This window comes from Rhizobium lentis (assembly GCF_014200175.1).
GTDB classification, from domain to species: Bacteria; Pseudomonadota; Alphaproteobacteria; order Rhizobiales; family Rhizobiaceae; genus Rhizobium; species Rhizobium mulingense.
Genome location: NZ_JACHBD010000008.1, coordinates 286,300 through 341,023 on the forward strand (window position 1 = coordinate 286,300; position 54,724 = coordinate 341,023).

At 62.0% G+C, this 54,724-nt stretch carries 45 protein-coding genes, 1 tRNA gene, 1 pseudogene and 1 riboswitch; of the genes and pseudogenes, 17 read left to right on the top strand and 30 right to left on the bottom strand.

Going from position 1 to position 54,724, the window contains the following annotated elements; translation table 11 throughout:
- The first annotated feature begins 19 nt into the window (after positions 1-19).
- The 4 genes from glmM (at position 20) to serA (ending at position 6,289) form a co-directional block, all read left to right on the top strand.
- A complete protein-coding gene (gene glmM / locus GGI60_RS20255) occupies positions 20-1,372 on the top strand; it encodes a phosphoglucosamine mutase (protein WP_064683357.1) in 1,353 nt (450 codons plus the stop codon).
- 1,042 nt (positions 1,373-2,414) lie between these two features.
- Entirely contained in the window at positions 2,415-3,251 is an 837-nt protein-coding gene (locus GGI60_RS20260; protein WP_183918123.1) for an outer membrane protein, read from the top strand.
- Between the two features lie 186 nt (positions 3,252-3,437).
- Positions 3,438-4,616, top strand: a complete 1,179-nt coding sequence (locus tag GGI60_RS20265; RefSeq protein WP_183918124.1) for a phosphoserine transaminase — start codon at positions 3,438-3,440, stop codon at positions 4,614-4,616.
- A 77-nt stretch (positions 4,617-4,693) separates the two neighbouring features.
- Positions 4,694-6,289: a phosphoglycerate dehydrogenase gene (gene serA / locus GGI60_RS20270; RefSeq protein WP_183918125.1), complete on the top strand. Its 1,596-nt coding sequence runs from the start codon at positions 4,694-4,696 to the stop codon at positions 6,287-6,289.
- 79 nt (positions 6,290-6,368) lie between these two features.
- Here serA and GGI60_RS20275 read toward each other — a convergent pair whose 3' ends face one another.
- Positions 6,369-6,635 carry a hypothetical protein gene (locus GGI60_RS20275; RefSeq protein WP_183918126.1) on the bottom strand — a complete coding sequence of 89 codons (267 nt, stop codon included), beginning with the start codon at positions 6,633-6,635 and terminating at the stop codon, positions 6,369-6,371.
- A gap of 501 nt (positions 6,636-7,136) precedes the next feature.
- Between GGI60_RS20275 and mnmA the strand changes: the two genes are divergently transcribed.
- Positions 7,137-8,336 (top strand): tRNA 2-thiouridine(34) synthase MnmA, encoded by a 1,200-nt coding sequence (gene mnmA, locus GGI60_RS20280; RefSeq protein WP_183918127.1) that lies wholly within the window; start codon positions 7,137-7,139, stop codon positions 8,334-8,336.
- Positions 8,337-8,471: 135 nt separating this feature from the next.
- Positions 8,472-8,548: transfer RNA gene (locus GGI60_RS20285), tRNA-Met, on the top strand.
- Positions 8,549-8,970: 422 nt separating this feature from the next.
- On the opposite strand, the gene GGI60_RS20290 is transcribed toward GGI60_RS20285, so the two are convergent.
- The gene (locus tag GGI60_RS20290) at positions 8,971-9,798 is read right to left on the bottom strand and encodes a VCBS domain-containing protein (protein ID WP_183918128.1); all 828 of its coding nucleotides are present in this window, start codon (positions 9,796-9,798) and stop codon (positions 8,971-8,973) included.
- Positions 9,799-9,829: 31 nt separating this feature from the next.
- On the opposite strand from GGI60_RS20290, the gene GGI60_RS20295 reads away from it, so the two are divergent.
- Positions 9,830-10,111, top strand: coding sequence for a hypothetical protein (locus GGI60_RS20295; RefSeq protein WP_183918130.1), 282 nt, complete (start codon positions 9,830-9,832; stop codon positions 10,109-10,111).
- Positions 10,112-10,132: 21 nt separating this feature from the next.
- On the opposite strand, the gene GGI60_RS20300 is transcribed toward GGI60_RS20295, so the two are convergent.
- The 6 genes from GGI60_RS20300 to pobA all read right to left on the bottom strand — a co-directional run bounded on the left by GGI60_RS20300 (position 10,133) and on the right by pobA (position 16,048).
- Positions 10,133-10,849 carry an ABC transporter ATP-binding protein gene (locus GGI60_RS20300; RefSeq protein WP_183918132.1) on the bottom strand — a complete coding sequence of 239 codons (717 nt, stop codon included), beginning with the start codon at positions 10,847-10,849 and terminating at the stop codon, positions 10,133-10,135.
- Positions 10,830-11,594 (bottom strand): ABC transporter ATP-binding protein, encoded by a 765-nt coding sequence (locus GGI60_RS20305; protein WP_183918135.1) that lies wholly within the window; start codon positions 11,592-11,594, stop codon positions 10,830-10,832. The genes GGI60_RS20300 and GGI60_RS20305 overlap by 20 nt, the downstream gene beginning before the upstream one ends.
- Positions 11,591-12,595, bottom strand: a complete 1,005-nt coding sequence (locus tag GGI60_RS20310) for a branched-chain amino acid ABC transporter permease (protein WP_183918137.1) — start codon at positions 12,593-12,595, stop codon at positions 11,591-11,593. Before GGI60_RS20310 ends, GGI60_RS20305 begins: the two co-directional genes overlap by 4 nt.
- 1 nt (position 12,596) lies before the next feature.
- Positions 12,597-13,460 carry a branched-chain amino acid ABC transporter permease gene (locus tag GGI60_RS20315; RefSeq protein ID WP_183918139.1) on the bottom strand — a complete coding sequence of 288 codons (864 nt, stop codon included), beginning with the start codon at positions 13,458-13,460 and terminating at the stop codon, positions 12,597-12,599.
- Positions 13,461-13,526: 66 nt separating this feature from the next.
- Entirely contained in the window at positions 13,527-14,699 is a 1,173-nt protein-coding gene (locus GGI60_RS20320) for an ABC transporter substrate-binding protein (RefSeq protein WP_183918141.1), read from the bottom strand.
- A gap of 176 nt (positions 14,700-14,875) precedes the next feature.
- Entirely contained in the window at positions 14,876-16,048 is a 1,173-nt protein-coding gene (gene pobA / locus GGI60_RS20325) for a 4-hydroxybenzoate 3-monooxygenase (RefSeq protein WP_183918144.1), read from the bottom strand.
- Positions 16,049-16,166: 118 nt separating this feature from the next.
- On the opposite strand from pobA, the gene GGI60_RS20330 reads away from it, so the two are divergent.
- A complete protein-coding gene (locus GGI60_RS20330; RefSeq protein ID WP_183918146.1) occupies positions 16,167-17,057 on the top strand; it encodes a helix-turn-helix domain-containing protein in 891 nt (296 codons plus the stop codon).
- 599 nt (positions 17,058-17,656) lie between these two features.
- On the opposite strand, the gene GGI60_RS20335 is transcribed toward GGI60_RS20330, so the two are convergent.
- From GGI60_RS20335 to GGI60_RS20350, 4 genes are all read right to left on the bottom strand, one after another.
- Positions 17,657-20,044 carry a phosphoketolase gene (locus GGI60_RS20335; RefSeq protein WP_183918148.1) on the bottom strand — a complete coding sequence of 796 codons (2,388 nt, stop codon included), beginning with the start codon at positions 20,042-20,044 and terminating at the stop codon, positions 17,657-17,659.
- A 71-nt stretch (positions 20,045-20,115) separates the two neighbouring features.
- Positions 20,116-21,294: an acetate/propionate family kinase gene (locus tag GGI60_RS20340; protein WP_183918149.1), complete on the bottom strand. Its 1,179-nt coding sequence runs from the start codon at positions 21,292-21,294 to the stop codon at positions 20,116-20,118.
- A 153-nt stretch (positions 21,295-21,447) separates the two neighbouring features.
- Positions 21,448-23,019, bottom strand: a complete 1,572-nt coding sequence (locus GGI60_RS20345) for a bifunctional diguanylate cyclase/phosphodiesterase (RefSeq protein ID WP_183918151.1) — start codon at positions 23,017-23,019, stop codon at positions 21,448-21,450.
- Positions 23,020-23,502: 483 nt separating this feature from the next.
- Positions 23,503-24,057 (bottom strand): histidine phosphatase family protein, encoded by a 555-nt coding sequence (locus GGI60_RS20350; protein WP_183918153.1) that lies wholly within the window; start codon positions 24,055-24,057, stop codon positions 23,503-23,505.
- Between the two features lie 131 nt (positions 24,058-24,188).
- Positions 24,189-24,264: riboswitch (cobalamin riboswitch) on the top strand.
- Between the two features lie 50 nt (positions 24,265-24,314).
- Here GGI60_RS20350 and GGI60_RS20355 point away from each other — a divergent pair.
- The 3 genes from GGI60_RS20355 to GGI60_RS20365 are packed head-to-tail and all read left to right on the top strand — an operon-like array spanning position 24,315 to position 25,895.
- A complete protein-coding gene (locus GGI60_RS20355; RefSeq protein WP_010060821.1) occupies positions 24,315-24,524 on the top strand; it encodes a CbtB-domain containing protein in 210 nt (69 codons plus the stop codon).
- 13 nt (positions 24,525-24,537) lie between these two features.
- Positions 24,538-25,272, top strand: coding sequence for a CbtA family protein (locus GGI60_RS20360; RefSeq protein WP_183918155.1), 735 nt, complete (start codon positions 24,538-24,540; stop codon positions 25,270-25,272).
- Positions 25,272-25,895 carry a hypothetical protein gene (locus GGI60_RS20365; RefSeq protein ID WP_409527271.1) on the top strand — a complete coding sequence of 208 codons (624 nt, stop codon included), beginning with the start codon at positions 25,272-25,274 and terminating at the stop codon, positions 25,893-25,895. The genes GGI60_RS20360 and GGI60_RS20365 overlap by 1 nt, the downstream gene beginning before the upstream one ends.
- Here GGI60_RS20365 and GGI60_RS20370 read toward each other — a convergent pair.
- Positions 25,880-26,542 (bottom strand): sulfite oxidase-like oxidoreductase, encoded by a 663-nt coding sequence (locus GGI60_RS20370; protein ID WP_183918159.1) that lies wholly within the window; start codon positions 26,540-26,542, stop codon positions 25,880-25,882. The genes GGI60_RS20365 and GGI60_RS20370 overlap by 16 nt on opposite strands.
- 111 nt (positions 26,543-26,653) lie before the next feature.
- Between GGI60_RS20370 and GGI60_RS20375 the strand changes: the two genes are divergently transcribed.
- From GGI60_RS20375 to GGI60_RS20400, 6 genes are all read left to right on the top strand, one after another.
- A complete protein-coding gene (locus GGI60_RS20375; RefSeq protein WP_312862811.1) occupies positions 26,654-28,528 on the top strand; it encodes a sensor histidine kinase in 1,875 nt (624 codons plus the stop codon).
- Entirely contained in the window at positions 28,525-29,859 is a 1,335-nt protein-coding gene (locus tag GGI60_RS20380) for a sigma-54-dependent transcriptional regulator (RefSeq protein WP_183918161.1), read from the top strand. Before GGI60_RS20375 ends, GGI60_RS20380 begins: the two co-directional genes overlap by 4 nt.
- Positions 29,860-30,065: 206 nt before the next feature.
- On the top strand, positions 30,066-31,049 hold the full coding sequence (locus GGI60_RS20385; protein WP_183918163.1) for a tripartite tricarboxylate transporter substrate-binding protein: 984 nt from the start codon (positions 30,066-30,068) through the stop codon (positions 31,047-31,049).
- Positions 31,050-31,187: 138 nt separating this feature from the next.
- Positions 31,188-31,649, top strand: a complete 462-nt coding sequence (locus GGI60_RS20390; protein ID WP_183918165.1) for a tripartite tricarboxylate transporter TctB family protein — start codon at positions 31,188-31,190, stop codon at positions 31,647-31,649.
- A 9-nt stretch (positions 31,650-31,658) separates the two neighbouring features.
- Positions 31,659-33,164, top strand: a complete 1,506-nt coding sequence (locus tag GGI60_RS20395) for a tripartite tricarboxylate transporter permease (RefSeq protein ID WP_183918167.1) — start codon at positions 31,659-31,661, stop codon at positions 33,162-33,164.
- 91 nt (positions 33,165-33,255) lie between these two features.
- Entirely contained in the window at positions 33,256-34,425 is a 1,170-nt protein-coding gene (locus GGI60_RS20400; RefSeq protein WP_183918169.1) for a M20 aminoacylase family protein, read from the top strand.
- Positions 34,426-34,568: 143 nt separating this feature from the next.
- Here GGI60_RS20400 and GGI60_RS20405 read toward each other — a convergent pair whose 3' ends face one another.
- The 17 genes and pseudogenes from GGI60_RS20405 to GGI60_RS20485 form a co-directional block, all read right to left on the bottom strand.
- Positions 34,569-36,371, bottom strand: a complete 1,803-nt coding sequence (locus tag GGI60_RS20405; protein ID WP_183918171.1) for an adenine deaminase — start codon at positions 36,369-36,371, stop codon at positions 34,569-34,571.
- Positions 36,368-37,288, bottom strand: a complete 921-nt coding sequence (locus GGI60_RS20410; protein WP_183918174.1) for a nucleoside hydrolase — start codon at positions 37,286-37,288, stop codon at positions 36,368-36,370. Before GGI60_RS20410 ends, GGI60_RS20405 begins: the two co-directional genes overlap by 4 nt.
- Positions 37,289-37,292: 4 nt before the next feature.
- Positions 37,293-38,318, bottom strand: a complete 1,026-nt coding sequence (locus GGI60_RS20415; protein WP_183918176.1) for an ABC transporter ATP-binding protein — start codon at positions 38,316-38,318, stop codon at positions 37,293-37,295.
- The gene (locus GGI60_RS20420; RefSeq protein WP_183918178.1) at positions 38,311-39,090 is read right to left on the bottom strand and encodes an ABC transporter permease; all 780 of its coding nucleotides are present in this window, start codon (positions 39,088-39,090) and stop codon (positions 38,311-38,313) included. The genes GGI60_RS20415 and GGI60_RS20420 overlap by 8 nt, the downstream gene beginning before the upstream one ends.
- Positions 39,087-39,914, bottom strand: a complete 828-nt coding sequence (locus GGI60_RS20425; protein ID WP_183918180.1) for an ABC transporter permease — start codon at positions 39,912-39,914, stop codon at positions 39,087-39,089. Before GGI60_RS20425 ends, GGI60_RS20420 begins: the two co-directional genes overlap by 4 nt.
- Positions 39,915-39,984: 70 nt before the next feature.
- Positions 39,985-41,007 carry an ABC transporter substrate-binding protein gene (locus tag GGI60_RS20430; protein ID WP_183918182.1) on the bottom strand — a complete coding sequence of 341 codons (1,023 nt, stop codon included), beginning with the start codon at positions 41,005-41,007 and terminating at the stop codon, positions 39,985-39,987.
- Between the two features lies 1 nt (position 41,008).
- A pseudogene (locus GGI60_RS20435) lies at positions 41,009-42,053 on the bottom strand (LacI family DNA-binding transcriptional regulator).
- Positions 42,054-42,217: 164 nt separating this feature from the next.
- The gene (locus tag GGI60_RS20440) at positions 42,218-43,654 is read right to left on the bottom strand and encodes an efflux transporter outer membrane subunit (RefSeq protein ID WP_183918186.1); all 1,437 of its coding nucleotides are present in this window, start codon (positions 43,652-43,654) and stop codon (positions 42,218-42,220) included.
- Between the two features lie 151 nt (positions 43,655-43,805).
- A complete protein-coding gene (locus tag GGI60_RS20445) occupies positions 43,806-46,916 on the bottom strand; it encodes an efflux RND transporter permease subunit (RefSeq protein WP_183918188.1) in 3,111 nt (1,036 codons plus the stop codon).
- 49 nt (positions 46,917-46,965) lie between these two features.
- Complete coding sequence (locus GGI60_RS20450; RefSeq protein WP_183918190.1) at positions 46,966-48,177, bottom strand: efflux RND transporter periplasmic adaptor subunit; 1,212 nt, start codon at positions 48,175-48,177, stop codon at positions 46,966-46,968.
- 158 nt (positions 48,178-48,335) lie between these two features.
- The gene (locus GGI60_RS20455; RefSeq protein WP_183918192.1) at positions 48,336-48,938 is read right to left on the bottom strand and encodes a TetR family transcriptional regulator; all 603 of its coding nucleotides are present in this window, start codon (positions 48,936-48,938) and stop codon (positions 48,336-48,338) included.
- A gap of 111 nt (positions 48,939-49,049) precedes the next feature.
- Complete coding sequence (locus GGI60_RS20460) at positions 49,050-49,994, bottom strand: phosphoribosylaminoimidazolesuccinocarboxamide synthase (RefSeq protein WP_183918235.1); 945 nt, start codon at positions 49,992-49,994, stop codon at positions 49,050-49,052.
- 86 nt (positions 49,995-50,080) lie between these two features.
- Positions 50,081-51,823, bottom strand: coding sequence for an SLC13 family permease (locus GGI60_RS20465; protein ID WP_183918194.1), 1,743 nt, complete (start codon positions 51,821-51,823; stop codon positions 50,081-50,083).
- A gap of 146 nt (positions 51,824-51,969) precedes the next feature.
- Positions 51,970-52,659 carry a phosphoribosyltransferase gene (locus GGI60_RS20470; RefSeq protein WP_183918237.1) on the bottom strand — a complete coding sequence of 230 codons (690 nt, stop codon included), beginning with the start codon at positions 52,657-52,659 and terminating at the stop codon, positions 51,970-51,972.
- Between the two features lie 14 nt (positions 52,660-52,673).
- Positions 52,674-53,474 carry a pseudouridine synthase gene (locus tag GGI60_RS20475; RefSeq protein WP_183918196.1) on the bottom strand — a complete coding sequence of 267 codons (801 nt, stop codon included), beginning with the start codon at positions 53,472-53,474 and terminating at the stop codon, positions 52,674-52,676.
- Positions 53,475-53,625: 151 nt separating this feature from the next.
- Positions 53,626-53,832, bottom strand: coding sequence for a hypothetical protein (locus GGI60_RS20480; protein ID WP_009987986.1), 207 nt, complete (start codon positions 53,830-53,832; stop codon positions 53,626-53,628).
- Between the two features lie 142 nt (positions 53,833-53,974).
- A complete protein-coding gene (locus GGI60_RS20485) occupies positions 53,975-54,313 on the bottom strand; it encodes a hypothetical protein (protein ID WP_097583847.1) in 339 nt (112 codons plus the stop codon).
- Positions 54,314-54,724 lie beyond the last annotated feature (411 nt).

Consider the following 54,724-nt stretch of genomic DNA (forward strand, 5'->3'; position numbering starts at 1 on the left):
GGAAAGTGCAGGAGTGTAGATGAAAAGACGCTATTTCGGGACCGACGGCATTCGCGGCCAATCCAATGTCTTCCCGATGACACCGGATCTCGCCATGCGGGTCGGCATCGCCGCCGGCACGATCTTCCGTCGCGGCAATCATCGCCATCGCGTCGTCATCGGCAAGGATACGCGCCTTTCCGGCTATATGCTCGAAAACGCCATGGTCGCGGGTTTCACCGCCGCCGGCCTCGACGCCTTCATTCTCGGCCCGATCCCGACGCCTGCGGTCGCCATGCTGACCCGTTCGCTGCGCTGCGATATCGGCGTGATGATATCGGCTTCGCACAATCCCTACGAGGACAACGGCATCAAGCTGTTCGGCCCCGATGGCTATAAGCTGTCCGACGACATCGAGGCCGAGATCGAGGATTTGCTCGAAAAGGACCTAAGCACGCAGCTCGCCAAGTCCGATGACATCGGCCGCGCCAAGCGCGTCGACGGCGTGCATGACCGTTATATCGAACACGCCAAACGCACCCTGCCGCGCGACGTGACCCTCCAGGGCCTGCGGATCGCGATCGACTGCGCCAACGGCGCTGCCTATAAGGTGGCGCCTGCCGTGCTCTGGGAGCTCGGCGCCGACGTCGTCACCATCGGCAACGAGCCGAACGGCACCAATATCAATCTCAATTGCGGCTCCACCAGTCCGGTCGCGCTGCAGAAGAAGGTCGACGAGGTGCGTGCCGATATCGGCATCGCGCTCGATGGCGATGCAGACCGCGTCATCATCATCGATGAGAATGGTTCGATCGTCGACGGCGATCAGCTGATGGCCGTCATTGCCGAGAGCTGGGCCGAGAGCCAGCAGCTGCGTGGTAATGGCATCGTCGCCACTGTCATGTCCAACCTCGGCCTCGAGCGCTTTCTTGACGAGCGCGGCATGGCGCTCGCCCGCACGAAGGTCGGCGACCGTTATGTCGTCGAGCATATGCGCCAGCACAATTACAATGTCGGCGGTGAGCAGTCGGGCCATATCGTGTTGTCGGATTACGGCACGACGGGCGACGGCCTGGTTGCCGCGCTTCAAATCCTTGCCGCCGTCAAACGCACCGGCAGGACCGTCAGCGAGGTCTGCCGCCGCTTCGAGCCGGTGCCGCAGCTCTTGCGCAATGTCCGCATCAGCGGGGGCAAGCCGCTGGAGGATATCCAGGTGCAGAAGGCGATCGCCGATGCCGAAGCCGAGCTTGCGAAGACGGGACGGCTTGTCATCCGCCCCTCCGGCACCGAGCCGCTGATCCGCGTCATGGCTGAGGGCGACGATCGCGCCCAGATCGAGCGCATCGTCAACGAGTTGATCGGCACCATTTCAAACGTCCGTACCGCTGCCTGATTTTCTGAGGGCAGATCGGGCTCGGCGACATGGTTGGGCGTTTGCACCGATGCTCAGAGAGTGAGCGAGGCCCTCCCTCCGCCCTCATCCTGAGGTGCCCCGAAGGGGCCTCAAAAGACGAGGTCGGCCACCGGGCGCTATCCAACAATTCGGCGGGCTGTAAGTGCTCAGCCACCCGCCCCGTCCTTTCGAGGCTCCTGCTGGGCACCTCAGGATGAGGGCTAATCGGTGTGCCGTGTGGCTGAAGGATAGACCGGCGTGCTTTGCTCGTGAAGATTCGTTCGACACTACGCTCTACGGCAGAAAATCTAGCGCAAGTATCAGCCCATCCAACCCGACCGAGTCAGTTTATGCGGGGAATGGCATTGTCTGATTTTCGCTAGCGGATGACCTCCCTACACCCGCGTCTACGGTGTGAGTGGCTCCTTCGGCCCACCCTCACCACCGTCATGCTCGGCCTTGAGCCGAGCATCCACGCCGCATCCATCGGCAGCAGTGTCATGGATCCCAGGCTCAAGGCCTGGGATGACGGAGAGCGTGGTTGGCGTTTTCGTCAAACTCGTTGTCAGCGTACAGAGGGATACCACAACGGGTGGTTCATCACGCCGGCACCTACTACACGCTCCATCATCCTGTGCTCGTCACAGGAGTCGAGCCACGGCGTGTCGCTGCCGGGAATGACTCCTATACGATTAAGGGAGTTTCCCGCGCCCAAGGACTTGGGCGCATTGGATTGCTGTGACGAGCAGAGGAATGAGGCTGGGGTGAGCGTCCTAGCCGGATGATATTGCATGCCGCGTCACAGCTGGACGAGGATATGGGAAGAGCTAGCACGCAAAGCAGCCCAAACGCCTCGTCACGTCCATAACTTCGAAGGGCTTTACCGCGACAATCGAAGTTTCCTCTACATGAAGCTTCAAGATCTACAGTAAATAATCGTGGTTAAGCAGCTTTTAAGGTTTCCGGTTCATTATCCATACGAAGCGTATCAGATTGGCGGCGACTTGAGCCTGCCGATGTAACGGATTTTGGAGTGGGATCCATGAAAAGAAGCTTGTCCGGCATCTTCGCGGCATTGTTGATCGCGACAAATGCCTATTCCGCGGACTTCGCTCCGGCCGAGCCCATCCCGGAGCAGCCGCCCGAGGTGACGGTCAGTGAAGCGACGGGCTGGTACCTGCGCGGCGATGTCGGTTATGCCTTTACCGATCTGCGCGGTGCCCGTTATTTCCAGGGCAGCAATGCTACCGAAGTCGATTTCGACGACGCTGACCTCGACGACGCATGGACGATCGGCGGCGGTGTCGGTTACCAGATCAACAGCTACCTGCGCACCGATCTGACCTTCGATTATCTCACCCAGGCCGACTTCCGCGGCTCGACGGTCGGTCAGTGCGGCTTCCCGCTGGTGGATTGCACTTCGCGCGACCGCTCGTCGCTGACGGCCTATACGCTGCTCGCCAACGCCTATGTCGATCTCGGCACCTACGGCTACGTCACGCCTTATGTCGGCGCCGGTATCGGCGGCTCCTACGTCAAGTGGAAAAACCTGCGCAACGTCGCCTGCGCCGATGACGGCAGCTTCTGCGATGACGAGGTCACCCATGGCGGCAAGGGCAACTGGCGCTTTACTTACGCCCTCATGGCCGGCGCTTCGGTCGACGTTACCTGCAACATCAAGGCCGATGTCGGCTACCGCTACCTGCATATCGACGGCGGCAACATGTTCGGCTATGCCGAAAACGGCGGCCCGGGCCGCGACAAGGGTCTGAGCGTCCACGAAGCCCGCGTCGGCGCCCGCTATCTCTTTGGTGGATGCGCCCAGGCGAGCTACGAACCGCCGCCGGAAATCCCGCTGCAGCAGCCGGTCTACAAGTAAATTCAATCCGCTTGCATCAAAAAGCCGCCCCCGGTGGGGCGGCTTTTTTATTTCCGCCACTCCGCCTGCGTCAAAATATCTACCGGTTGCGACACTTCGATCTTGACTATGACGCCGCCGATCCATACACACGGCGGCGGGACACCCTTCCCCAACGAAGGGCTTTCTATCTGAGAGGATAGCATCATGGCGAAGACCGCAAAGCCGGACATCCGTCCGCATAATACCCATTTTTCTTCTGGCCCCTGCTCGAAGCGCCCCGGTTGGTCGCTCGAAGCCCTTTCCGACGCGGCCCTCGGCCGTTCGCACCGCGCGAAGGTCGGCAAGGCCAAGCTCAAGCAGGCCATCGACCTTACCCGTGAAATTCTCGAAGTGCCGGCGGATTACCGCATCGGCATCGTTCCGGCCTCCGACACCGGCGCCGTCGAAATGGCGCTCTGGTCGCTGCTCGGCGAACGCGGCGTCGACATGCTCGCCTGGGAAAGCTTCGGCGCCGGCTGGGTCACCGATGTCGTCAAGCAGCTGAAGCTCAAGGATGTGCGCAGGCTCGAAGCCGGTTACGGCGAGCTTCCCGATCTCTCGGCTGTCGATTTCGACCGTGACGTCGTCTTCACCTGGAACGGCACCACATCAGGTGTGCGCGTGCCGAACGGCGATTTCATCCCCGCCGACCGCAAGGGCCTGACGATCTGTGACGCCACTTCGGCCGCTTTCGCCCAGGAACTCGATTTCGCCAAGCTCGATGTCGTCACCTTCTCCTGGCAGAAGGTTCTGGGCGGCGAGGGCGCGCACGGCGTCATCATCCTTTCGCCGCGCGCCGTCGAGCGCCTCACCACCTACACGCCGGCCTGGCCGCTGCCGAAGATCTTCCGCATGACCTCGGGCGGCAAGCTGACGGAAGGCATCTTCCAGGGCGAGACGATCAATACGCCGTCGATGCTCTGCGTCGAGGACTATATCGATGCGCTGCTCTGGGCCAAAGAGCTCGGCGGTCTCAAGGCGCTGATCGCGCGCGCCGATGCCAATGCCAAGGTCATCCACGATTTCGTCGCGGCGAACGACTGGATCGCCAATCTCGCCGTCAAGGCGGAAACGGCCTCCAACACCTCCGTCTGCCTGAAGATCGTCGACAAGGACATCGCGGCGCTCGACGACGATGGACAGGCGAATTTCGCCAAGGGTCTGGTCGGCCTGCTGGAAAAGGAAGGTGTCGCCTATGACATCGGCCATTACCGCGACGCGCCGTCGGGTCTGCGCATCTGGGCCGGTGCCACGATCGAGGCATCCGACATGCAGAAGCTGATGCCCTGGCTTTCCTGGGCCTTCGAAACGCAGAAGGCACAGCTCTCCCAGGCTGCCGCCTGACGTGACAGCATCCGGCTCCGCCACAGGGCGGAGCCCTTGATTTCATCCATCGCTGAACATTTTTGAAGGAGTCCCTCATGGCACCTCGCGTTCTCGTATCCGACGAATTGTCGGAAACCGCCGTCCAGATCTTCCGCGACCGCGGCGTCGAAGTCGATTTCGAACCGCAGCTCGGCAAGGACAAGGACCGTCTGCTCGAAGTCATCGGCAAATATGATGGCCTCGCCATCCGTTCCGCCACCAAGGTGACTGAAAAGATCATCGAAGGGGCGAAGAACCTCAAGGTCGTCGGCCGCGCCGGCATCGGCGTCGACAATGTCGATATTCCGGCGGCCTCGCGCCGCGGCATCATCGTCATGAACACGCCCTTCGGCAATTCGATCACGACGGCCGAACACGCGATTGCGCTGATGTTCGCCGTCGCTCGCCAGCTTCCGGCAGCCGATACCTCGACGCAGGCCGGCAAATGGGAGAAGTCGAAATTCATGGGTGTCGAGATCACCGGCAAGACGCTCGGCGTCATCGGTGCCGGCAATATCGGCTCGATCGTCTGCGCCCGTGCCATCGGCCTCAAGATGCATGTCGTCGCCTACGACCCGTTCCTGTCCAAGGAGCGCGCCGAGGAGATGGGCGTCACCAAGGTCGAGCTGGACGAGCTTTTCGCCCGCGCCGATTTCATCACGCTGCACGTGCCGATGACCGACAGGACGCGCGGCATCCTCAACAAGGAAGCGCTGGCGAAGACGAAGCCCGGCGTGCGCATCATCAATTGCGCCCGCGGCGGCCTGGTCGATGAAGCGGCTCTCGCCGAAGCCATCAAGTCCGGCCATGTCGCGGGTGCCGCCTTCGACGTGTTCGAGGTCGAACCCGCCAAGGAAAGCCCGCTCTTCGGCCTGCCGAATGTCGTCTGCACGCCGCATCTCGGCGCTTCGACGACCGAGGCGCAGGAAAACGTCGCTCTGCAGGTGGCCGAACAGATGTCGGACTATCTCGTCAAGGGTGCGGTCTCCAACGCCATCAACATGCCGTCGATCACCGCGGAAGAAGCGCCGATCCTCAAGCCTTTCATCCGACTTGCCGACGTTCTCGGCGCCTTCGTCGGCCAGGTCACCGAGGAGCCGATCAAGGAAATCGAGATCCTTTATGACGGCGTCACTGCCAACATGAACACGCGGGCGCTGACGAGCGCGGTGCTCGCCGGTCTCATCCGCCCGCAGGTCGCCGACGTCAACATGGTTTCGGCGCCGATCATGATCAAGGAAAAGGGGATCGTGCTTTCCGAGGTCAAGCGCGACAAGACGGGCGTCTTCGACGGCTATATCAAGCTGACGGTGACGACCGAGAGCATGACGCGTTCGATCGCCGGCACGGTGTTTTCGGACGGCAAGCCGCGCTTTATCCAGATCAAGGGCATCAATCTTGATGCCGATGTCGGCTCGCACATGATCTACATCACCAATACCGACGTCCCTGGTATGATCGGCTTCATCGGCACGACGCTCGGTGCTGCCGGCGTCAACATCGCCAACTTCCAGCTCGGCCGCGACAAGCAGGGCGGCGACGCCATCGCGCTGCTCTATGTCGACGGCGAGGTGGAGGACGGCGTCCTCGAACGGCTGACGGCGCACCAGGCAATCCGCCAGGCAAAGCTGCTGACATTCAACATAGAGTGAGTTTCCTTCCTCACAAGGAAACAGGAGAACCCGGCGCCGGAAATGGCGCCGAGTTTTCTGCGTCAGCAATGGGTATATTTCAGTGAGGCAAGCACTTGCGGCGAACGATCTTGCCGAAACGGGCTCTATCGTCCTCAGCCTTGGTGCGATGAAGGAAGGCGCGCCTGCTGCCGTCGAGACCCTGGAAGAATTCGTCCCAGGAAATCTCCTCCTGGGTATCCGAGGAAAAATCGACGCGAACGGTTTCGCTGTCGCTCGCGTCCTTGATGCGTGCGGGATGGCCGCCTCGCTCTTCGATCCAGTGTCTGATCCTATTGTAATCCGCCGTCGTGCCGAACCTGGCCATGAAACCCTCCGCAGCATTCGATTGCGACATTGATCACCGGCAACGCATGATCGAAAGAATAGTTCCATAGGGCGATAATTATCTGCTCGACGATTTGCGGTTGAGCCAGCTGGTGCTCAAGCATTCGTTATTTTGAGAACGGCGGCCGGAGCGGCATAATTGGCATTGGCTGGAAGGAGGATGCATATGAAACCCTATTCATTCTCGATAATAGGACTGGCGCTCATGACCGCCGTGATCGCCAATCCAGGCATCGCATTCGCCTGCAACAAGCTGATCGGCACCTGAGCCGCACCCCCGCTTTCAAGGCGCGGCTTCGGCCGCGCCTTCCTTTCTCACTGGCGAAACCGATCGGCCTCCCGAACGCCGCCCCTTGCGTCCCGATACAATCCTTTCTATATCGATCGCTGATCGAAAGGCGGCCGATCCCGCCTGATACAGCAATCCGCCGCAATTGCAGCGCAAGGGCGGATGATGAGCGCGCAGAATTTGGCACTACCGTTGAACACACTGGATTTTGACAAGAAGCCGGAAGAGACCCGCGTCGTCGTCGCCATGTCGGGCGGCGTCGATTCCTCCGTCGTAGCCGGCCTTCTCAAACAGCAGGGTTACGACGTGCTCGGCATTACGCTGCAGCTTTACGATCATGGCGCCGCCGTTCATCGCGCCGGGTCGTGCTGCGCCGGCCAGGATATCGACGATGCCCGCCGCGTCTGCGAGACGCTCGGCATTCCGCATTACGTGCTCGATTACGAAAAGCGCTTTCGCGAGACGGTGATCAATCCCTTCGCCGAAAGCTATGTGGCCGGCGAAACGCCGATCCCTTGCGTTTCCTGCAACCAGACCGTCAAGTTCGCCGATCTTCTGGCGACCGCCAAGGAGCTCGGCGCCGATGCGCTGGCGACCGGCCACTATATCCGTTCGCGGCCGAACCCTTCGCCCGAACATCCCCGCCGCCGTGCGCTGTTCCGTCCGGCCGACGCCGACCGCGACCAGAGCTATTTCCTGTTCGCCACGACGCAGGAGCAGATCGATTATCTGCGCTTTCCGCTCGGCGGCCTGCCGAAGGCCGAGACCCGCCGGCTGGCCGAAGAGATGGGCCTCGTCGTCGCGAAGAAGGCCGACAGCCAGGACATCTGCTTCGTGCCGCAGGGCAAATATTCCGACATCATCACCAAGCTGAAGCCGAATGCGGCGCTTGCCGGCGAGATCGTCCATCTCGACGGCCGCGTATTGGGAAGCCATGAAGGCATCCTGCATTTCACCATCGGCCAGCGCCGAGGCATCGGCATCGCCACCGGCGAACCGCTCTATGTCGTCTATCTCGACGCTCGGTCGCGCCGCGTCATCGTCGGCCCGAAGGAGGCGCTGGAAACCCACCGCGTCTATCTGCGCGACGTCAACTGGCTCGGCGACGAGACGCTTGCGGAAGCAGCGTCCGGCGAAGGCTTTGGCTGTTACGCCAAGGTCCGCTCGACCAGGGCGCCGGCGCCGGCCGTGCTGCATGTCGATTCCACCGGCACCTATGTCGATCTGACGGTCGGCGAGGCCGGCATTGCTCCCGGCCAGGCCTGCGCGCTCTATTCCGCACCCGGCGACGACGCCCGCGTCTTCGGCGGCGGCTTCATCGAGCGCTCCGAGCGCGAACCCTCGGCCGAGGCTTCGCTCAAGGCGCTGCTCGCCAGCCCCGTCGCCGCCTGAAACCGATGGAGAGGGCGGGCGGCCAAGCCCAGCGTTTTTCTCTATCATGCGCTTGACACAAAGCCGAAGCGCACCTTATAAGCCGCTCATCCCACGAGCCCGCAGCGCTTCGCGAGCAGGTATCGTTTGACCAGTGGCGGAGTAGCTCAGTAGGTCAGAGCAGAGGAATCATAATCCTTGTGTCGGGGGTTCAAATCCCTCCTCCGCTACCATCTCTTCATTGCAGAATTTGCGATTCTGGCGGCTCGATTCTGAGCCGGTTCCGACGGCCGCGGTAGCGCGTCCCTCCGCCAAAAGGCGTGGCGACATGACAAAATAACCTCGGATTTCGCTGACGCCGGGGCCAGCACTATCTGTAGAGCATAAAATGCAATATGGGCATTTTCATCGCCCAAAGATGGGATGCAGCAGCGATAATGATCGCCCATAAGGCCAGCGAGAACATGACCGCGGCTAACCTAATTCCCATTGACTGCATCAGTTCCTCCATCCCGGCATAATCGTCCCTCCTCGGACGATCTATTGCTAGCAGGGCGCAGGTCGATCAGCTATCGCAAGAAATCGCTAGTGGATCGCCGCTGCAGCGCGGGCTCGGAAAGAGGCAATGTTTGGCGCGGCGCCCTTTTCCTCTCTCTCAAACGACAAAGTGGAAGTTGTCGTATTGCGCGCCATAATAATCGGGGCCGCTCGTTTCGGTAATGACGGGCTCGGTGTCGAGCACGAGATAGTCGATCTGGCCATAGGCGCTGAGATCAATCACTTGCGGGTCATGAATGCTGTCGGCGGTCACGTTGACCGTAACCAAGAACACAGCATCGCCGTTCAGCCTACCTTCGATCGTGAGAACGTTGTCATAGTCAGATGTGCCATTTGCCACGCTGAATTGCTCGATCTGGAAGGTGCCGCCGTCGGCGGCCTGGATGGGTGTCCAGAAGACGCCGCCTGACAGATAATGGTTGCCGTCGGCTTCCTTTTGTATCACTGCATCGTCACCATCGTGCCAAGCACCCCAATCGAAGCCCTTGTAGCCTGTGGGGAAATCATATTTGCCGACATCCTCGAAATTCACGAAGATGTCGCCACGCTCCGGCAGATCGACAGTGATATTGAGCAAGCCGAAGTCAGTGGCGCCTTTGCCGTCCGAGATCTTGAAATTGAACTGGTCGAGGAGTTGATCTCCAGGGCCGAGCGCTAATACCACCGGATTGGAGTGATCGAGTTCATAGGTATAGTAGCCGTCGGAATAGATGATCAACGTGCCGTATTTTCCCTCGATCGTCGTCGTCGTGGCCGGTCCGTCCGGAGTGGCCGGTTGCGGAATTCGCTGCCCGTTGACGAAGTTGAGACGCAGAAGATCTCCGTCGGCATCCCTGGAACCGTCCAGGATGTTGCCGTCAACCGACTTGTCGATGTCGAAAATGGGCTGGTATACGTCCGCTGCGACCGGCTTGTGGTTTGCCATTTCTACCTCCCGTCTGAAGTTCTGTTTAAGCATGCAACCCTATCGGGTGCTTGGCAACGAGATTTTGACGAGCGTCAGATCAATTCAGCCTGCCAAATCCGACAGGCGCAATTTGTCTGCAGCTCAAGAGCCAGTAAAGGAACTGACGCCGGCGTCTATTCCCTTGGAAATGAAGATTTATGCGCTGTCTTACGCTAATGCCGCTTTGGGGGAATGCGGTATCTTCTGCCTGTCCAAGCTTTCGCTCAATTTCGGCCAGCAGAAATATTTCAGGCAGCGTAATAATGCCAGACTCATGATGACGTCATCATGACGATAACCGGCGTTGATTGCTTCAATGCAGGCCGCCCACTCCGAGCAAGCTTTCGACGGCTTCGTGGTCCTTGGATAGGTCTGTCGGCGTTCCCGCCCAGGCCAGCCGCCCTCGTTCGAGAATGACGACCTGATCGGCGAAATCGAGCGCGCTCTGGATCCGCTGCTCGACAAGAAGGATGGTCATGTCGCCTGACTTGGCGAGTCCGGCGAAGGCTGCCATCAGTTCCTCGCAGATAACGGGGGCGAGACCCTCGAGCGGTTCGTCGAGCAGCAGCACCGACGGGCGGCCGAGAATGGTGCGGGCCGTCGAAAGCATCTGCTGTTCGCCGCCGGAGAGTTGGTTGCCGAGGTTGCGGCGGCGCTCCTTCAGGCGCGGGAACAGCGCATAGGCTTCCTCCAGCGCCGTCTTCGGCCGCGCCTTCAAGCCGACGAAAAGGTTCTCTTCGACGGTCAGCGTCGGGAAGACGCAACGTGTCTGCGGCACATAACCGAGACCCTTGTGCGCGCGTGTTGCGCTTGGTGCTGTTGTGACGTCCGCATCGCCAAGGGTGATGCGGCCCTCGTAGCGTCTGGTCTGGCCGGCGAGCGTTGCCAGCAGCGTCGTCTTGCCCATGCCGTTGCGGCCGAGCACGGCAAGCTTTGCGCCTGCCGGCACTGCGAAGGAAATGCCTTCCAACACCCCCGTCGGCCCGTATCCGGCCGACAGATTTTCGACTTCAAGCGACAGGGCTGGCATTGGCATAACTCCCGAGATAGGCCTCGCGCACACGCGCATCCCTAGTGACATCTTCAGGCTGGCCGTCAAAGATGATCGCGCCGGCGGCCAGCACGATGACACGTTTGGCAAAACGAAAAACAAGATCCATGTCGTGTTCGATCATCAGCACGGCGAGATCGGCGGGCAGATCAGCCAGCGCTTGCTCGATGCGGCCGGTATCGCTTTGCGGGACGCCGGCGGCCGGTTCGTCGAGCAGCAGCACCTTCGGTTTCAGCGCCAGCGCGACGGCAAGTTCGAGAAGCCGCTGCTGTCCATAGGCAATCTCGCTGACCTTGCGATGCATCAGCGGCGTCAGTCCGAGCTTTCCCAGGAGGTCGTCGATCTCGGCCATGACATCGGGCATCGAGAGGAAATTTCCGAACATGTTCCAGGTCTTTCCGTCCCGCTGCAGGACAGCGAGCCCGACATGTTCGGCGGGCGTCATGTCCTGGAAAAGCCGCGTCACCTGAAAGGAGCGGACGAGGCCGCGTTTGACCCTGCCGATCGCATTGACTGCCGTCACCGTTTCGCCGCCAAGGCGGACCTCGCCGGAATCGGGGGGGAGATTGCCGGTGACGAGGTTGACGAAGGTGGTCTTGCCGGCGCCGTTCGGGCCGATCAGCGCGACGCGGTCGCCGGGCGCCATCGCCAGCGAAACGTCATTGGTGACGGCAAGGCCACCGAAGGCTTTCCGGAGATTGGCGACTTCAAAGACATGGCTCATGAGCGCTGCTCCCTGCGGCGGTCAATGAAATTTGCGGCCGTTCCGTAAAGCCCTTTCGGCGCGAAGAGCACGACGGCGATCAAGAGCGCACCGACCATGGTCAGCCAGTGGAAGGGATTGGCGGCCGAGACATAGTCCTCGAAGAGCATGAAGATGATCGTGCCGGAGAGCGCGCCAAAAAGAGAGCCGGTGCCGCCGAGCACAAGCATGACGAGCGCCTCGGCCGACTGGGTGAAGGACAGGCTGTCCAGGCCGACGACCTGCGTCGAGATCGCGTTCAAGGCGCCGCCGACCCCGGCAACCGCGCCCGAGATGGCGTACATCCTGATGAGTGCGCCCTTCGGCGAACCACCCATGGCGCGGATACGCAACGGGTCCTGCTTGATGGCGCGGCAGAGCATGCCGAAGGGTGAACGCACCAGCAATCTCAGCAGCACGAAGACAACAAGCAGCAGCGTCATTCCGAAAAAGAAGGCGGTGCGGCCATAAAGATCGAATTCAAAAAAGCCGAGGACCGGGTCGGGCGCGATGCCGGAAAGTCCATCACTGCCTCCTGTCCATGAGGAGGCCTTGTTGGCGAATTCGTGGAAGAGGTGGATGAGGGCAATCGACAGCACGAGTTGCGGCAGGCCGTGCGCGCGCAGAATGATCTCGCCGCTGAGCAGCCCGGCAGCTACGCCGCCGGCAATGCCGGCAAGCAGCATCAGCAGCGGATCATTGATGCCGTAATGCGCCGACAGGACGCCGGCGGCATAGGCGCCGGAGCCGAACAGGGCTGCATGGCCGAGCGTTGCAACGCCGCAATAACCGGTCACGAGATCGAGCGATAGCACGAGCAGCGCGATGGTGATCATCCGCGTCAGAAGCGCGAGATTATCGGGGAAGGCGAAATAGCCGATGGCGGCAACGGCGATGATCACGATGATGCCGGCGAGATCGCGGCTGACATAACCGCGCCGATGCTGGAGACGTCCGTTTTCGTTGTTCAACACAAGCGCCATCTCACTTCGCCCTCCCGGCAAGGCCGCGCGGGAAGACGCAGATGATCGCGATCACGGCAAGATAGAAGAAGAATTCCCCGAACTCCGGCATCAGATAGCGGCCCGTTGTATCGATCGCGCCGAGCAGCAGGCAGGCGATCAGCGCGCCGGGAATGGAGCCGGCGCCGCCGACGGAGACGACGACCAGGAAGGTCACCATGTAGCGCAGCGCATAATAGGGCTCGACCGGCAAGAGTTCGGCGCCGACCACGCCGCCCAAGGCGGCAAGCCCGACGGCGATGGCAAAGCTCACCGCATAGATGATCTCGGTGCGCACGCCGAGTGCCGCCGCCATCGCCGCATCGTCCACCGAGGCGCGCAGCTTGACGCCGAAGTTCGTCCTTTCGATTGCGAACCAGAGCGCCAGCGCCACGGCGAGGCCGCAGAGGATGGCGAAAAGCCGGTGAACGGGAATGGTGCGAAATCCGAGATCGGCCGAACCCTGCAGCGCTGCGGCAAGCGGTATGGTCTTCAGCGTTGGTCCCATCAGGTAATTGGACATGCCGATGATGCAGAAGGTGATGCCGATCGTCATCAGCACCTGGGTCAGTTCCGGCGCGCCGTAGATCCGACGATAGAGGAAGCGCTCGAGAGGGATTGCAATGATGATCGTGGCGACCACGGCAGCAATGATTGCCATGGCATAACCGAGGCCGAGGTCACGCGCGGCATAGGAGGCGATGTAGCCCCCGATCATGGCGAAGGCGCCGTGCGCGAGGTTGACGACGCGCATCAGCCCCATGGTGACGGAAAGGCCGATCGATATCACGAAGAGCACCATGCCATAGGCCAGCGCGTCGACGGCTATGCTGAAGACTGTTTGCATGGAACTACCTACTTGAATGCGACGGGCCTGGGATTCCAGGTTCGCCGCATGTTCTGACGCCCGATGTTACTTGGCCGCTGCCAGGCCCGGATCGCCCTGCTTCTCGAAGGTCTGGACCTCCTTGTTGATGTAGGTCCCGTCGTCGGCCTTGGCGACTTCGCGCAGATAGATGTTCTGCGTGATGTGGCGGCTTTCCGGATCGATCGAAACCGGGCCGCGCGGGCTCACCCAGGCAAGGCCCTTTACCGCATCGACAGCCTTCTCGGCATCCTGCTTGCCGCCCGTCGCCTCGATCATTTTGTAGATGACATACATGCCGTCATAGGCGCTGACTGCGGGGAAGGAGAGTTCGGCCTTGTTGCCGATCGCCTTGGTGGCCGCCTCGACGAAAGCCTTGTTCTCGGGAGAATCGTGCGACACGGCATAGTGGAAGGTCGTCTGAATGCCGAGCGCGGCGTCACCCAGCGCCGGCAGGTCGGATTCCTGCGTCAGGTCGCCCGGTGCGAAGAACTTGATGCCGGCGGCCTTCAGACCGTTTTCGTTGTAAGCCTTGACGAAGCCGAGGGTCGTCGGTCCCGACGGCAGGAAGGCGAAGACGCCCTCAGCGCCGGAGTCCTTGATGCGCTGCATGATCGGGCTGAAATCGTTGGTCGCAAGCGGCATGCGGATCGCCTCGACCACCTGGCCGCCGGCCTTTTCGAAGCCGGTCTTGAAGGCATTCTCGGCGTCGATGCCGGGGCCGTAATCGCTGACGACAGAGATCACCTTCTTGACGCCGGCGTCGAAGGCGACTTTTGCGATCGGAGTCGAGGTCTGCCAGGTCGTGAACGAGGTGCGCACAACAAGCGGGCTCTTGGTGACGATCGCCGAGGTCGCGGCGTTCATAACGACCATCGGCACGTTGCCCTGCTTCAGGATCGGCGTCACCGCCATGGCGTCGGGGGTGAAATAGAAGCCGGCGAGATACTGGACTTTTTCCTTGACGATCAGTTCCTGCGCCAGCGCCTTGGATTGGGCCGGGTCGGCCTGCGGCACGTCGCGGTAGACGATCTCGACCGTGTCGCTGCCGACCTTGCTGCCGTTGACAGCCATATAAGCGTCGATACCGGCCTTGAAGTTCTTGCCCTGGAGCGCGAAGGGACCGGAGAACGGCCCGATGACGCCGACCTTGATGGTGTCGGCATAGGCGCTGGTGCCCATAACAATTGCCGCAGCGGCGGCCAGAAACAGCTTCCTCATTCTTCTCTCTCCCTTTTCGGCGTACTCCAGCGCCGTATTGAATTTCAGGTTAGCTTGTCATGCGAAATGGTGATGTAAAATGAAATAAAACCCCAAATACATGATCTGCTGGTTATGGTTCTGCGTCTCGAACACCCGGTTCGCTGCGAGTGCGCGCAACCTTCATCCGCAATCCTTCAGAACGGCAACCCCACATAATTTTCGGCAAGGACCGTCGAGGCGGCGCGGGAATGCGTGAGATAGTCGAGCTCGGCCTCCTGAATCCTCTGATCGAAATCACCGGTATCGGGGAAACGATGCATCATCGTCGTCATCCACCAGGAAAACCGCACTGCCTTCCACACACGGGCAAGTGCAACCTGCGAATAGTCGTCGATGCCATGATCCGAGCCTTCGCGGTAATGCATGAGCAGCCCGGAGAATAGATAGTGGACGTCGCTGGCTGCAAGGTTCAGCCCCTTGGCGCCGGTCGGCGGCACGATATGGGCGGCGTCGCCGACAAGGAAAAGCCGGCCGAAACGCATCGGCTCGGCGACAAAGGAGCGTAAAGGCGCGATCGATTTCTCGAAGGACGGCGCAGTTTTCAGCGCCTCGGCGTGATGTGCCGGCAGACGCCGTCTCAGCTCGTCCCAGAAGCGCTCATCGCTCCAGTCCTCGACCTTCTCGTCGAGCGGGCATTGGATATAGTAGCGGCTGCGCGTGGCCGAGCGCATCGAGCAGAGCGCGAAACCCCTCGGGTGGTTGGCGTAGATCAGTTCATGGCTGACGGGCGCCACGTCGGCAAGCAGGCCCAGCCAGCCGAAAGGATAGACCTTTTCGAAACTCCGGGTCGCCCCTTCGGGGACGGCCTTGCGGCTTGCTCCGTGAAAACCGTCGCAGCCGGCGATGAAATCGCAATCGATGCGCCTGGCAGCGCCGTCTTTCATATAGGTAACGAAAGGAGAGCGGCCGTCGAAATCATGCGGTGCGACATCGGCGGCATTGTAGATCGACAGGGCGCCGCTTGCTTCGCGCTGCTCCATCAGGTCGCGCGTCACCTCGGTCTGCCCGTAGACGGTGACGCGCCGGCCGCCGGTCAGTTCATGCAGGTCGATGCGATGGTCGCGTCCGTCGAAGGCGAGCGAGAAGCCGTCATGCGGCAGGCCTTCGGCATGTAGCCTCGCTCCAGCCTTGGCTTCATCCAGCAGCCCGACGGTGCCTTCCTCGAGAACGCCGGCTCGGACCCGGCCGAGGATGTAATCCTTGTTCACGCGGTCGAGGACGACATTGTCGATGCCGGCTTCGGTCAGAAGCTGGCCGAGCAGCAAGCCGGATGGTCCCGAACCGATGATGGCGACCTGGGTTCGCAAATGCTTCCTCCCCGACATTTTTCCGTCTTGTCAGATTCTGCCGCGCCGGCCGGATCGCCACAATGGACATTCCAGCCTAAAAATTGCACTAATCGAACATTGGCGCGGGAGGGAGCCGATGAGCAGACAGATACCAACCTACGAGCTCTACGGCGAAAACATCGGGCGATCGCCGGAATTCTGGTTGCATTGCGAAACAATTCGCTCGCGCAGCAGCCTGCATCAATGGGAAATTCGTCTTCACCGTCACGAGAGCTTCTTTCAGATATTGTACATCGAAGCCGGTTCGGGCGATGCGATCTTCGGCGAGAAGAGCCATGCCATCCGGCCGCCGGCGGTCATTACGGTTCCGCCCGGGCTCCATCACGGCTTTCGTTTTTCACGCGATATCGACGGTCTCGTCATTACCATATTGCGGTCTCATCTCAGCCACCCGCCCGGCGAGCGGAGCCATCACGGCGAATGGCTGGCGACGCCGCATCTGACGCCGCTCGATCCCGATCATGCCGAGGCTGCCCATGTGATGCAGACGCTGCGGCGGCTGGGCGACGAATTCGAAAACCGCCGCAGTGGCCGCAACGAGGTCTTGGCAGCCTACGTCGCCCTGGCGCTGCGGCTGACGGCGCGGATTTCCCATGAGGGGAGTACGCGGGAGCTTTCGTCAAACGAAAACGAGCGACGGATGGAGATGCTGGGCGAGCTCATTCAGCAACATTTCCGATCCCACAAGCCCGCATCCTTCTATGCCAGGGAACTCGGGCTTTCGCCGACGCATCTCACCCGGATCGTCCGGTCGATGACCGGCAGCACGCCGCACGAACTGATCGCCGGCCAGCTTGTCGAGGAGGCGAAGCGCCAGCTGGTTTTTACGCTCGGCAGCGTTCAGGAGATCGGCTTTCGGCTCGGCTTCACCGATCCCGCCTATTTCTCGCGCTTCTTCCTCAAATATACGGGAGAAACACCGCGGGTCTGGCGCATGAAGGAGAAGATTCGGCTCGATGGTGCGTAGCGGTGGCGATTGTCAACAGTCACTCGCCAATAACTCCCTATGCGGTCTCTATCGCATCAATTGCTCGCTTTTCTCCAGGATTCCTTAACCGGGCATGCTTCTAAACATCATCTGATCTATGCATTGGCCATTCTCGGTTTTCTTAAAACTCACTTCGAGGAACATCGACGTCTGTATAAAAAACACAGAAGATGTCGCGATATCAATTCTATCTGCCTTACCCATTGTGGCTTCGTTGCAGTTGATCATTTTGTTGACGGCAACGAACATTTTGTCATTTCCTCGTATCTTTTTGAAGTTGCGATAATGTCCTGTTATGTAAATATTGTATAATTCCGAGTTTGTATAAAAATGAACGTTTTTCCAAATGTAAATAATTTCCAGAACCAGCAGCAATGCCGCTATTATATCTAAAACCTTTAAGTTTCTTATAGAAAAAAACATTGTATCTCGAGCGTCGTATTCAATTTCTGCTTATTTTCTCTACGTGCATTGCCCATAGTTTCTTCGCCGAGACTGAGCTTGCCCGACGCTGCTAAAATAATCAATCCAGCCAAAGCGCAATTGGCCCTTCCGGCGAATTGTGCCTGCTCTTCGGCTCACGGCGCCGGCCACACCCATCCACTCACCTCCGGCATGTCCTCGCCATGTTCCCTGACATAGTCGTGATGCGCGGCAAGCTTGCCGCGGAGGGCGGCGAGGGTTTCACCTGCCTTTTCCTTCAGGCCCGGGACGCGCTCGATGGCTTCGATGGCGAGATGGAAGCGGTCGAGCTGGTTGAGGACGGTCATGTCGAAGGGGGTGGTCGTCGTTCCCTCCTCGATGAAGCCGCGGACATGGATGTTTTCGTGGTTGGTGCGCTTATAGGTCAGGCGGTGGATGAGATAGGGGTAGCCGTGATAGGCGAAGATGACAGGCTTGTCCGAGGTGAAGATCGCGTCGAAGGCTTCGTCGGAAAGGCCGTGCGGATGCTGGTCGCTGGATTGCAGCGCCAGCAGGTCGACGACGTTGACGGTGCGGATTTTCAGCTCCGGAATAGCCTTGCGTAAGAGATCGACGGCGGCGAGCGTCTCCATGGTCGGCACGTCGCCGGCGCAGGCCATGACGAGATCGGGCGAGATCGCGTCCTCCTCGTTGCTCGCCCAGTGCCAGATGCCGATGCCGGCTTCGCAATGTTTTATCGCTTCGTCCATCGACAGCCATTGCGGCTCCGGCTGCTTGCCGGCGACGATGACGTTGACGCGGTCGTAGGTGCGTAGGCAATGATCGCCGACCCAGAGCAGGGTATTGGCATCCGGCGGCAGGTAGATGCGGACGATATCGGCCTTCTTGTTGGCGACGAGATCGACGAAGCCGGGGTCCTGATGGCTGAAGCCGTTATGGTCCTGGCGCCAGACATGCGAGGTCAGCAGATAGTTCAGCGAGGAAATCGGCTTTCGCCATTCGAGCTCGCGCGTCACCTTCAGCCATTTCGCATGCTGGTTGAACATGGAATCGATGATGTGGATGAAGGCCTCGTAGCAGGAAAAGAGGCCGTGCCGGCCGGTCAGCAGGTAGCCTTCCAGCCAGCCCTGGCAGAGATGTTCGGAGAGCACCTCCATGACGCGCCCGTCGCGGGAGAGATTGATATCGTAGGGTTCGATATCTTCCATCCAGACGCGGTCGGTGACGTCGAAGACGCTGCCGAGGCGGTTCGATTCCGTCTCGTCGGGGCCGAAGATGCGGAAGTTCGCCCCCTCCGCATTGAGCTTCATCGTGTCGCGCAGGTAATGGCCGAGGATCTGCGTCGACTGCGCCATGACGCTGCCGCGCCTGCCGGTGTCGACCGCATAGTCCCTGATATCGGGAACGACCAATTCCGTGCGCAGCAAGCCGCCATTGGCATGCGGATTGGCGCCCATACGGCGCTTGCCGAGAGGGGCAAGGGCGCGCAGCTCAGGCTTTAATCGGCCGTCGGAACCGAAGAGATCTTCCGGATTGTAGCTGCGCATCCAGTCCTCGAGGATCTTGCGGTGGCCATCGTCCCCGCGGCAGTTGGAAACCGGCACTTGATGGGCGCGCCAGAAGCCTTCCACCTTCTTGCCGTCCACCTCCTTCGGGCCCGTCCAGCCCTTGGGGCTGCGCAGTACGATCATCGGCCAGCGCGGGCAGCCGTCCGCAGCCTCGCCGTTGAGGGCCTGCCTCTGGATTTCGCCGATGCGGTCAAAGATCCGGTCAAGGGTCGCGGCCATCTGCCGATGCATGTCTTGCGGCTCATGGCCCTCGACGAAGAAGGGTTCGTAGCCGTAGCCCTCGAAGAGGCGCCGGAGGTTGTCGTCACCGGTGCGAGCGAGAATGGTCGGGTTGGCGATCTTGTAGCCGTTCAAATGCAGGATCGGCAGAACCGCGCCGTCGCGGGCGGGATTGAGGAACTTGTTGGAATGCCAGCTGGCGGCCAGCGGTCCGGTTTCGGCCTCGCCGTCGCCGACGACGCAGGTGACGATCAGGTCGGGATTGTCGAAGGCCGCGCCATAGGCATGGACGAGGGCATAGCCAAGCTCGCCGCCCTCGTGGATCGATCCGGGCGTTTCCGGCGCCGCGTGGCTTGGGATGCCGCCGGGGAAGGAGAATTGCCGGAAGAGCTTGCGCATGCCTTCGGCATCCTCGGAAATATCGGGATAGATTTCGCTGTAGCTGCCTTCGAGATAGGTGTTGGCGACCATGCCCGGGCCGCCGTGGCCGGGGCCGCACATATAGACGACATCGAGATCGCGGGCGCGGATGAGGCGGTTCAGATGCGCATAAATGAAGTTGAGGCCCGGTGTCGTGCCCCAGTGGCCGAGCAGGCGGGGCTTGATGTGCTCTGACTTCAGCGGCTCGCGCAGCAGCGGATTGGCAAGCAGGTAGATCTGACCGACCGAGAGATAGTTGGCCGCCCGCCAGTAGCGGTCGATCAGGGTGAGTTCAGCATCGGTCAGGGCGGCGGCGGTCGAGACATGCTTTTCCATGGGCTTCTCCCGTTCGAAAACGCGTTCAACGTCAGTTCTAGCCGTTAGCGCCAGCGCGCCGTTGATCTGGATCAGCGGGCGCGAAGAACGGACAGCGCCTCGTCGGCGATCACCTGTTCTTCGTCCGTGGCAACGACATGGGCGGCGATACGGCTTTCCCCGGTGCTGATCGTGAAACTGTCGGCGGCGTTGGCCTTTTCATCAATCGAAAGGCCGAGCCAGGACAGGCGTTTCGCCACGCCGACGCGGATTTCCGGCTGATGCTCGCCTATGCCGGCGGTGAAGACGACGGCATCGAGGCCGCGGAGGGTTACCGCCATGCGGCCGATCTCGCCGGCAATGCGCAGTGTGAAAAGGTCGATCGCCTGGCGCGCTTCCGGGCGGCCGTCCGTCAACAGATCGCGCGTATCGGCGCTGATACCGGAAACACCGAGCAGGCCTGAGCGGTGATAGAGCAGATCCTCGATCTCACCCAGGGATCGTTTTCTCTCTCCTGCCAGGTGCAGGATCACGCCGGGATCGAGGCAGCCCGGGCGTGTCGCCATCGGGATGCCGTCGAGGGTCGAAAAGCCCATGCTGCAATCGCGGCTGATGCCGTCTTCCATCGCACAGAGGCTGGCGCCGCTGCCGAGATGGGCGACCACAACCTTTGCCGCATGCGGCGCTTTGCGAGCGAGTTCACTGGCGATGAACTTATAAGAAAGCCCGTGGAAGCCGTAACGCTTGATGCCCTCGTCATGCAGGGAACGGGGTATGGCGAGGCGGCGAACGAGATCGTCCTGCGTGGCATGGAAGGCCGTGTCGAAGGAGGCTGTCTGGACAAGATGCGGCTTCAGGTGACGGAGCGCGCGGATGAAGCGCAGCGCTTGCGGTTGGTGCAGAGGCGCGAGCGGGATCAGCGCTTCGATCCCATCGGTGGCGGCGTCATCGAGCGCGACGGCGCTCGTGAAGCGCTCGCCGCCATGGACGACGCGGTGGCCGACAGCGACTGCGGCAGCCATGTCGAAATGATCGGCGAGAAGCGCGAAGGTCTCGTCGATAACGCCGTGCAGATCGTCCGTCACCTCCGCCCTCAGCGGCATGTGGAATGTCTGAGATTCCCTGGTCAGTCCAAGCGAGAGCGGCTCGGCGCGGAGGTCGATGACGCCCTTTCCGAGGTGTCGTGCCTCGGCGCTATCGATCGAGAAGACGCCGACCTTCACAGTCGATGAGCCGGCGTTGAAGGTCAGGAGGAGGTCGGTGGATGACATGTCTTCAGAGACTCCGCACAGTCGTCACGATGACCGAACTTAGCGCCGAAACTCCCGCTGGAAAGGCATGGCAGCCCGTGCGCAACATGCTGACGGTTCGTGGCGGCCGGCACGACGCCAAGCTTGGGGCAGTTTTGTTGAATTACGCTAGGGTCAGGCCGTCGACGCCAGATTGGCGTTGCGATCGCGGATGAAGATGCTTGCCTCGGCGGCGGACATCGCCTTGCCGAAAAGATAGCCCTGGCCTATGTCGCAGCCGAGCTGCAGCAGGAAGGCGAGCTGGCCATGCTCCTCGACGCCTTCCGCAGTCGTCTTGATATTGAGGCTTCTGCCGAGGCCAAGCATGGCGCGGACGATCTTTTCCTGGCGCTCGTCGTCGCGATAGGTGGCGATGAAGCTTTTGTCGATCTTGATCTTGTCGAAGCGATAGCGGGCGAGCTGGGCGAGGCTGGAATAGCCTGTGCCGAAATCATCGAGAGCGATCTGGATGCCGGCAGCATGCAGTTCTTCGAGAATGACGGCGGCGATAGCGGGATCCTGAATCAGCGCGTTCTCGGTGATCTCGACTTCCAGGCGTTGCGGCGGCAGCCGGGTTGCCGACAGCACCTTGAGGATGCGGGATGTCAAGAGCTTGTCTTCCATCTGCACCGGCGAGACGTTGAAGGACAACATGACATGCGCCGGCCAGGTGAGCGCGTCGCTGCAGGCCTGGGCGAGGAGATCCTCGAACAAGGCGGTGATCATGCCGGTTTCCTCGGCAATTTCGATAAAGACCGGCGGCGGAATGCGGATGCCATCCTCGCCCGTCCAGCGCGCGAGCGCTTCGAAACCGCAGAGCTGGCCGGTCTTCAGGTCGATCAGCGGCTGATAGAAGGGCTTGATGTCCTTATTGGCGATTGCGGCGCGCAGCCTGGTTTCCAAAGCGGCGCGCTCGGTTACCTTGTCCTGCATCGAGGTTTCGAAGACGAGAAAATGGTTGGGGCCACGTGATTTGGCCTCGTACATGGCGAGGTCGGCACGATGGGCGGCATCTTCCAGCGGTTCGGCTCCCTCAGCCCAGCGATCGTAGCCGACGCTGGCGCCGACTTCGACGGCAAAGCCATCGATATGGATCGGCCGGGTCACGGCCTGGATCAGCAGCTTGGCGAAACGCTCCTCGCGCTCAGCCGTCAGGGCAAAGGCGACGATGATGAATTCGTCACCGCCAAAGCGGTAGACGCAATCGGCATTGCCGAGCGCGCAGATGCGCCTGGCGATTTCGATCAGCAACACGTCACCGCCCTTGTGGCCGACGAGATCGTTGACTTTCTTGAAGCCGTCGAGATCGACAGAGAAGATGGTGACGTTGTCGTCCCATTTCTCGATTTCGGCTTCGGCGTCCTTGATCGGCCGAGCGAGAGCCCTGCGCTCGAAGGCGTAGCGGTTCGGCAGCTTGGTCAGTTGATCATGAGTTGCCGTCCAATCGGCCTTCACCTGAGCGGCGACGCGCAATTCCATTTCCTTGCGCAGATCGGCAATGCGCAGCACCGAATAGATGAAGCTCATAGCGCCGGCGATGCCGAGCCCTAGAACGAGCTTGTCGGCACCGTATGCGCCGAAATCGGTCATGAATGAAGCGAGGCTGTCGTCGAACCGGAGCAGCGTACCGAGGAGCCAGAGGGTTATCCCCAAACCGACGATCGACATGCATTGCCTTCCGGCTCTGCTCTGGAAAAACACCGGCATTATGCCTTCTCCATCTCCACCCGCGTCGAGATATCACAAAAGTCTGAAATGTTCGTTGAAACCAGAAGGCGAACTATCAGAGGGGGAAGTGCGCGGATGCGCCGTCAGGAGCCTGGATGACGCTTGCGATGTAACCGGGATTGTCATCGCGGCTGTTTCACAGATTTCGACCAGAAGGAGAATAATGCTGCAGGTGGTTGGCGCTGCAAAGATCAGGAAGACAAACGAAGGCGAGCGTGCTGTCGCATGCTCGCCCTTTCTCGTGCTTCAGGCGGTGACGATCAGCAGCGGAACGCTGACGATGAGACCGGCCAGAACCGTGAACGTGGCGACGCGCATGAAACGCAGGCGCCGCGTGCGTTCTCCACTCCAATCATATGTCATTCGTCCATCTCCTTGGGACAAGGAAGTAGTCCCCGCAAAACCGGGTTCAACAGGGATGACGCAATTTGCTTGTGTAAGGCTGGATAGAATGAGGAATCTCTAATGCTGGAAGCGCAGAGACCAGCGACTGCCGTTGCTGGTCATGCGAAGGATGGCGAGCGGCTCGACGTCGTTCAACCAGAAAGAGGAGGGCGGCGCCTGAAGCACATGCGCGACCGCCGCCCGGATGACAGCCGCATGGCTGACGGCGATGACGTGACCGCCGAGGGCCGATTGGGTGTCCATCCAGCCGGCGACGCGCTTTCGCAGATCAACAAGGCTCTCGCCGCCGTGCGGTGCTGCCGCCGGCTCGGTCATCCAGGCCATGAGGCTTTCCGGTTCTTCCGCCTCGACCGCCGCGATCGGCCTGCCGGCCCAGCGGCCGTGGTCGCAATCACGAAGCGCCGGATCCGCCAGGGCTTCGAGGCGTAGCGCCTCGGCGGTCTGGCGGGCGCGCAAGGCGGGGCTCGTGACGATACGATCCGCGCGGGGCAGGGCGGCGATCTTGCCGGCTTCCTCTTCCGCTTTGCCCTCAAGCGGTTCGTCGAGCGGGAAAAGGGCCTTGCGGCTCGCCGCCGTCGCACCGTTGCAGATCCAGGTGAGGCGCGTATTCACGATCGTTCTGACCTTTCGACACGACTGCAGCGCCGCGCGTCTGTTCCGGCGCCAAAGGACGCTTTGCCAGCTTGCGAAGTTTCGTTGACAGTCTCTTCAGCGTGCAGCTATAACCGGGCTGTTGCGGGTTTGGAAGCCGGTGGGAATCCGGCGCGGTCGCGCCACTGTGACCAGCGTGTCGAAAGCTCTTCGCGCTGGAAGTCAGACCCTGCCGCACAAGCACTCTTTCGACTGAACGCGTCATTCCGGAGGAATACATGTCTGACACCACTTTCACGCCCGTCGCGGCACCGGCGCCGATCCCCGTCGGCGAAATTCTTCCCTGGGCGATCTTCGGCGGCCTGCTGATGCTCATCGCCATCTACTTCGTCGGCACCGAGGAGGGCGCGATGGCGCTGTTCAACGGCATGTATGTGCATGAATTCGTGCATGACGGCCGTCATCTCCTCGGCTTTCCCTGCCACTAAGGGAGTTCCCGACATGGTTGGAAATCTTTTGCTTCGCGGCATGTTCGCGGGCGTGATTGCTGGCATTCTCGTTTTCGCTTTCGCCCATATCTTCGGCGAACCGCTGGTCGATGCGGCGATCGCTTTCGAAGAGGCCAGCGCGCAGGCGGCCGGGCAAGCGACCGAACCTGAAGTCGTCAGCCGCGCCACGCAGGCCGGTCTCGGCCTCTTCACCGGCGTTATGGCCTACAGCGTTGCCGTCGGCGGGCTTTTTGCCCTCGCTTTTGCTCTCGTGCATGGCCGCTTCAGCGCTCATTCGGCGCGTGGCACCTCGGCCGTCATCGCCATTGCCGCCTTCGTGGCCATCGTTCTCGTCCCCGGCATCAAATATCCGGCCAACCCGCCGGCGGTCGGCAATCCCGACACGATCGGCGTCAGGACCGAGCTGTTCTTCCTGATGATCGTAGTTTCGGTTGGGGCGCTGATTGCCGCCGTGGCGCTGTCGCGCCGCCTCTCCGAGCGTTTCGGGCTTTGGAACGGCGCGATCGTCGCCGCTCTCGCCTATCTCGTGTTTATCGGCGTCGTGCTTTATCTGCTGCCGCCGATCAACGAAGTGCCTGAGAATTTCTCGGCGATGGTGCTCTGGCGGTTCCGCACGACCTCGCTCGGCATGCACGCGATTCTCTGGGCAACGCTCGGCCTTGCCTTCGGAGCGCTGGCGGAAAGACGGCTTGCCCTCAAGGGCGGGCTGCGGCCCGCCTTCCGGTGATCCGGCCCATCGGCAGGCTTGCGGCTCTGGCTCTGATCGCAAGCCTGTTCCCATTGCTTGCGGGAAACACGTCCGCCCATGAGCGCCGCGCCGGCGGCAGCCATACCGGCCTCGAGATCCCGGCCATTTCCCACGGCGAGATGGCGGTCATTGCCGATTACCGCGGCGAGATTATCGCGCTGGCGTCGCGGGCGGTCGATACCAACGAACCGTTCCGCCGCGTCCTGAACTACGCCGAGATCCAGTATTCCTATTGCGTCTGGGGCCGAATGCCGGGCAGCGTGACGGACGAGGAAAGCCCTTTCAACGAATGCGCTCATGCCTATCTCGCGGCGACGAAAGCCGTACTGATGGCGATGCGGGAGATGCCGCGGGAGGCGACTGCGGCGGGCGAAATCATCTCAGCCATCGACATCGACATGGCGCGGCGCGGGCTTGCGCTCATCACCTGCCAGTTTAGCGGCGAGGCTTTCAACACCGCCCAGGTCGTCAAGCCAAATTGGAGCAGGGTGCCGCTTCATCCTGCCAGCATGGCATCTTTGACGGGATTGGCTGCCCTGTTTGGTCTTGCCGGCCTTGTGTTGAGAGGCGTCTTGCGGCCGAAGGCTCAGTCGTCGGAATAGCGCTGTTCGCGCCACGGATCGCCATACATGTGGTAACCGTTCTTTTCCCAGAAACCGGCCTCGTCGGCGGGCATCAGCTCGATCCGGCGCAGCCATTTGGCGCTTTTCCAGAAATAGAGATGCGGCACGACGAGGCGCATCGGGCCGCCGTGATCGGGCGTCAGCGGCAGGCCCTCCCATGATGTCGCCAGGATCGCGTCCTCGGCGGCGAAATCGGCAAGCGGCAGGTTGGTGGTGTACCCGTCATAACTCGTCAGCAGGACGTAGGCCGCATCCGGCTTCGGCATGGCGAGATCGAGCAGATCCCGCGTCGAAACGCCCTTCCAGTTGTTGTCATAACGCGACCAGGTGGTGACGCAGTGGATATCACTGATCCTGGTGCTCTGCTCGATCGCCTGGAAGGCGGCCCAGTCGAGGGTGAGCGGCGTTTCGACCAGGCCGCGGACATCGAGCCGCCAGCTGTCGGTGGAGATGACGGGCTGCTGGCCGAGGTCGAGCACCGGCCAATTTTTGACGAGGTGCTGGCCGGGCGGCAGGCGCTCGGCTTCCGGACGGCTGACGCGACCGGTCAGGAATTTGCCCTCCGCCGCCCAGCGGCGCTTGGAACTGGTCAGTTTGCTGTCGGCGGGCGTCTGGTCGTCGCTCATGAGTGGGTCTCCTTGCGTTGCCGCAATAGGGCATCCGGCCGACGGGGTGTCAAGTTTCGGCAGACCCTTGGAAATCCCCGTCCGTATCATTAGACTTGGAGCCCGTCGGGCGTGCCTTGCTGGGGAGTGGAGGCAGAAAGGGAGGAGCCGGATCTGTCTTCGAGATATCGTGCGATAGCGGCGCTTTTGGTGGTGCCGATCGTCATTTTCGCCTTCTTCAACTATGGAAGCGCGATTGCGACTCGCGCCTATATGGAAGAGGCCTCGGCGCAGGCGGGAACGGCACTGCGTCTCGCGGTTTCGGCGCTCAGCGGTCATCTCAACCGCTACGAGGCGCTGCCGGCGCTGATTGCCGATCATGACGACATCAAGGAACTGGTCAGCGCGCCTGACGACATGGCGCTGCGTGATGCTGCCAACCTCTACCTCAAAGAGATCAACGGGCTTTTGAAATCCTCCGACATCTACGTGGTGAAGCCGGACGGGGAGACGATCGCCGCCAGTAATTATGATGGACCCGGAAGCTTCGTCGGGCAGAATTTCAACTACCGGCCCTATTTCCAGGAGGCGATCGAAGGCCGGCTAGCGCGATTTTATGCGCTCGGCACCACCTCGCTGAAACGCGGCTATTATTTCTCGGCGCCGATCAGGGTCGAGGCGGACATCCGTGGCGTCATCGTCTTCAAGGTCGATATCGACATGATCGAATCCTCCTGGAGCGGCGGGGAGTACAAGATTTTCGTCTCCGATCCGGAGGGTATCATCTTCATGTCGGGCAGCCCGGAATGGCTTTACGGGGCGATCCTGCCGCTGACGGCCGACCGCATCGCCCGCACGGAAGCCTCGCGGCGTTATGCCAATGCCAGGCTGACGGCGCTGCCGGTGACGCGTCACCGCTTCGAACAGCACGAGCTGGTGACGCTGGCAAGCGACCGGGGTGCGAGCGAATATCTGGTGCTGTCGCATTACATGCCGGCCGAGGACTGGACGGTGAACGTGCTGATGGAAACGAGCTCCATCCGGGCTCAGGCGCGCACCGCACTGGCCGCCGTCTTCCTCATCCTCTGCATCGCCGCGCTTGCTGTCGCCGTGCTTCGCCAGCGGCGGGCGCGGCTTGCGGAGCGCATGCAGATGCAGGCCGAGGCGCGCGGCGAGCTGGAGCGGCGGGTAGAGGAGCGCACCGCTGATCTTGCCCGCGTCAACAGCCGCATCGAGGAGGAGATCTCGGAGCGGCGGCTGACCGAACAGCAGCTACGTCAGACCCAGGCCGATTTGATCCAGGCCGGCAAGCTTGCCGGGCTCGGACAAATGTCGGCGGCTCTTTCGCATGAGTTCAATCAGCCGCTGGCCGCCGCCAAGACCTATACGGACAGCGCCACGGTGCTGATCGACCGCGGGCGAATGGAGGAGGCGCGCGACAATATAAGGCGCATCGGCGGGCTGATCGACCGGATGGCCTCGATCAGCCGGCACCTGCGCAACTTCGCCCGCAAGCCGAACGAGAAGCTCGGGCCGGTCCCTCTCGACGAAGCGATGCGTGATACGCTGGAAATCGTCGCATGGCGGCTGAAAGCGGCGGACACCGAGCTTCGGCTCGATCTCGGGACAAGGGCGCCGGTCGTGCGCGCCGGTTCGGTGCGTCTACAGCAGGTGCTGGTGAATGTGATCTCCAATGCCGCCGACGCGGTGGAAGGACTGGATGACAGGCGCATCGAGGTTTCGGCTTTCGAGAAGGCCGGCAAGGTGGTGCTGACGGTGCGCGACCATGGGCCGGGTGTGCCGGCGGCGATCGCCGAGCGCATCTTCGATCCGTTCTTCACGACGAAGGGCGTCGGCAAGGGGCTCGGGCTGGGACTTTCGATCTCCTACAACATCGTCAAGGATTTCGGCGGCAGCCTGGCCGCCGCCAATCATCCCGAAGGGGGCGCGGTGTTCCGCATCGAGCTGCAGTCGGCGGCAGGGCTGATGCCGGAGGCGGCGGAATGAACGAAGCGAAGATTCTGCTGGTTGACGACGAGGAGGAGCTGCGCCGCTCGACGGCGCAGGCGCTGGAGCTCTCCGGCTTCAGCGTCGAGACCTTTTCGAATGGCGATCATGTGCTCGAGCTGATCGGCTACAGCTTTCCCGGCGTCGTCGTCAGCGATATCCGCATGCCCGGTATCGATGGCATGACGCTGATGCAGAAGATCCGCGAGGTCGATCCGGAGGTGCCGGTCATTCTCGTCACCGGCCATGGCGATGTGCAGCTCGCTGTGAAGGCGATGCGGGAGGGCGCCTATGATTTCATCGAGAAGCCGTTCACGGCGGAGATGCTTGCCGGCGTCATTCGCCGGGCGATGGAGCGGCGCGGCCTCGTGCTCGAAAACCGGCTGCTGAAGGCGGTCGCCGGCAAACGCGACGATATCGAGGCGCGGCTGCCGGGACGCACGCAGGCGATGGTGGACCTGCGCTATCGCATCCGTGCGATCGGGGCGAGCGATGCCGATACGCTTATTGTCGGCGAGACCGGCGCCGGCAAGGAAGTGGTGGCCCGCGCGCTTCACGACATCAGCGCCCGGGCAAGCCGGCCGTTCATTGCGATCAATTGCGCCGCGCTGCCGGCAAACCTGATCGAGAGCGAGCTTTTCGGCCATGAGCCCGGCGCCTTTCCGGGAGCGGTCAGGCCGCGTTACGGAAAGTTCGAACACGGGCGCGGCGGCACCATCCTTCTCGACGAGATCGGCTCCATGCCCTTCGATCTGCAGGCGAAGTTCCTGCGGGTGCTGCAGGAGCGGGTGATCTCCAGGCTCGGATCGAACGAGGTCGTGCCGCTCGACGTCCGCTTCATCGCGACAAGCAAGGTCAATCTTGAGGCGGAGGTGGCAGCTGGCCGTTTCCGCGCCGATCTGCTCTACCGGCTGAACGTCGCAACGCTGCACGTGCCGTCGCTGTCGCAGCGGCGGGCGGACGTTCCGCTGCTTTTCCTGCAGCTGGTGCGGGAGGCGGCCGCCCGCTACGGCCGCGACGAGCTCACCGTGCCGCCGGAGGTGATCTCCGACATCGCCCAGCGCGACTGGCCCGGCAATGTCCGCGAATTGAGGAACGCCGCCGACCGTCTGGTGCTCGGCCTTGACAACGGCGGGCGGCAGGCCGAGGAGGCGACTGGCCTTGCAGAACGCGTCGCCGAATTCGAACGGGGCGTCATCGCCAGCGCACTGGTCGCGCATGGCGGAAGCCTCCGGCCGGTCTATGAATCGCTCGGCATTTCCCGCAAGACGCTCTACGAAAAGATGCAGAAATACGGCCTCGACAAGCGGATGCTGTTTACTGACGGCTGATCCTGCCAGCATGGCGATGGGTGGATTTCCACCCATCGCAATAGCCGTTTGTTTCCGAATCGACCCATGCTGCACCGCACTGTCTGAGAATCATCTTGTCGAGGCGGTGGCGGTGATTGCGGCTCGATTTTTCCGGGCGGCAAATAGGACATCGTCGGCGCGGAGGATATGCCGGCGGCTTTGCTTGTTTCATCAGGGAGGAAACGATGAAAATCCTGAAGGCCATGCTCGGCCTGACCGCGGCTGCCGCGGTCTCTCTTCTCGCCGGCGCCGCTTCGGCGCAGACCTATCCCGAGCGCACCATTACCATGGTCGTCCCCTTCGCGGCCGGTGGCCCGACCGATACCGTCGCACGCCTCGTCGCCGAATCCATGTCCAAGGATCTCGGTCAGCAGATCGTCGTGGAGAACGTCGGCGGCGCCGGCGGCACGCTCGGCGCGGGCCGGGTGGCGAACGCCGATCCCGATGGATACACCATCCTCCTGCACCATATCGGCATGGCTACCAGCGCCACGCTCTATCGCAAGCTCGCTTATGACACGCTCGGCGCCTTCGACTATGTCGGCCTTGTGACCGAGGTGCCGATGACGATCGTCGCACGCAAGGACTTCGAGCCGACGGATCTCAAGGGCCTGATCGACTATGTCAAGGCCAACAAGGACAAGGTGACGGTCGCCAATGCCGGCATCGGCGCCGCTTCGCATCTCTGCGGCATGATGTTCATGAGCGCCATCCAGACCCAGCTTACGACCGTTCCCTACAAGGGTACGGGTCCTGCCATGACCGACCTTCTCGGCGGCCAGGTCGATATCATGTGCGACCAGACGACCAACACGACGAAGCAGATTCAAGGCGGCACGATCAAGGCTTATGCGGTAACCTCGCCCAAGCGCCTCGACGTCATGAAGGACATTCCGACGGCTGTCGAAGCCGGCCTGCCGGGTTTCGAAGTCGGTATCTGGCACGGTATCTACACGCCGAAAGGTACGCCCGCCGCGATCAACGAACGGCTGTCGAAGTCGCTGCAGGTGGCGCTGAAGGATCCCAATGTCGGCGCCCGCTTCGCCGAACTGGGCACGGCACCGTCCTCCGACGCCGATGCGACGCCGGCCGCGCTGAAGGCCAAGCTCGAAAGCGAGATCGCCCGCTGGAAGCCGGTGATCGAGGCTGCCGGGGAATATGCTGACTAGTGAGGGGTGCCAGGAATAACCCCTCACACTAACCCTCTCCCTGTCCACGGGGAGAGGGGACTGCATGCTCAATGGCAGCGGCCGAGCCGGCAGGCGGATGAGGCGTCACGTGAACCATCTCCAACTCCAGGAGACACCATGAAATCCATCAGTTTTGATACCACCAATGCGATCTGCGGCGCGCTTTTCATCGGCACCGGCGCCTTCTTCGCCTTCCAGTCGATCTCGCTCGACCTCGGCACGGCATTACGCATGGGACCGGGTTATTTTCCGCTGGTGCTTGCCTGCGTGCTCGTGCTTCTCGGCGCGATCATCTTCATTCAGGCCCTGCGTGTCGAGGGCGAGCCGGTCGATGTCTTCGCCTGGCGCGGCATGCTCTTCATTCTGCCGGCGCCGGTCTTTTTCGGGTTGACGGTGCGCGGGCTCGGATTTGCGCCGGCGCTGTTCTTCACCGCCTTCATCGCCTGCTTTGCGTCGCGCAAAATGAATGTTGTGTTTGCAATCATCCTATCGCTGCTGCTGACGATCTTTTCGGTTGCCGTCTTCAGCTATGGGCTCGGGCTGCCGTTCGAGCGCTTCGGCCCCTGGGTCCGGTTCTAGGAGGCGACGGTGGATCTTTTCAGCAATCTCGCTCTCGGCTTCGCCACCGCGGCAACTCTCGACAATCTTCTCTTCTGCCTGATCGGCGTGCTGCTCGGCACGCTGATCGGCGTGCTTCCCGGCATCGGCGCCACGGCGACGATCGCCATGCTTCTGCCAATCACATTCCAGCTCGAGCCGGTCTCCTCGCTCATCATGCTCGCCGGCATCTATTACGGCGCGCAATATGGCGGCTCGACGACGGCGATCCTCATCAATATGCCGGGCGAATCCTCTTCCGCCGTTACCGCAATCGATGGCTACCAGATGGCGCGCAAGGGCAGGGCGGGGGCGGCACTGGCGATCGCCGCGCTCGGGTCGTTCTTCGCCGGCACGGTCTCGACCTTTCTCGTTGCGATCTTCGCCCCGCCGCTGACCGACATCGCGCTGCAATTCGGCTCTGCCGAGTATTTCTCGTTGATGATCGTCGGTCTTGTCTCTTCGATCGCGCTTGCGCACGGCTCGGTCGTCAAGGCCTTGGCGATGGTGGCGCTGGGTCTGCTGCTCGGCCTCGTCGGCACCGATATCTACACCGGCACGCCGCGCTTCACGCTCGGCATCCGCGAATATGCCGACGGGCTGAACTTCGTGGCGCTCGCGGTCGGCGTCTTCGGCGTGGCGGAGATCCTGCGCAACCTCGAAGGCGAGTCGACACGCACGGTGCTGATGGCCAAGGTTTCGGGTCTCTTGCCCTCACGCCAGGAATTCAAGGAGATGATTGCGCCGGTCATTCGCAGCACGGCGATCGGCTCGGCGCTCGGCATCCTGCCGGGCGGCGGGGCGATCCTTGCCTCCTTCGCCTCCTATACGGTGGAAAAACGCCTCTCGAAGACGCCGCAGGATTTCGGCAAGGGCGCGGTCGCCGGCGTGGCGGGTCCGGAATCGGCCAACAACGCGGGGGCGCAGACTTCGTTCATTCCGCTGCTGACCCTCGGCATTCCGGCCAATCCCGTCATGGCGCTGATGATCGGCGCGATGATCATTCAGGGCATCGTGCCGGGACCGAATGTCGCCACCGAACAGCCGGCGCTGTTCTGGGGCATCATCGCCTCGATGTGGATCGGCAATCTGATGCTCGTGATCCTGAACCTGCCTCTGATCGGGCTCTGGGTGAAGCTTCTGACCGTGCCCTATTACGTGCTCTTCCCGATCATCATGGCCTTCTGCTCGATCGGGGTCTACAGCGTCAACGCCAATGTCTACGACCTCTATGCCGTCGCCTTCTTCGGCTTCATCGGCTACGTGCTGGCAAAACTTCGCTGCGAACCGGCACCGCTCCTGCTCGGTTTTGTGCTCGGGCCTCTTCTGGAAGAGAACCTCAGACGCGCCATGATCCTGTCGCGCGGCGATCCGACCACCTTCGTCACTCGGCCGATCAGCGCCACGCTTCTGGCGATCGCGGTCGCCGTTCTGATCGTCGTCTTCCTGCCGAGCGTCAAGAAGAAGCGCGAGGAGGTGTTCGTCGAGGAAGCCTGAGGGGTTGAACTTGCGATCCGTTTGATAAACAAGAAATGATCTGACGCGGGCGCCGGCTGGGCGCCCGTTCGCTCGACAGGATATCCAGGCCATGAGCATCCCCGCCCGGATCAAGGACGATCTGCCGTTCCTCACTGCCCTGCGACGTGACCTGCATGCCCATCCCGAGCTCGGCTTCGAGGAGGAGCGCACCGCCGGCATCGTCGCGAGGCTGCTGGAGGAAGCGGGTATTGCCGTGCATCGCGGCCTTGGCGGCACCGGCGTGGTCGGCACGCTGCAGGTCGGCAACGGCACCCGCCGCATCGGGCTCAGGGCTGACATGGATGCGCTCGCCATGCCCGAGGCGGCGGAGCGGCCTTATAAGTCGACGGTGCCTGGCAGGATGCATGCCTGCGGTCATGACGGCCATACGGCGATGCTTTTCGGCGCCGCACGGCATCTTGCGGCGACGCGGAGTTTTTCCGGCACGGTGCATTTCATCTTCCAGCCGGCCGAAGAGGGGCGCGGCGGCCCCAAGCGCATGGTGGACGAAGGGCTCTTTAGGCTTTTCCCTTGCGACGCCGTTTATGGACTGCACAATATGCCTGGACTAGCGGTCGATGAGATCGCGGTGGTCGAGGGGCCGCAGCTTGCCTCTTCCGACAGCTGGCGCGTCACCTTTCGCGGCATCGGCACGCACGGCGCCAAGCCGCATCTCGGCCGTGATCCGATCACGGCGGCCGGCACCTTCCTGTCATCACTGCAGACGATCGTCGGGCGCGTGGTCGATCCGCTGCAGCCGGCCGTCGTCAGCGCCTGCTTCCTGCAGGCGGGTGACCCCAAGGCGCTAAACGTCATTCCCGACGTGGTCGAGATCGGCGGCACGGCACGCGCCTATTCGCCCGAGGTGCGCGGTCAGCTCGAGGCCGAAGTCGGCCGGTTGGCCAGCGGAACTGCTGCGATGTATGGCATTTCAGCCGACTACCGTTTCGAGCGGCGCATTCCGCCGGTGATCAATGACCGGGATGCGACTACGCGGGCGCTTGCTGCTGCCGGGATGGTCTTTGGTGAAAAAGTGCGAACAAGCTTTCCGCCGTCGACGGCGGGCGACGACTTTGCCTTCTTTGCGCAGAACGCGCCGGGCTGTTATGCCTGGCTCGGCAACGGGCCGGCGGTGGACGGGGCGCTGCATCACAACACGGCTTATGATTTCAATGATGAGGCGCTTGGCTATGGCGCGGCTTATTGGGTGGCGTTGGTGGAGCGGGAGTTGAGGGGTTAGCTGGCGTTTGCGGCCCCTCATCCACCTGCCGGCACCTTCTCCCCGAGGGGAGAAGAGACATGCCGCGGCGTCTCGATTCCTCTTCTCCCCTCGGGGAGAAGGTGCCCGTAGGGCGGATGAGGGGGCGCCTAGCACGAATCTCGCTATTTCACCAAGTCCTGCAAAATCTCCAGCACCGGGCTTTCCATCACTCTCCCCGTCACGACATCGGCAATCCCCTGATCGGTCTGGTGCGGACCGGCATTGCAGGCCAGCGTTGCGCCGAAACAGGCCTTGAAGACGCGGTAGGGCGGTTTCCAGTCGACGATCTTGTCCATGGCCTTGCGGATGCCGGCGAAGGCCGAAGCGGTGTCCTTCAGCGAGGCGCCGGTCACCAGGCCGGAGAGCGGCAGCGGAAGGATCGCTTCGATCTTACCGTCCCTGGCGACCGCCATGCCGCCGCCGGCTGATATGACGGCGTTGGCGGCGAGCGCCATATCGCGGGCATTGCCGCCGAAGACGGTGAGGTTGTGGCTGTCATGCGAGACGGTGGTGCAGAAGGCGCCGCGCCATTCGCCCCAGCCGGTGAGGAAGCCGATGCGCGGGACGCCGTCGGCCTTGCCGTGGCGGTGGGCGACGGCGATCATGGCGCTGCCGGCCGGCGGCACGACGAAGCCGTCCCGGACCTCCGTTTCGGCCTCCCCCCATTGGGTGAAGCGCGGGCGGTCGATGGTGGCGACGCGGACGCGCGCGCCTTCGGATGGAATGAGGAAGTCATTTTCGACGAGTGGCGGGAGCTTCAGCGAATTTTCAAGCGGTGCCGTATCAAGCCGCTGGACGGCCGCCTCCATGCTGCCGTTGCGGGCGACGATGCGGCCGCCTGAGATGACCAGCCGCGCCCGGAATTCCGTGAGATCGTCGAAAAGCACGAGATCGGCGCGACGGCCGGCGGCGACAAGACCGAGGTCGGAGCGCTTCAGCCGCTGTGCCGCATTGAAGGTTGCGGCGCGGATCGCCCATTCCGGCTGCATGCCGTAGCGCACCAGCCGGCGGGCGACGTCGTCGAGGCCGCCGCTTTCGTAAAGTTCATCGGGAAAAACGTCGTCGGTGCAGAGCGTGACGGTGGGCGGCAGGTGGCCGAGACCGTTCAGCACCTCGACGAATTCTTGCAGCAGATGGTCGTGCGAGCCGCGCAGTTCGATCGTCAGACCGGCGGCAAGCTTGGCGGCGACATCGGCACCGGAGGTGAGTTCGTGGTCGGAGGTGACGCCAGCCGCCATGAAGGCGTTGAGATCGGCGCCCTCGAGACCGCGGGCATGGCCGCAGACGAGCTTGCCGGAGGCAAGGCCGGCATTGACGATGGCGCTCATACGGGGATCGCCGTCGATGACGCCGCGCATGTTCATGACTTCGGCAACGCCGCCGACGGCGGAAGAGCGCAGCATCTCGGCGATGACAGCGGCATCGAAATCGGCGCCGGCAATTTCCAGGCCGGGTGCCGACGGCACGCAGGAGGGGGCAAGCAGGATCATACGCAGCGGCAGCGCGCGTGCGGCCTCGATCGCCCAGCGCACACCGTCGAGGCCATGGACGTTACCGAATTCATGCGGATCCCAGACGACCGTGGTGACGCCGCGCGGCAGCACGGCGCTCGCATATGCGGCGGGAGTGACCATCGAACTTTCGACATGCATGTGCGTGTCAATCAGGCCCGGCGTCACGATGCTGTCTGTCGCATCGACAATCTCGAGGGCATCTGTGCGGCTTGCCGGGGCATGGACGCTGGCGATCAGCGCGCCGACGAGGCCGATATCGGCCTTCCGGATCAGGCCGGTCACCGCATCGAGCAGCCGGCCGCCGGTTATCAGCACGTCGAAGGGGGCATCGCCGCGCGCAGCCGCAACGGTGCGGGCGCGCAAAGCGGGATCGTTGAGATCGGCCGGTTCCTGGCGAGGGGTGGCGTTCATTTGCGGGCCTCGTTGACCAGGGCGGCGAGAATGATGGCGCGCGCCCTATCGGCATCGATGTCGGCGGCGAATTGGGCGTTGAAGGCCGCATGCGTGGCACGAGTCTCGACGACGGTGCGGCCACGGGTGAGGGCGCCCTGAAGTTCGACGTCGATGCGCGCGGGGCGGAAGGTGACGATGTCAGGGGCGATGAAGGCGACGGCGGCGGATGGATCGTAGATCGCCATTCCAGGGCGGCCGCGGCTGGTGCCGATGCCGATATAACCGGAAAACATATCGGCGATCAGTTCGGCATTGGCGCCGCCGGCATGGCGCACCGGCTCGGCATCCTCCGGCCTTGCCAATACCTTGCGGCAGAGGTCGAGATCGACCATGCGCAGCGGCAGGCCATGGGCAATGACGATCGCAAGCGCCTCGGGATCGGCAAGCGCGTTGAATTCGGCAGATGCCGTGTGATTACCTGATGTGACGCCGCCGCCCATCCAGACGAGGTCGTCGATGCGGGTGGCGAGATCGGGGCGGGCGAGCGCCACGGCAGCGATATTGGTGAGCGGCCCGAGCGCCAGGATGCGGTGCCGGCCCTGGCCTTCCAGCCAGCGGCAAAGTGCTGCGAAGACATCGCTTTCGGCAAGAGTAGGCGCCTCCGGCAGGCCTTTGCCTGATGTCGGGATGCCGGTTTTTCCGAGAATCGCCTGCGCGGTTTCGAGCTTGCCGAGAACCGGCATGGCGCGGCCGGTATGAATGGGGAACGTCCAGCCGAAGGCACTGGCGGCGCCGGCTGCATTCATTATGACTTGCGGCAGCGGCGTATTGCCGAAGACCAGCGAGACGCCGTCGATCTCATATTCCGACTGCCCCACCACCAAAATCGCGGCGATGTCGTCGAAGCCCATGTCCGTGTCGATCCAGACGCCCATGATTTCACCCGAACCGTTTGAGGTTGGCCGCGCCGGCGACCGGCAGGTCGAAGGCGAGTGCACTGCCGATGTCGTGCGGCGGCAGGCCCGCATCGATTTCGGCCTTGATGGGCCCGAGCGGCGTATCGAGGAGGTATTCACGGGTGTTGCCGGCGAAAGACGTGCCGCGCACGGTGCCGTGAAATTGACCGGAGCCGAGGATCACCGCGCGCGGACGCCAGGCCAGGCCCGCCGCGGAATCCGGCGCCGCGCCGGAAAGTGCGACCGGGCCGTTCGGCGTCGTAAGCTTTCCGTCCTTCAGCGCGAAGACATTTTCAAAGCCGACGAAATCGGCGACGAAGGCGGAGGCCGGGTTGTTGTAGATCTCCTCCGGCGTGCCGATCTGCTCGATGCCGCCGTTCAGCATGACGACGATGCGGTCGGCGAGCGCCAGGGCCTCCACTTGGTCGTGGGTGACGAAAATCATCGTGACGCCGGTCTCCTTCTGCACGCGCTGCAATTCGGCGCGCATCTCCAGGCGCAGCCGGGCATCGAGATTGGAGAGCGGCTCGTCGAGCAGCAGGACTTTCGGCTCCATGACCATCGAGCGGGCGAGTGCCACGCGCTGCTGCTGACCGCCGGACAGTTCGGCGGGCTTGCGGCCGGCGAAGGCGGTCAGACCCACGGATTTCAGGCCGGCGCCGACGCGGGCTTCAAGATCGGCGCCCGAAATGCTCTTGAGCCGCAGGCCGAAAGCGACGTTCTCATAAACGGTTAGATGCGGAAAGAGCGCGTAGGATTGGAAGACGAGGCCGACGGCGCGCTTGTTGGCGGAGACGCGGGTGATATCCGCGCCGTCGAGACCGATGCGGCCGGAAGCCGGCGTCAGCAGGCCGGCAATGGCGCGCATCGTCGTCGTCTTGCCACAGCCGGAGGGGCCAAGGAGCGCGACCAGTTCGCCCTTGCCAATCCCGAGATCGAGATCCTTCACCGCAACCGTATCGCCGTAGGCGAGGGTCAGCTTGGCGAGTTTGAGATAGGCATCAGACATAACGCGAAAATCCCAAGAAGCGTTCGGCGAGGAAGACGATGCCGATCGAGAGGAAGGCGAGAAGGGCGGAGAGTGCCGCGATGGACGGGTCGTAAGTGGTTTCCATGTAACCCAGCATGTCGATCGGCAGTGTGCGCACACCGGGGCCGGAGAGGAAGAGCGAGACCGGCACCTGATTGAAGCTGGTGACGAAGCCGAGGATGAAGGCGGCCAGAATGCCGCCGCGGATATTCGGCATCACCACGCGGAAGAAGGCGCCGAGCCTGGACGAACCGAGCAGGACAGCCGCTTCCTCGATATCCGAACGCAGATTGTCGAGGCTCGCGGAGACAACGCGCACGGCGTAGGGAAGCACGAGGGCCGCGTGGGCGAAGAAGAGGGCGAGTGTGATGTTGAAGCCAAAGGGCACGACAAGATAACGCAGCAATGCCAGGCCGACGATAATGCCGGGAACGATGATCGGCAGCGAAACGACCGTGCGGACGGTCTCGGCCCCAGGCAGCCGGTAACGCGACAGGGCGTAGGCGGCGGGGATGCCGAGGACGAGGGCTGCGAGCGTTCCGAAGACGGCGAGGAACATCGACATGGCGAAGCTGTCGCGGAAGCTTTCAACGGTGAAGACCTTCGTCACCCAGCGCAGCGACAGGCCCTGCGGCGGGAAGGCCAGCGTATCGCCTGCCGAGAGCGAGGCGGCAATGATGATCAGGAACGGGCCGATCAGGAAGACCAGCAACAGGAAGAGCACGATGGGCGAAAACAGGCGGAGGGTCATCGGCGGTTCCTCGCCGTCGCGAGGCGTTTGAGCAGGATATTGGCGGCAAAGCTCATGACGATCAGGATGAAGGCGATGACACTTGCCGAGACGAAATCATTTGCAACGGAAACCTGCTGGTACATCAGGGTTTCGAGCATCAGCACCTTGGAACCGCCAAGCACGGCGGGGGTGATATAGGCGGTCAATGATCCGGTGAAGACAAGTGTGCCGCCGATGACGAGCCCTTCGCGGGTCAGCGGCAGAACGACCTTCCAGAAGACCTGGAACCAGTTGGCGCCAAGCACACGCGCGGCGGGGATCGCATCCCTCGGCATGTTTTCGAGGGCGCTGATCAGCGACAGGATCATCAGCGGCAGGAAGAGCTGCAGCAGACCGATGAAGACGGCTGTTTCGGTGAACAGCAGGCGCAGCGGTTCGGCACTGAAACCCAGGCCTGTGATCGCCTGGTTGACGATGCCGGTGCGGCCGAGAATGACGATCCAGGCATAGGTGCGCGCCACCGGCGAGATCATCAGCGGCAGGGTGACGAGGCCGATCATCCGCCCTTTGCCCTTCGCCGGCAGGTTGACGATGGCGAAGGCTGCGGCATAACCGATGACGGCCGAGGCGGCGGTGACTTCGAGGCCGAGCCGGAAGGAGCGCAGGAAAACGGTGCGGTTCAGCGTCCCGGAAAAGAAATCGGTATAGGCCGACAGCGTCCAGCCGCCACCGGCGCGGAAGCCCTCCGACAGCAGGATTGCGACGGGCAGCAGAAAGACCAGTGTTGCAAAGACGGCTGCCGGCAGGGCAAGCGCCAGGGCTTCTGCGCGGTTCTGGAACATAAGGCGCCTTTCGATCGATGGGATCGCGGTTCCGGCAGGGGGCGCCGGGACCTGTCTTCACTCGGGGAGCTTACTGGCCGACCTTTTCGTTCCAGCTCTTCAGCCAGCCGGCGCGGTTGTCGAGGGCGATGGCGGACGGAATGAGCTTGAGGCTCTTGGCGGTTTGTTCGCCATAGGTGAGATTGTTGGCCGCCGCTTCGGAAAGCTTGACCTCGCTGTTTGCGGGGCTGTCGATCAGCTTCTCGGCGAGTTTGGTCTGGGTTTCGGTCGAGAGCCAGAAATCCATGAACTGCAGGGCGAGATCCTGGTTCTTCGAACCCTTGGTCAGCACTAGCACGTTCATGCCGCCGGTCTGACCCTCTTTCGGGGTTGCCCAAGCAACGGGTACATCGAGCTTGGTGAACCCAGCCCAGGAGAAGCGGCCGATGGGAGCCGCCCATATTTCCTCCTGCTGCATCAACTGCACGAGCTGGGAGGATTTTTCGTAGAAGGTGACAATGTCGTCCTTCTTCTCGCCCAGTGCCTCGATCGGCCCCTTCAGATCCGGCGTGTCCTTGCCGAGCGCCAGGCCCAGCATATAGAGTGCCGGCGGGCCCTGATTGGTGGTGACATTGGGGAAGGCGACATGGCCGACATATTCCGGCTTCAGGAGATCGGCCCAGGAGTCGATCTTCATCTTGTCGGAGCGGTAGGCGATCGAGGTGGCGTAGAAGGTATAGCCGACACTCATGCCGTCGCCGTTCGGGTCCTTGGCGATGTCGTACAGCTTGGCGAAATTGGAGAGTTTTGCAGTATCGACCTTGTCGATCAGGCCAGCGCGCGCGGCGGCCAGCGCATCGGCCATCGAAACGGCGGCGAGATCGACGACGGGACTGGCTTTGTTGGCTTCCATTTTGGCCAGGCGCTCGACGCTGTTGCCGGTCTCGACCACCAGCTTGCAGCCGCATTGGGCTTCGAAGGGGTCGTAGACCAGCGCCTTGAAATCGTCCTGGGCGAAGGCATAGACGGAAATGGTCAGCGTCCGTTCGGCGGCAGCCGCACTCAACGGCGATAGCGCCGCAAGCGCCACCGAAGCAATGAGAGCTTCTTTCATCTTACATGTTCTCCATCTCTGAGGTTTTTAATGCCAGGTTCACAAGGCCCGGATGATTGGCGGACGATCAATTGCATGGCGACACGTTCGATCTCCGCGGTGACGAGCATGCCCTCCCGGGCGCTGCTTTTGCCTATCGTATCCGCCAGGGCTGACACGGCAATCCCGGCAATCCGGTCCATGTCCATCCTGACCGTCGTCAGGGACGGCGTGACAACGGGCGACCAGATAAGGTCGTCGAAGCCGGTGACGCTGACATCGGCGGGAACGTTGATGCCGGCCTGTTGCAGTTCCGTCAGCGCGCGCAGCGCCTGCAGATCGGAGAGGGCCGCGAAAGCGGTGAAACCCTGCTTCACCCTTTCGGCGAGGCCGAGCGGACAGCCGCTGCCGCCATCCCGCTCCAGCTCGTCGATCCACAGGGTTTCAGCCTGCATAGCCGGGCGCAGACCGGCGCGGATGCCGCCGGCGCGGTCGTTCTGAACGCTGGATTCCCGGTTGTTGCCGATGATGAGGATGCGCTGGTGGCCGAGACCGGCGAGATGGACGGCGATTTCACGCCCGCCCTGCCAATGATCGGCGGAAACCGTGTTGCCCGGTGTCGAAGGCGTGTCGATGACGGCGACCGGACAGGCGACAGACGAAATGCGGGTGGCGCGGCGGGGGATGACGACCATGCCATCGACGCCGCGTTCGACCAGGCGGTTGATCGCCTCGACCTGGGTGGCGGCATCGCCGCGGGAATCCGCGATCAGCACGCCATAACCCGCGGCGGAGGCAGCGAATTCGATCGCCTGCGCGATCTTCGGGAACAGAGGATTGGCGATATCGGGCAGCACAAGGCCAATAACACCGCTGCGGCCTGTCCGGAGCGCGCGGCCGGCCTGGCTCGGGACATAACCGAGCTCGGCGGCATGCTCGCGAATTCTTTCGACCAACTGGCCGGAGACCCGGCCTTTGCCGGAAAGCGCATTGGAGACCGTGGCAATGGAGACGCCGAGCGAGGTCGCTATCCTGCTGAGGTTCGGTCCCGGGCGCGATGAAGTCATGAATCAGGCTGCCTGATTAATCGTTTAATCAGTCCTATATCAGCCGCCGCTGCTTGTCGAATCCAAATTCCTTTGTTGAGCAATTATCCAATGCAGAGCCGGCATGCAAAAAGCCCCGCGAGACGATCGCGGGGCTTCGTATTTCCAGAAAGGCGGCGAGCCGATCAGCTCTTGGCCTTTGCCGGCTCAGGCTTCACCGACACGGTGGTCCTGCCGCCGGGCGCGTAGCCGCCACCGACTGCGATGTTCAGCGAGACGTAGTCCTTGGCCATTTGCTGGACTGCCTGGGCAAGGCTTGCCTGGGCGAGCGAAACCTGGCGCTGCGCGTCGAGAACGTCGAGCAGCGAGGAGGCGCCGTCCTTATAGGATGCTGTGGAAAGTTCGAGCGTTTCCTGCGTCGTCTTTACCTGGGCCTGAAGGGCAGAGACCGTGCGGGCATCGCGCCGGACGGCGGCGAGCGCGTTCTCGACCTGCTCGACGGCGGTCAGCACCGTCGACTTCCAGTTGAGGTAAGCGGTCGCGGCTTCAGACTGTGCCGACTTGACGTTGGCGCGCAGGCGGCCACCATCGAGGATCGGCAGGTTCAGCGTCGGGCCGAAGGACCAAGGCGTCAGGGCGCCATGGACACCTCTTTGGTTGATATAGGAGGGCGAGATCGAGCCGCTGAGCGAGATGCTCGGATAAAGCTGCGCCTCGGCAACGCCGATATTGGCTGTTGCGGCGGCGAGGTCACGCTCCGCGACGCGAATGTCGGGACGGTTGCGGATCAGGTCTGCCGGGATGCCGGAGTTGATGCCGCCGCGGAAGACCGGTTGCCCACCGCCCCTCAGCAGTTCGTTGACAAGAGCCGAGGCCGGCAGGCCGAGCAGCGTGGCGATGTGATGGGCCGATACACGGATATTGGTTTCGAGGCCGGGAATTTCGGCGAGCGTAGACTGTACCAGACCTTCGGCCTGAACGACGTCGAGTCGCGAGGCGGCGCCGGCTTCAAGCTGGAATTTGGTCAGTTCATAGGTTTCCTGACGAGACTTCAGGTTGGCCTTTGAAAGCGCCAGGCGCTGCTGATAAAAACGAACATCGATGTAGCTCGAGACGAGATCCTGCACGAGGGTCAGCTTGGCGACATCGGCGGATGCGTAGGCCGAATCGAGCGAAGCGACCGCGCTCTCGGTGCTGCGCTTATAGAGGCCGAAGAGATCGAGCAGCCAGCTCAGCTGAACATCACCGGCACTGGTGTTGCGCGTGTCGAACTGCGTGCGCAGTTCGCCCTTCTGGCCGCTGATCGTGTGCGAGGCGCCGACGTTGAGGTTCGGCAGGCCGCCTGCGCCGGCGATGGTAACGTTGGCGGACGCCGCATTGATGCGCTCGATCGCCTGCTGGACGGTCAGGTTCTGCTCGAGGCCGGCCTGGACATAGGCGTTCAGCTTGGGGTCCTTGAAAGCGGTCCACCAGGCTGCGGTGGCAACATCGCCGACACTCTTCGTTCCGCCTTCTCCGAATTTGGCGGGCAACGGCATTTCAGGAGGAGCATGATCCGGGCCCACGACGCAGCCCGACAGTAATAATAACAATGCCGGTGTGGCAAAACGAAGAGATACCATTCATTTCTTCCTGTACTCGAGCAAGTCAATTCTTGTCCGAAGCTTCATGCTTCACTATCGGCGCGCCGCGCCTTGTCCCACTTGAAAACACACACCGAAGCAGTCGGGCGCAATGTAGCAATCGGAACAGCATTATCACAGTGCATTTATATCACACAGCTGCCGCATTTTTGCCGCGTGTGGCAAAGATGCGTCGGATGACGACGAAAAAGGACGGCACGAAGAAAATTCCGAGGATCGTCGCCGCCAGCATGCCGCCGAGGACGCCGATGCCGATGGCATTCTGAGCCGCCGAACCCGCGCCTGTGGCGATCGCCAGCGGCACGACACCGAGAATGAAGGCGAGCGAGGTCATGATGATCGGCCGCAGGCGCAATCTCGCTGCTTCCAACGTCGCCTCGTAGAGGCCCATACCACTCTCCATCCGATCCTTGGCGAATTCGACGATCAGAATCGCATTCTTCGCCGCAAGCCCGATCGTGGTGAGCAAGCCGACCTTGAAATAGACGTCGTTCGCCTGGCCAAAAAGCGTTGCCGCTGTCAGCGCGCCGAGAATGCCGACGGGCACGGCCATGATCACAGAGAAGGGAATCGACCAGCTTTCGTAAAGCGCTGCCAGGCAGAGGAAGACGACGAGAACGGAAATCGCATAGAGCATCGGCGCTTGCGAGCCGGAAAGGCGCTCCTGATAGGAGATGCCCTGCCAGGCGACGGTGTAGCCGCCGCCGAGCTGTTCGGTCAGCGCCTCCATTTCGTTCATCGCATCGCCGGAGGACACTCCGGGAGCCGAGGCGCCATCGAGGGGGATGGCGCTGACGGCGTTGAAACGGGCAAGAGAAGGTGCGCCCTTCACCCATTCGGTTTTAGTAAAGGCGGAGAAGGGTACCATTTCGCCTGAATTGTTGCGGGCATACCAGTGATTGAGGTCGTCCGGCTGCATGCGGAAGGGCGAATCGCCCTGAACATAGACCGGTTTGATCTCGCCGTTTAGCGTGAAGTCGTTGACGTCGCGGCCGGTGAAGATGATCGACAGCATCGAATTGACCGAGGCGATGTCGACGCCCATGGCGCCGATCTTTTCCTGATCGAGTACGATGCGCATTTGCGGCTCGACCTCCTTGTTGCTGCTGCGCAGCGCCACGACCTTGCCTGACGAGTTGCCCATCTGAATCAGCCGTTTGGAGGCCGCTGTCAGAGCGTCATTGCCGTGGCCGCCGGTATCGACGAGATACATGGAAAAGCCGCTCGACACGCCGAGACCCTGGATAGCCGGCGGCAGAAGCGCGAAGACCTGCGCCTCGCGCATTGCAAAGAAGCTGCGCAAGGCCCGGCTGACGACCGATTGGGCGCTCAGATTGGGATCGGTGCGCTGCGAGAAATCCTTGAGCTTGGTGAAGACGATGGCGCTGTTCTGTCCGGAGCCGCTGAAGCCGAAGCCCAGGGCGCCGAAGACGGACTCGACGGCATCCTTCTCGTTTTCGCGATAGTAGTTTTCGACCTTCTCGACGACCGCCTGGGTCTGCTGCGTGGTCGAGCCCGGCGGCGTGGTGACGATGGTCAGCAGCACGCCCTGGTCTTCCTGCGGCAGGAAGGAGCTCGGCAGGCGGGTGAAGAGATAGGCGCAGCCGGCGCCGATGATAAGGAAGACCAGCATGACGCGGATCGGCCGCTTCAGGAGGTAGCCGATGGTCCTGACATAACGCTTGGTCGAGCGGGTGAAATTGCGGTTGAACCAGTCGCCGACGCGGTGCTTCCTGTGCTCGCTGACCGGCTTCAGCATCGTGGCGCAGAGCGCCGGCGTCAGCACGATGGCGACGAGCGCCGAGAGCAGCATGGCCGAGACGATGGTGATCGAAAACTGGCGATAGATGATGCCCGTCGAGCCGCCGAAGAAGGCCATCGGAATGAAGACGGCGGTCAGCACGAGCGCGATGCCGACGATGGCGCCGGTGATCTCGCCCATCGATTTTTCCGTCGCCTCGAGCGGCGAAAGCTTCTCTTCGGACATGATGCGCTCGACGTTTTCGACGACGACGATCGCGTCGTCGACGAGAAGGCCGATCGCCAGAACCATGGCGAACATCGTCAGCGTATTGATGGAATAACCGGTCGCCGCCAGCACTGCGAAAGTGCCGAGCAGCACCACGGGAACGGCAATCGTCGGGATCAGCGTCGCGCGCAGATTCTGCAGGAAGACGAGCAGCACCACGAAGACGAGGACGATCGCCTCGATCAGCGTATGCACGACCTTTTCGATCGACAGTTCCACGAAGGGCGTCGTGTCGTAGGGGTAGGTGATCTTCACACCTTCCGGCAGGGTGCGACCGATGACATCGAGGGCGGAGCGTACCCGGGCGGCGGTATCGATGGCGTTGGCGCCGATCGCGAGATTGACTGCAAAACCGCTCGACGGCAGGCCATTGTAGCGCGAACTGCCGCCGTAGCTTTCCTGACCGATCTCGATGCGTGAGACGTCGCTCAGGCGCACTGTCGCGCCGTCCTTTTCGACCTTCAGAATGATGTGTTCGAAATCGGCGACGGTGGTCAGCTGGCTTTGCGCGGTGATGGTGACGTTGAGCTGCTGGCCGGGGATCGTCGGCTGGGCGCCGAGCGAGCCGACCGAGACTTGGGTGTTCTGCGCCTGGATCGCCGCTGTGACGTCGCTCGGCGTCAGCTGATATTTCAACAGCTTGAAGGGATCAAGCCAGACGCGCATGGCGTACCCCGAACCGAAGACGTTGATGCTGCCGACGCCTTCCAGGCGCTGGATCTGATCCTCGATGGAGGTCGACATGATATTGCCGAGATCGACCGAATTGCGCTTGCCGTCGGTCGAAACGAGTGAGCCGACGAGAAGGATGCTCGAGGTCGAGCGCGTCACGCTGATGCCGGCATCGATGACATCACCGGGAAGCTGCGATTGAACGAGCTGCAGCTTGTTCTGCACCTGTACCTGGGCGATGTCGGGATCGATGCTGGTTCCGAAGGTGAGCTGGACGTTGGCCGAGCCGGTCGACGAGGTCGAGGTCATGTAGGTGAGGTCGTCCAGGCCGGTCATGCCGTCCTCGATGATCGTCGTCACAGACTTCTCTACGGTCTCGGCGCTGGCGCCACGATAGGTGGCGTTGATGCGGACCGTCGTCGGCGCGATGTCGGGATATTGCGAAATCGACAGGGTGAAGATCGCCAGCAGACCGGCGAGCATGATGGTGATCGCAATAACCCAGGCGAAAATCGGACGTCGGATGAAAAACTTGGCCATCGGGTTGTTCCTGTGCGGCTGAGACGGTGACGATGCGGACCCGGAGCGATTACTTCGCTGCGGGCTTCTCAGCGTCACCGGCCGCGGGCTGCTCGGCAGGCACGACCACACCGTTGTCATTGATCTTCATCGGAACCGGCTTCACCGGCATGCCTGCCGTCACCGACTGCAGGCCGGTGACGATCAGCTGATCGCCGTCCTTGATGCCTTCGGTCACCAGCCAGGAATTGTTGGACGGCGAGCTGTTCTCGAAGGCTCGGGTTTCGACCTTGCCGTCGGCGGAAACGAATTGCGCCGTCAGCCGGCCATTGGCGTCACGGCTTGTCGCCAGCTGCGGCAGCGCATAACCGGCCTCGGCTCCGAGCTCGACGGTTGCGCGGACATACATGCCGGGCAGGACGACACGATCGGGATTGGGGAAGAGCACGCGGATGATGAAAGTGCCGGTCGTCTCGCTGACGACCTGCTTCGACATGTCGAGCTTGCCCTGCTGGTTATATTCCTTGCCGTTTTCGAGAATCAGATGGAAGGCGACGTTCTCCGCGCCCTTGATATCGCCCGCTGCCATGGCATCGCGCAGCCTTAAGAGGTTGGTGCTCGATTCCGTCAGCGAGATATAGATCGGGTCGAGCTGGCGGATCGTCGTCAGCGCCGTCGTCTGGTTGGCCGAGACGACGTTGCCGACATTGTAGGCGGTCTGGTCGATGATGCCGTCGAAGGGCGCGACGATCTTGGTGTGATCGAGATCGATCTGCGCGGCGGAAAGGGCTGCCTTTGCCGACTCGACTTCGGCCTTCGCCTGAAGAAGCGTCGTCCTGGCTGTCTCGTATTCGATCTGCGTGGCGCCGCTGCCGACGAGGCGCTCGTAGCGTTCGAGATTGCTTTCAGCGCTCGGCACGCTCGCCTCGGCCTTGGCGATCGCCGCCTTGGCCTGCTCGACGGCGGCGATATAGGGCGCATCCTCGATCTGATAGAGAAGGTCGCCCTTCTTGATCTCGCCGCCTTCCCTGAAGGCGATCTCGCGGATAATGCCGCTCACCTGCGGCCGGATATCGGCCGTCTGGAAGGCTTCGGCGCGGCCGGGAAGGATCGTGGTAACAGGAAAACTTGCCTTCTTCAGCGCGACCACGCCGACCGGCGCTGCCTGCTGCGCCGCGCCTGCGCCGGCATTGCCGGCAGGCTTGCCGGCGTTGTCGCTGCAGGCGCCAAGCAAGGCGCCGGCCACCAGGGCCGAGGAGATAAGCAGGGCACGCCGTATCATTTTGAATTTCCTCATGCGGTGGCTATTGCCTTCGATCCATGCGCTCAGCCGAGCCAGCTCAGGCTTATATAGGCGACCAGGATCGCTCTGGCTTCAGGTGCCATTATCCCCGAGTCTAAGAAAAGCTTTACGAAGTGACGTAAGTCAGCAATCGTCACTTAGCAAGCGCTATTTTGCAGTGCGGCATCGACGAAGCTGACGATTTCCCCCGCACGCTGCACCAGTGCCTCCTTGTCGTCGCGGACGATGAGCACGGGATGCAGCACGCAGGCCAGCATATCGGCGACAACATGCGCCGCCCGTTCGGGATCGCCGCAATGGTAACGGCCTTCTGCAACACCTTTGCGGATGATCTCGCCGAGATTTGCCTCGATGCGGGCGCGATAGCGAATGCCGGCTTCGAGTTTGGCCTCGATAGTCGAAAGCACCATTTCAAAGATGTAGGGGCTTTTCTGTATATCCTGCAGATGGCCATCCAGCAGGCGCAGGACGAAGCGGTGGAGTTGCTCTTTCGCGGGCATATCCTGGTCGAGGGGAGCGAAGCGCTCGGCAGCATTGTCGAGATGTCGTCCGGCAATGGCATCCACCAGCGCGACCTTGGAGTGAAAATGCTTGAAGACGTTGGCGGGCGACATGTTGAGCGCGCCGGCGATATCGGCGATCGACACCGCGACGTAGCCGCGCTCGCGAAACAACATCTCCGCCATGCAGAGAATGTCCTGTCGCGTTTCCTCGGCCTTGCGTCTCGGCCTCCTCGCCATCTGCCCCCCGCCGCCGGGCCGTGCCCGGGTTCCTTTTTGCTGATGCTAGCGCGATTGCGCGAAAGCTGCCAAGCCGATGCTCGGCCGGGCGGCTTCGTGTGCCGTCTTTTTTCAAGGGAAATAGCGGGAGAGGTTGTTTCGGACACGGGCAAACGGCGTCTCGCCGCTCTCGTCGGGAACAAAGCGTTCGCCGGTGATCGACTCGTAGGCCTTGATGTAGACGGCCGAGGTCTGCTCGATCAGCTCGACAGGAATTTCCGGGATTTCGTCCTTATAGGGATCGCAACGTTCCGCCACCCAGGCGCGGACGAAATCCTTGTCGAAACTTTCCGGCCGTTTTCCGGCCGCGAAGCTCGCCGGATAGCTTTCGGCGAGCCAGTAACGGCTGCTGTCAGGTGTGTGGATCTCATCGGCGAGGATGATGTTGCCGTCGCCGTCGGTGCCGAATTCGTATTTGGTATCGACGAGGATCAGGCCGCGTTCGGCGGCCATGGCCTGGCCGCGGGCAAAGAGTGCAAGCGCATATCCGGAGAGCGTCTCCCACTGCTCCTTGGTCAGAAGACCGCGGTCGACGATTTCGGCAGGCGTCAGCGGCTCGTCATGACCGCCGTCGAATTCCTTGCTGGTGGGGGTGATGACGGGTTCGGGCAGAATCTGGTTATCGCGCATGCCGTCCGGCAGGCGCATCCCGTACATTTCCCGCTCACCCTTCTTGTAGAGCGTCAGGATCGAGGTGCCGGTGGTGCCGGCAAGGTATCCGCGCACGACGATCTCGACCGGCAGGATGTCGAGCCGCTTGCCGATGACGACATTCGGATCGGGATAGTCGATGACGTGGTTCGGGCAGATGTCCTTCGTCGCTTCGAACCAATAACGCGCGGTCTCAGTCAGCACCTGGCCCTTATAGGGGATGCAGGTGAGGATTCGATCGAAAGCGCTCAGCCGGTCGGTGCTGATGATGATGCGGCGTCCGTCCGGTAGATCGTAATTCTCGCGCACCTTGCCGCGATAATAATTCGGCAATTCCGGGAAATGGGCTTCGGAGAGGATTCGCACGGCGCTCGACTGTCCTTGTGTTGGGGTGAAGGCTTCCTGCTCTAGTTTCATCGCGGGGGAAGTCAAGTCAGGCACCAAGTATCGCATTACAGCCAGAACAGAGCCAGGAGAAACAGAGCCAAGCCGTAACTTACGACGGCGAGCGGCCAGCCGGCGCGCAAGAAGTCGCTGAAGCTGTAGCCGCCGATGCCCATCGCCAATGTGTTGTTGTGGTGGCCGAAGGGGGTCAGGAAATCGAGCGACGCGCCGACGGCGACTGCAATTAGATAGGCGTCGGGCGCATGTCGCCCGGTCTTTGCAAATTCGAGCGCCATCGGCGTCAGCACGATTGCGACCGTTGCATTGTTGACGAAGGGTGTCAGCACCATGGCCAGGAAGAGGGTGAGGGCGATACCGGAGAGCGGCTGGCTGATCGGCACGACGAGGCTCAGCCAGCCGGCGATCGCTTCGGCTGTCCCGGTACTTGCCACCGCCTGGCCGATCGGGATCATCGCCGCGAGCATGATGATGATCGGCCAGTTGATGTCGGCCATCGCCTGGCGGATGTTGAGATGGTTGAGCAGGGCGAGGATGAGCACGACGCCGGCAAAAGCGACCTCGGGATGCAAGCCGGCCGCCGACGCGGCGACGCCGCAGGCAAACAGCGCGAAGGGCCGCCAGGAATGGAGGGGCGGTTCGGCTGAAGCCGTCGGAGCGAGCAGCAGGCACTCGCTTTCCTCCAACGCTTCGGCAATGGCCGTGCGCGGCCCTTCCAGCGTCAAAATATCGCCGATCGACAGCTGCAGGTCGAGGAAGCGGCCTTCGATGCGCGGGGTACGCATGGAAAGAGCAGTGACTGCGATGCCGCGATGGTGAAAGACTTCGAGCGAGCGGACGCGCGAACCGACCAGTGTGCTTTCCGGCATGACGACGGCTTCGACGCTGGCAAAATCAGGCGAGAGACCATGCAGATGGGCGTCGGCGATCAGCGCTTGCGTGGCGGCGAGTTCGACGAAGACCGCATCGGCGCCTTCGGCAAGCAGCACGTCACCGGCTTCGATAACCGACTGGTCGAGCGGACCGAAAACGAAATTGTTGCCCCGGATCAGCGCGTGCGGTTTGATGCCGAAGCGGGCACGACACTCGGAAAGCCGTACGTGGACCAGCGGCGAGACGTCCGGGACGCGACGCTCGACGACGATTCGGCGTGTGCCGTGGGAGATCGATGCCCGCGCTTCGTCAGGTTCGGGAAACAGGCGCCGGATACGAAAGGCCATAAGCAGAATGCCGGCGGTTGCGACCGGTAGGCCGACATAGGCGAAATCGAAGAAATGAAAGCCTGCTCCCGTTGTCCGGGCGAGCGCGTTGCTGACGAGCAGATTGGCCGGCGTCCCGATCAGCGAGACCAGGCCGCCGAGCAGGGCGGCAAAAGAGACGGGCATGACGAGTTGACGGCGAGGGATCGACAGCGCCGTGCCGAGCCGTAGCGCCACCGGTAAGGTAATCGCAAAGGCGCCGATATTGTTCATGAATATGGAGATAAAGCCGGCAAGCGACGAAGCGCCGGATATGACCTTGAAGTGTGACGGTCTTGCGGCCGTGAAACGCGCAGCGAGATTGTCGAAGAGCTTGGCGCGCGACAGCACCTGAACGATCAGCAGGATTTCGATGACGGTAATGACGACGGGACTGGCGAAGCCTGTAAAGATCTGGTCGGCGGGATAAAGCCCGAGTGCATAGCCGGCAAGCAGGCCAGCGACCGCGACGACTTCAATGCCGATGCGCTCGAACGAGAAGAGAACAAGCATTGCCAGCAGAAGGATCAGCAGGGATGCTTGTTCGAACGACATGGGCGGATCCGGTATTTCGTCAACGAATATATATCGCTATTCCGGACCGCTGCACGCTTCCGGATGACATGCGTCGGGCGGACTGTAATCGTTCCGCATCCGCTGTACAGAGGCGCCGACCGGCAAAGATCGAACAATCCTCACTTCTACGGTCGTGCGGGTGCCTGCCACCGGCCGCCGTCGTTGCGCTTCAGAATCGGAGTTGCGAAAACGCCGACGATGCGCGTGATCCATTGCGGCCCGGCGGCAGCGAGGCTTTCGCGCCAGCGCTCGGATTGCAGCATGGCCGCACCGATGACGACGGGTTCGATGCCGCAGGCCGTCAGCAGATTAAGACCCGAGACGATCGATGCGCCGCTGGAAATGACGTCATCGATCAGGCCAACGCGCCGTCCGCTCAGCAGCGGCAGCATGCGCGGATCGATATAAAGACGCTTTTCCTGTGTCGGCGTCGTGATCGAGGATAGGGCAACGGAGAGTTCGTCGCGGTACCAGAATTTACGCGAGGTGCCGAGCGGGACGTAGCGGGCGTGGCCGAGCTTCTGCGCGACGGCCGCGGCAAGCGTCAGGCCGAGCGTCGGCAGGCCGGCGACGACATCGATGCGCATGGGCCGGATCTTTTCGGCGAGATCTTCGGCCAACGCATCAAGCACGGCGAAGCTTGCCTGGTTGACGATCAGCGAGGCGAGGGCATGTTCGCCATCAGCCAGCACACGGATCGGCAGGCAAAGCTGGCGTCCATCTTCCAGTGCGGCGATGTAAAAGGAGGTGAACTCTCGATCGTCGGGAAAGGTGCCGGGCGGATGGATTACCTGCCAGAAGTCGTGCGGCGCCATCTCCGTCATATCCGTCAACGTCTTGCCCTCTCCATGCCGGTGCTCCGGCGCAGCGCCTGCAATTCCCCCTCGGTCAGCGCGCGCACGGCACCTTTCGGCAGTTCGCCGAGTTCGAGCCCTCCGATTGCGACCCGCACGAGGCGCAGACATTCGGCCCCGAGCGCCTCCAGCATCCGGCGGATCTGGCGGTTGCGGCCTTCATCCAGCTCGACCTCGATCCATGAGTTCCTGTCACCCTGGCGAAGGCGTCGCGTTGCAGTCGCCGTCAGCACCTCGCCATCGTGGCGGATGCCCGACGTCATTGCGGCGATTTCCTCGTCGTCCAAAAGCCGGCCGATCTGGACATGATAGGTCTTGGTCACATGGGTGAACGGATCGAGCAGGATCTGGGCGAATTCCGTGTCGTTGGTGAAAAGCAGCAGGCCTTCGCTCGCCTTGTCGAGCCGGCCGACCGGAGAGAGGTGCGGGATGTCGAAATCTCTCAGGCAATCATAGACCGTCGGCCTGCCTTCGGGATCGTGGCGGGTGGTGACGAGCCCGCGCGGCTTGTTGAGCATCAGATAGATTTTTGCCTCGGCGGCGATGGGGAGGCCGTCGACGCTGATCCTGGCCGTCGCAAGATCGACCCATGCAGCGGCATCGCTAATTGTGCGGCCGTCGACGGCGACGCGACTTTCGGCAATCAGCCGTTCGGCTTGGGTGCGAGAGCAGTAACCGAGCTTGGAAAGGGCGCGGGGAAGGGTGACCCGCTTGCCTGCGCCGGCGGCAGGTTTCGGCCGCTCGCGCGTTTTATGCGATGGGCGCCGGTCCCTCATCTGCTATCCTTGTGCTGCTTCGATGCCGTTTCTTGGCATGAACGGCGCAAGGATTCCAGCTTGGCGAACTATATCTAGGGAACGATGGGGCCACAGACTGCCGTCCGCGCTTCTGACAAAGCACCGTCACGGCATGAAGAGTTACGCTGTCTCAGCGGCAGGCCATGAAACCGGCCAGCTCCTTGCGGCTGACGACGATGCCGGCAGCGGCTTTCACAGGGTCGGGATGCGTATAAGATAGGCTTGGCATTTCCGGCAGTTCGAGTGCCTGACGCATGTTCATGATGCCGACCGCGTAACGGCCGTTAACGCCATCGACGCTGACTTCAATGATGCAATTGGCCCTCTTGTTTTCCATGCTGTCCTCCCTTTCATTTTTTTATGGTCCCTTGCTTGCATTAAAAATTGGTTTTTCTAAGACATAAGCATTTACGCACCTTGCCGAAAAACGGATCGGCGGGTGCGTAAAAAGTATGATTTTTAAGTGGCTGCGGCAGGCTCTAGCGCCACCAATGGCGATGCTGCGGCTGCGGGCTGCCGGAAAGCAGATATCCGGCGAGGAATCCAATGGCGCCTGCAAGCACCAGCGCCGTCGTCGTAGCGGCTGGATGCTCACGGGCAGCACCGGCAGCAGCGGCCCCTTCGGCCCTGATCTGGGCGACGGCATTCTTGGCGCGGGGCAAGGCCTCATCATAAGCCTTGCCGGCGCGGCCGCGCACTTCGTAATAGGCTTCGGCGCCCTGAGCGGAAATCATTTTCTGCAGGCGGGATACTTCCTGCTGGAGCGCAGCAATGTCCTTGCTGACAGATGCTCTGATATCGTCGGTGTTGGCAGGCATGTCGGTCTCCTTTCCTCGATGGGAAAGAGAACACTCAAGACGGCGATAGGTTCCGAAATGCAGGTCGTTGATTTGTGACGGAAATTCAAGGCCTGGGACCGGAAGCGTTTTAATCCTCCGTTAACCATAAATTCGCTCAAGCCGCTGTTTTTCTGTCATCTTTCGCTAGTTGAAAGCGGGTTTCAGATGATTTTTTTATCGACTGGTAAAAGAATTTTCGAAAATCTGCTCCGAAAACGCCGGCTGTGGATAAAAGCCTGCGTAAAAACGCATGCCGAATCAATCTGTTACAAAAATGTCAAAAAACTTTTGGTATGGCTGTTGACTTGGAAAAGGGGTTGGTTCTATAAGCCCACTCACTGAACGAGGGCGGCGGCGCTGCTGGCGACGAAGTCTCTCGCTCTAAAGAAA

Bases quoted from the DNA above. Each gene is read 5' to 3' on its own strand.
- GGI60_RS20480 (WP_009987986.1), bottom strand. From the start codon at position 53,832: ATGGAAAACAAGAGGGCCAATTGCATCATTGAAGTCAGCGTCGATGGC.
- GGI60_RS20300 (WP_183918132.1), bottom strand. From the start codon at position 10,849: ATGCCAGCCCTGTCGCTTGAAGTCGAAAATCTGTCGGCCGGATACGGG.
- GGI60_RS20290 (WP_183918128.1), bottom strand. From the start codon at position 9,798: ATGGCAAACCACAAGCCGGTCGCAGCGGACGTATACCAGCCCATTTTC.
- GGI60_RS20475 (WP_183918196.1), bottom strand. From the start codon at position 53,474: ATGAGGGACCGGCGCCCATCGCATAAAACGCGCGAGCGGCCGAAACCT.
- GGI60_RS20340 (WP_183918149.1), bottom strand. From the start codon at position 21,294: ATGTCATCCACCGACCTCCTCCTGACCTTCAACGCCGGCTCATCGACT.
- GGI60_RS20430 (WP_183918182.1), bottom strand. From the start codon at position 41,007: ATGAAAGAAGCTCTCATTGCTTCGGTGGCGCTTGCGGCGCTATCGCCG.
- GGI60_RS20275 (WP_183918126.1), bottom strand. From the start codon at position 6,635: ATGGCCAGGTTCGGCACGACGGCGGATTACAATAGGATCAGACACTGG.
- GGI60_RS20485 (WP_097583847.1), bottom strand. From the start codon at position 54,313: ATGCCTGCCAACACCGACGATATCAGAGCATCTGTCAGCAAGGACATT.
- GGI60_RS20415 (WP_183918176.1), bottom strand. From the start codon at position 38,318: ATGTCTGATGCCTATCTCAAACTCGCCAAGCTGACCCTCGCCTACGGC.
- GGI60_RS20440 (WP_183918186.1), bottom strand. From the start codon at position 43,654: ATGGTATCTCTTCGTTTTGCCACACCGGCATTGTTATTATTACTGTCG.
- GGI60_RS20305 (WP_183918135.1), bottom strand. From the start codon at position 11,594: ATGAGCCATGTCTTTGAAGTCGCCAATCTCCGGAAAGCCTTCGGTGGC.
- serA (WP_183918125.1), top strand. From the start codon at position 4,694: ATGGCACCTCGCGTTCTCGTATCCGACGAATTGTCGGAAACCGCCGTC.
- GGI60_RS20420 (WP_183918178.1), bottom strand. From the start codon at position 39,090: ATGACCCTCCGCCTGTTTTCGCCCATCGTGCTCTTCCTGTTGCTGGTC.
- GGI60_RS20390 (WP_183918165.1), top strand. From the start codon at position 31,188: ATGAAATCCATCAGTTTTGATACCACCAATGCGATCTGCGGCGCGCTT.
- GGI60_RS20470 (WP_183918237.1), bottom strand. From the start codon at position 52,659: ATGGCGCCGCACGACTTCTGGCAGGTAATCCATCCGCCCGGCACCTTT.
- GGI60_RS20425 (WP_183918180.1), bottom strand. From the start codon at position 39,914: ATGTTCCAGAACCGCGCAGAAGCCCTGGCGCTTGCCCTGCCGGCAGCC.
- GGI60_RS20455 (WP_183918192.1), bottom strand. From the start codon at position 48,938: ATGGCGAGGAGGCCGAGACGCAAGGCCGAGGAAACGCGACAGGACATT.
- GGI60_RS20465 (WP_183918194.1), bottom strand. From the start codon at position 51,823: ATGTCGTTCGAACAAGCATCCCTGCTGATCCTTCTGCTGGCAATGCTT.
- glmM (WP_064683357.1), top strand. From the start codon at position 20: ATGAAAAGACGCTATTTCGGGACCGACGGCATTCGCGGCCAATCCAAT.
- GGI60_RS20330 (WP_183918146.1), top strand. From the start codon at position 16,167: ATGAGCAGACAGATACCAACCTACGAGCTCTACGGCGAAAACATCGGG.
- GGI60_RS20380 (WP_183918161.1), top strand. From the start codon at position 28,525: ATGAACGAAGCGAAGATTCTGCTGGTTGACGACGAGGAGGAGCTGCGC.
- GGI60_RS20400 (WP_183918169.1), top strand. From the start codon at position 33,256: ATGAGCATCCCCGCCCGGATCAAGGACGATCTGCCGTTCCTCACTGCC.
- GGI60_RS20405 (WP_183918171.1), bottom strand. From the start codon at position 36,371: ATGAACGCCACCCCTCGCCAGGAACCGGCCGATCTCAACGATCCCGCT.
- GGI60_RS20355 (WP_010060821.1), top strand. From the start codon at position 24,315: ATGTCTGACACCACTTTCACGCCCGTCGCGGCACCGGCGCCGATCCCC.
- GGI60_RS20410 (WP_183918174.1), bottom strand. From the start codon at position 37,288: ATGGGCGTCTGGATCGACACGGACATGGGCTTCGACGACATCGCCGCG.
- GGI60_RS20360 (WP_183918155.1), top strand. From the start codon at position 24,538: ATGGTTGGAAATCTTTTGCTTCGCGGCATGTTCGCGGGCGTGATTGCT.
- GGI60_RS20265 (WP_183918124.1), top strand. From the start codon at position 3,438: ATGGCGAAGACCGCAAAGCCGGACATCCGTCCGCATAATACCCATTTT.
- GGI60_RS20370 (WP_183918159.1), bottom strand. From the start codon at position 26,542: ATGAGCGACGACCAGACGCCCGCCGACAGCAAACTGACCAGTTCCAAG.
- GGI60_RS20295 (WP_183918130.1), top strand. From the start codon at position 9,830: ATGCAACCCTATCGGGTGCTTGGCAACGAGATTTTGACGAGCGTCAGA.
- GGI60_RS20445 (WP_183918188.1), bottom strand. From the start codon at position 46,916: ATGGCCAAGTTTTTCATCCGACGTCCGATTTTCGCCTGGGTTATTGCG.
- GGI60_RS20260 (WP_183918123.1), top strand. From the start codon at position 2,415: ATGAAAAGAAGCTTGTCCGGCATCTTCGCGGCATTGTTGATCGCGACA.
- GGI60_RS20450 (WP_183918190.1), bottom strand. From the start codon at position 48,177: ATGATACGGCGTGCCCTGCTTATCTCCTCGGCCCTGGTGGCCGGCGCC.
- GGI60_RS20335 (WP_183918148.1), bottom strand. From the start codon at position 20,044: ATGGAAAAGCATGTCTCGACCGCCGCCGCCCTGACCGATGCTGAACTC.
- GGI60_RS20320 (WP_183918141.1), bottom strand. From the start codon at position 14,699: ATGAGGAAGCTGTTTCTGGCCGCCGCTGCGGCAATTGTTATGGGCACC.
- GGI60_RS20315 (WP_183918139.1), bottom strand. From the start codon at position 13,460: ATGCAAACAGTCTTCAGCATAGCCGTCGACGCGCTGGCCTATGGCATG.
- GGI60_RS20345 (WP_183918151.1), bottom strand. From the start codon at position 23,019: ATGCCGGTGTTTTTCCAGAGCAGAGCCGGAAGGCAATGCATGTCGATC.
- GGI60_RS20385 (WP_183918163.1), top strand. From the start codon at position 30,066: ATGAAAATCCTGAAGGCCATGCTCGGCCTGACCGCGGCTGCCGCGGTC.
- GGI60_RS20310 (WP_183918137.1), bottom strand. From the start codon at position 12,595: ATGGCGCTTGTGTTGAACAACGAAAACGGACGTCTCCAGCATCGGCGC.